The sequence below is a fragment of the Arthrobacter sp. OV608 genome (assembly GCA_900110595.1).
Classification (GTDB): Bacteria; Actinomycetota; Actinomycetes; order Actinomycetales; family Micrococcaceae; genus Arthrobacter.
Map to the genome: position 1 here is coordinate 115,344 of FOEZ01000007.1, position 56,384 is coordinate 171,727.

Sequence of the window (56,384 nt, forward strand, 5' to 3'; positions counted from 1 at the left end):
CCCCCGTTGCCGGATTCCGGCGGCGGGGGTCTTTTGCTTGTGCGGGAAGGTCAGGGGCTGTGCAGTTCCGCCATGACGTGCCGGTATCCGGTGCGGATCATCTCAGTGAGTACCTCGCGGTCCACGTCCTCGAGTCTGTTGATGTAGAGGCAGGCGGCCCCCGTCCTGTGCTTACCCAGAGCAGCCAGCAACCTGTCCGCGTCCGGTCCGTAGGTGAGGCCATACAGGGCCAGGTTTGCCTTCCGCGGTGAGAATCCGACGGCGGCCGAGTCCCCTTCCCGCCCGCTGCCATAGCGGTAGTGGTAGCTGCCAAAGCCCACAATGGTGGGTCCCCACATCATCGGCTCTTCCCCTGTGGCGCCACGCATGAGCTCGAGCAGTTCGAAGCCGTCTGTGCGCCGCCCCGGATGCTCCACCGATGCCAGGAACTGCTCAACAGGCACTGCGGTGGGCTGGGTTTTGTTCTCTGCCATGGAACGTAGTGTCGCAGACCCGCCTGGTGCCCGCCATGACCGGTGATAGCCTGCAGCGGTGACTTCACCATCCCCGCATTCGCGGTCCCTGCTCAGCCGTCCCTTCCATCAGGTCGACGTCTTCTCCCGCGAGCCGTACAGGGGCAACCCGCTGGCCGTCGTCCTCGACGCTGAAGGCATGGCGGCGGAACAGATGCAGCAGTTTGCCAATTGGACCAACCTGTCGGAGACAACATTCCTGCTGCCCCCGACCGACCCGCGCGCCGATTACCGGGTCCGGATCTTCACGGGCAGTGAGGAGTTCCCGTTTGCCGGGCACCCGACACTCGGCTCGGCACACACATGGCTGGAATCCGGGGGAGTGCCGAAGTCTGACGGGTTCGTGGTGCAGGAGTGCGCCGCTGGACTGATCAGGGTAAAGCACGACGCCGGGCGGCTGGCTTTCGCGGCACCGCCCGTGACCCGCTTCGGGCCGGTGAGTGCTTCTGTCCGCCTCCAGTTGGCGGACGGCCTCCGGCTGCCGGAATCCCGCATCGTTGACGCTTCATGGCTGGTCAACGGGCCTGAGTGGATCGGTGTCCTGCTGGAATCCGCGGAGCAGGTACTGGCCATCGAGCCCGACCTCGCTGCGATGGGCGGGCTGAAGGTGGGCGTGATCGGTCCCCATGCCCCAGGCGCAGGCGCTGACTTCGAGGTCCGCACTTTTATCCCCGGTGACGCCATGACCGAGGACCCGGTGACCGGAAGTTTCAATGCCGGAGCGGCACAATGGCTGATCGGCAGCAACCGGGCCCCTGCCGAATACGTGGCGGCGCAAGGTACGGTCCTGGGCCGCGCGGGGAGGATCCACGTCGCGGCCGAAGGCGATGACATCTGGGTGGGCGGGTATTCCACCACCTGCATCCGCGGCATGGTGCAGCTCTAAGGCGCCGGGAATACTCCGGCACCCTGCCCTGTTCTGAAGGTAGATGCAAATGCATGTATGATGAACGAACGAGCAACAGGAGAAAATGCCATGGAATCCCGCCGCATCACAGTCCTATCCGCCGGGCTTGGCGTACCGTCGTCGAGCCGCCTGCTCGCTGACCAGCTGGCAGCCTCCGTGGAGGGGCAACTCCGCGCGGCCGGCTACAACGTGGCCGTGGACATCGTCGAACTCCGCGACCTCGCAGTGGACATCGCCAACAACTTTGTGACCGGCTACGCGGCACCCCGCCTGGCAGAGGTCATTGCGGGAGTCGAGGCCTCGGACGGCATCATCGCCGTGACGCCGGTCTTCAGTGCTTCCTACAGCGGCCTGTTCAAGTCCTTCATCGATGTCCTCGACCCGAAATCGCTGGACGGCAAGGCAGTCCTGCTGGGCGCCACCGGCGGCACGGACCGCCACCAGATGGTGCTCGACTATGCCCTGCGGCCCCTGTTCAGCTACCTCCGCACCAGGATCGCCGCTACCGGTGTCTTCGCCGGCCCACAGGACTGGGGTACGTCCGACGACGGCGGTTCCAGCCTTGCCGATCGGATCGACCGCGCCGCCGGGGAGTTCATTCGACTGCTGGAAGGACCTCAGCCCGGCCGGAAGCCCGCACCGATGGAGTCCCTTCCTTTCGAGCAACTCCTGGCCGGAATCTCCGGAAACAACTGAGCTCCGCAGCCCGGTAGGGGCCCCATCGGGGCACGACGGCCCACATAGGAGGGCGGGGCAGGCCGCAGGCGTGCGGTCAACGGCAGTGCAATAGGGGATTCCACATGCCTCACATTGGGGGGAGCCCGGGGGTTGTTTTTGATGCCCCCCGCAACTGAGACTGAACGAACTGGGGATTGACTGTTGGATTCAACTCCGGGGAGCAAAGTTAATGGACTATCCTTTTTTTCAATCCGGCGAGCGTGGTCCCAGGAGTTCCTGGCCTTTTCTAAGGCGGGGAGTTTATCGCTCTGCTGATCACCGTCCGCGTAGGTCGCGGAATCTACGCCTCCATGCGATCCTGACTGCACTGCTTGTGGCGCTTGCCGCCCTAGTGGTGCCGGGGGTGGCTTCAGCGGCTGCTGGCGATGTCGGAAGCGAGGGTCCCTCGCACACGGGGACGGGGACGCCGACGGGTACCAAGCGGGCCACCAGTGCGCTGTGGTTCAACGACGGGTTCTGGTGGGGGAATCTGTGGGATACCGCCAGCCAGGATTTCCATATCTTCAAGTTCAACGCCGGCTCCTGGGTCAATACGGGTGTGGCGACGGAAACGCGCAATGACACCCACCATGATGTGCTGTGGGACGGGAACACGCTGTACGTGGCGAGCTACAAGTTCGTCAACGACGGCGTGGCGGCCCAGGCTGGCTTCCCGACCAAGATGCGGCGGTACAGCTATGACAAAGCTAATCAGAAGTACACGCTGCTGACGCAGAGCACTACCAATATCAACAACTCCAAAGTTGAAGTTCTCACCATCGACAAGGATTCGACCGGCCGGGTGTGGGCCTCGTGGCAGGAGAACAATCGCATTTGGCTAAACGCAACTGCGACGGATGGCAAGACTTGGGGGACGCCATTCCCGCATCCTGATGCGAAGTTGAGTACCGTCTCTATGGACGACACGTCAGCCGTGATCGCCTTCGGCGGGAAGATCGGTGTGATGTGGAGCCGGCAGATGGGAGATGCCACCGACGCCATGTATTGGAGCGTCCACGACGACACGGCACTATCCAACACTAACTGGAGCACTCCTCTGCCCGCCGTGTCCGGCACGCGCAGCAGTGATGATCATATGAACCTGAAGTGGCTGGACTCTTCGAGTGGCCGGGTTTTCGCGGCCATCAAGACGTCGAACACATCCGCAAACCTGCCGCTGATCCAGCTGTTGTCGCTGGATACCACGGCGGATACCACGACCGCGAAGTGGACGGTGAGCACAATCGCGACCGTGTCTGAATGCCCGAACCGCGTGATCGTCTTGATCGACGAGTTCGCCCAAAGAGTGCGTACCTTTGCTACCTATCCCAAGCCGAGCGGCACCACGAATGCCGGAGTCTGCACTAGTTCGGGAGGCGCGATCTACGAAAAATCCGCCCCGCTGAATAACATCAGCTCCATAACCACCGCTACGAAGATACCTCGTATCATGGATGCCGATCAGTACGTACACAACGTGACATCAACGAAGCAGAACCTGAACAATGCGACGAGCACAGCCAACAGCGGCCTGCTGGTGCTCGCCGATGCGAACGCCACCAGCAGGTACTGGCACTACTACGACGGCACGGGCGGTGGCGGCCCTGTTGGCACACCTGACACCACGCCTCCGACGGTGACTGCTACGACTCCGACTTCTGGTGCGACTAACGTAGCGGTGGGCACGAATGTGACGGCGACGTTGTCAGAAGCGGTGGACCCGTCCACAAACTGGCCGGCAAGCTTCACGTTGACCGGGCCAACGGCGGCGGTGCCGGCCGGTGTGACGTACAACAGTACGAGCAGGATTGCTACCTTGGATCCCGCTTCAGACCTGGCTGCCAATACGACGTATACGGCGAAGATCGGTGGGGTGAAGGACGTTGCCGGTAACGCGATGGCGGACAAGACGTGGACCTTCACCACGGCTCCTGCGACGACTCCGCCGCCAACCGGCACACCGCAGACCGTCACTGTAACGGCGTCCGAGGACACTTATGTGTCCAACGGTACGGGTTTGACGACGACGAACTTTGGCACGAGTGCCATCCTAGGTGTGGACAACAGCCCGGTGGAGGTCGCGTACTTGAAGTTCGACCTGTCGCCCTATGGGGGCAGGACGTTGCAGAGTGCGACGTTGAAGCTCAAGAGCGCCGGGAGCGGGTCGACGGGAATCCAGAAGGTCAAACTGGTCGCCAATGATGGATGGTCCGAGACCGCTATCACGTCCGAAACGAAAAGCGCTTATCCGTTGGGCGCTACCAGCATTGGCACGCTCGGCCCGACCGCTGTCAACACCCCCTACGAGGTGACGCTGGACCCCGCCGCCGTCCGCGGGGAGCTCGGCCAACCGCTATCGCTTGGTCTGGATTCCACCAGCAGCGACGGCCTGGACCTCAACTCCAGCGAGACCGCTAGTCCTCCGCAGCTGGTGCTCACCTTCCAGTAGATCAGGCGGGACGCGAAACTAAAGTGGCCGGGACTGGCATCCGCAAGGATGGAGTCCCGGCCACTTCCATGTTTACCGCCCCAGGCCAGCGGGCGACAGGCTCACTAAGCCAAGGGCCCGGCCCGCAAGACAGAGGCCCCGCCGCTATGCGCCACAGGCAATGCGAAGCCTGCCTCGCTCAGTCTTCCAGCAGCTCGATGAACTCCCGGGCCTGCTTCATGGAAATGTCTGAATGCCGGGTGAGGGCCGTGGCGGCGGCTTCGGTGTCCCCGCTGCGGGCCAGCGTGCGGATCCGGCCGTAGATTTCGTCGTTGAGCATGTTGCTGCTGACTTCCCGGGTCACGTCGCCTTTACTGGCGATGGCCCGGTAGCGGTAGGGGAAGCGCTCGGGCTCGTCGTCGTCATCTTCCGTAGTGGCCGGGGCTGCCTCAGGACTCCGGTAGGGCTGCGGGTGGGCTGCCAGCGCACCCACCGCGTCGCGGGACGCCCGCAGGCCCTCTCCCGTGGCCTCGTAGTACAGCTTGATCGCAGCCATCGCCTGCCCCTGGGCAATCAGGGCATAAAGCCTGCGGTGTTCCTCTTCCGAAAGCTTGGCGGCGGCGGTGCGCGCCAGTTCGGCGGGAGTGGGGGCAGGCCCGGACGGCACAGCACTGCGGGCAGCCTTCCGCCGGCCGAGGGCGCGGACGGCCAGTGTTCCGCCGGCAACCACTGCCAGGAGAATAAGGACCGGGGCCACAAGCGATTCCATGTCTAACGCCGTTCTATGTGCTTCCTGGCAGCAGCCAGGTCCGATGATGCCTGGGTGTTCTGGCTGGGCCTGGTGATCCGCTCGAGTTGGGCCCGGGCAGCAGTAGCAGCCTGGACTTGGGCAGCGTAGTGCTGAGCGGAGCGTTCTGCCAGGTCACGCTGGTATTTTTCGGCGTCCGATATTCCCGAGTCGCGCGGCCTCAGGGCCGTAATAAGGCCCCAGATGAGCGCCACCAGTACGATCGCAGGCAACAGGACCAGCAGTAGTTCGCCCATGCATAGAGCTTATGCCAGATCCGGGTTATCCACAGCAATATTCACCTCTGCGCATGAAGGGCGGGCGGGAGCCCGAAGCCGGCGTCCCGAATGGAATATGAGGGCTGCCACACAGCATCTGCTGGACCTTCAGGACTCGGTGCACCTCTCTCACAGGGGACCGCCGGACGACACGCGCTGTGGATTAAATTCCACAGAAGAAATATTTACTCCACACGCAGCTATGGACGTTTCCGCAGGTCAGAGCCGTCCGCCTGCCAAAACTTTTTTTGTTTCCACAGGTTTCCCCACAGGCTGTGCACAAGCTATGCCCGGTACTGCACAGGTTATCCACACCCCTTGGCGCATGCTGGCTTTGAGGCTGGACTCCTGGCGGCTAGCGTAGCGGGGTACCTGTTCTTCGGCCCCCAGGCGGCTTATGGGAGGGCCATCTGGTGCTGCTGGACAGAATCGCTGATCCGCCAGGAACAGTTTGTTGTGGAAAACCTGTGGATAGTGGGGATAACTCCTGCTGACAGTCACGCGAAGGCTGGCCGGGCAGAATTGTCAGAGCCAACGGGTAGACCTGGACAGGTGGCGGAGCGGGGCTTTTCCCCGCATCGCCTTAGCAGGATGGATCGTCACCGGGCACTCATGTTCGGCGGTGTACACAATGGAGGACGGCAGCTTTGTCTATAGCGCATCTGGACCCGGTCGAGGCCACCCGAGGATCGGACGCGAGCCGGAAACCTCCACAGGATATTCCCGCGGAGCAGTCTGTCCTCGGCGGCATGATGCTGTCCAAGGACGCCATCGCGGACGTCGTGGAGATCCTCCGCGGCCAAGACTTCTACCGCCCGGCACACGAAACCATCTACGAGGCCATCATCGACCTCTACGGCCGCGGTGAACCGGCGGACGCTGTCACCGTCTCCGATGAGCTCACCAAGCGTGCCGAGATCAACCGGATCGGCGGGCCCGCCTACCTCCATGAGCTGATCCAGACTGTTCCCACCGCAGCCAACGCCGGCTACTACGCCGAGATTGTGGCCGAGCGCGCCGTCCTGCGCCGGCTCGTCAATGCCGGTACCAAGATCGTCCAGCTGGGCTACGGCTCCGACGGCGAGGTGGAGGACCTGGTCAACCAGGCCCAGGCCGAGGTCTACGCCGTGGCCGAGCGCCGCACCGCCGAAGACTACGTGGTGCTCAAGGACGTGATGGAGTCCACCGTGGACGAGATCGAGGCGTCCGGCCACCGCGGTGAAGGCATGACAGGCGTGCCCACCGGCTTTTTTGAACTGGATGAGCTCACCCACGGGCTGCACCCCGGACAGATGATCGTTATCGCCGCCCGCCCTGCGGTCGGTAAGTCAACCTTCGCCCTGGACTTCGCCCGGTCCGCGGCTATCAAGAACAACCTGTCCACCGTGATGTTCTCGCTCGAAATGGGCCGAAACGAGATTGCCATGCGCCTGCTCTCCGCCGAGGCAACCATCGGCCTGCAGGACCTCCGCAAGGGAACTATCAAGGACGAGCAGTGGTCCAAGATCGCCACCACCATGGGCCGGATGAACGATGCGCCGCTGTTCATCGACGACAGCCCCAACATGTCACTGATGGAAATCCGGGCCAAGTGCCGCCGACTCAAGCAGCAGCACGATCTCAAGCTGGTGATCCTCGACTACCTGCAGTTGATGAGCTCCGGCAAGAAAGTGGAGTCGCGCCAGCAGGAAGTCTCCGAGTTCTCCCGTGCGCTGAAGCTGCTCGCCAAAGAGCTCCAGGTCCCCGTCATCGCGCTGTCCCAGCTGAACCGTGGGTCCGAGCAGCGCTCGGACAAGCGGCCCATGGTGTCGGACCTTCGTGAATCGGGCTCCATCGAGCAGGATGCCGACATGGTGATCCTGCTCCACCGCGAAGACGTCTACGACAAAGAATCACCGCGCGCCGGTGAAGCGGACATCCTGGTGGCCAAGCACCGTAACGGCCCCACCAAGGACATCGTGGTCGCGTTCCAGGGCCACTACTCCCGCTTTGCCAACATGGCGGCCGACGCCGGCGGCGGCGGCTTCTAAGCGTCAGCCCGGGTTGGCTCCTTGTCGCCTCAGCCCTGGGCCAGCAGATGGTTGGGCAGCCGGTTCCCCGGCGCCTGGCCCCGGATTTCCAGCAGCTCCCGTGCGTGCGCGTGGAGCCTCCTGTCCTCGTCGCTGACGGGCACCCAAGCCGGTACAGGCACCGAGTTGCCGTCGGCGTCGCGCGCCACCATCACGGTGAGGCAGTAGGTGGTGAGGTCCATCTCACCGCTCTTCGGGTCTCCGGAGCGGACGTGGACTGCGATGTGCATGCCCTTGGTTCCGGTGTACACCAGGCGGGCCTCAACCTCCACCACGTGGCCGATCAGGAGCGGACGGTAGAACCGGACGCCGCCGGAGAACACCGCCACGGTATCCATTCCGCAGTAGCGGGAGGCGCAGACGTATGCCGCCTCATCGATCCACTTCATCACGATGCCGCCGTGGACCTTGCCGCCCCAGTTCACGTCCGTGGGAGCGGCCATAAAACGCAGGGTGACCCGCTCTGCCGTTCCTGCATCCGTATATTCCTGCCGGTTCATGGCTTCCACGATCTGCTCGCGGATGTTGATCCGGGCCAGCGCATGGTCCCGCTGCTCGATCTCTTGCGCAGTGACGGGCTCGAACTGCTTGACCGGGATGGGTTTTCCATCCTCGCCCACAGCAACAAAGATCACCATGCACTGGCTGCGCATCGTGGCCGGGCCGCCCTTCGGATCCCCGGAGGACACCACGGTGCGGATATGCATGGAGGAGCGCCCGGTGTAAACAATGGTGGCTTCGACCTCCACCATGTCCCCGCTGTTCACCGGATCCGCGAAGTGGATATTTCCCACATAGGCCGTGACGCAGTAGGACTTGGCCCAGCCCACAGCCGCCGCGTAGGCAGCCTTGTCCACCCACTCCAGGACTGTTCCCGCATCCACCGAGCCACTGTGGCCCACGTCCATGGGGGCGGCCAGGAAGCGGAGGGTCACGGAGTTGGCAGTGCCGGCGTCAGTCATGGTGCGATCATACTGACGCTCCTGGTTACCTGCCGGTTGGGGCCTGTCGCCAGGTGCTGGCACGGCGCCAGAGCGGCAGCCGCAACAGCGTTTAAGCACAGCTGGCCCGTCCGCTGGAAGGCGGGCGGGCCAGCTGGTGGCGGGTAAGGCTAACCGGCGCGGGTGTAGACGATATCCGGCTGCGCGGGAAGCTCCATGTCCTTACCGATGAAGAAGCCGGGGTGCGGCGGCTGGTTGTAGGCGATGTTCTCGCGTGCAACCGAAAGCCGGTACGCCGGATCGTGCATCAGGGTCCGGAGCCGGACGTCAGTGGACGCGGTGGTGGTGTAGATCCGCAACTCTGTGCTGTCAGCCGATGGCCAGGCGAGTTCCTCACGCCAGTCACCCAGGAGATCGGCCTGGATGGCGGGATTGCCCTTGGTGCTGTTGTTGGACTTGGCACCGGCGGCCGTCAGCAGCCTGTCACTGGATTCGGTCTCCCAGTTCCACTTGGCGATGCTGGGCGTCCCCGTGCTGGTGGCAGCGTTCCAGTCATGATCCACGATCTCGCGGAGCAGGTCGCCGTCCCACCAGGCCATGAAGTTGGCTGCCGGGATCTTGTTGGCTATCAGCTCCCCCTTGGAGGACCGCAGTTCACCAACGGGCGAGTTCCAGGCCGCGTCGCCACCAATGGCCCAGCCTTCGGCACCCGCGTAGCGCGGATCGATGTCTCCGGCGGCCGCGCGGCCGGTGTCCTTGGTGGCGGGGATGCTCCAGAGCACCTCGCCGGTCCGTGAATCCCGGAACGTGGCGCCCCTGTTGCCGCTCGAGCCCATATCCTCGTGGGCGGCAAACGTCTCCAGTCCCGGCCGGGACGGGTCGAGGTCGCTGGTGTGGATGGCGTCGCCATGGCCCAGACCGGTGGTGTACAGGGGCTTGCCGTTGTCATCGATGGTCATGGAACCGAAGACAAACTCGTCCTTGCCATCAGCGTCCACATCCACCACGGACAGGTTGTGGTTGCCCTGGCTCCGGTACTGGGCGCCGCTGATATCCGAATCGAAGACCCAGCGCCTGGTGATCTTGCCGCCCACCAGGTCGTAGGTGGCCAGCACGGCGCGGGTATAGTAGCCGCGGCTGAACATCATGGACGGGTGTTCACCATCCAGGTAGGCCACAGCGCCGAGGAAGCGGTCCACGCGGTTTCCGTACGTGTCGCCCCAGGCCCCCACGTCGCCGCGCGGCGGATCGTAGGCAACGGTGTCCATCACAGTGCCGCTGGCCCCGTGGAACACGGTCAGGTACTCCGGCCCCGTGAGCACGTACCCGCTGCTGTTGCGGTAATCGGCGCCGGGGTTGCCGATCACGGTGCCCGCGGCGTCACGCGTGCCGTCCGCCGTCTTCATCGCAACTTCAGCCTTGCCGTCGCCGTCGAAGTCGTAGGCGAGCAACTGGGTGTAGTGGGCGCCGGCACGAATGTTCGGGCCCATGTTGATGCGCCAGAGCTTAGTGCCGTCCATCCTGTAGGCATCCACGTAGACAGTACCGGTGTAGCCTGCCTGCGAGTTGTCCTTGGAGTTGGACGGGGACCACATCTGGAGGACCTCGTACGTGCCGTCACCGTCCAGGTCTGCCACGCTCGAATCCCCGGCGGAGTAGCTGTACGGCTGGCCGTCCTTGGTGTAGTCGTCGGCAGGCTTGTCCAGCTTGATGGCAAGGTAGTCCCGGGCCAGCGGCGTGAACTCCACGGTGAGCTGGTCCCCGCCGTTGCCCACGGATTTGATGACGTACCTGGAGGACGCCGTTCCTGCCGGATCGAGGAAGGTGGTGCTGTTGCGGATCGGCTCATCAGTGAGCTGGACGCCGTCGCGGATCACATGGAAGCCGATCTGCTCAGGGTCGAGTCCGAGCATGCGCCAGCCCACCCGGACCCCTTCGCCGGTCAGCAACGCAACGGGGGCGCGGTCCAGCTTCTCCATCTGGCGGTTCACCACAGTGACCTTTTCAGTCCCCACCACCGGGGACGGCGCTGATTCGCCGCCCTTATTCACGGTGGTGACGCGGTAGTAGTACTTGATGGTGGTCAGCACGGTGTAGTCCGTGTAGTTGACCTCGCTGGCACGGCCCACGTACTCAAAAGGACCGTCGGGGGAGGTGGAGCGGTAGACCTGGTAGGCCGCAGCGCCGGAAACCTTCTGCCATTTGAGCGTGACACTGGTCTTCTCCACTGCTTTGACGTCCACCTTGGCAGTGGCTGCCGGGACGCGAGTGCCGGGGTCCACCAAGGCGGTTTCCACCGTATTGGAGGGCACCGATTCCAGCCCGGTGTTGTCCAGCGCGGTGACGAAGTACTTGTACTTCAGTCCGGCGAACGCCGTGGTGTCCTGGAGGGCCGCGCTGGTCACGTTCTCCGCAATCAGCCGGGGTTCGGCTTCGAACGAGGCCTGGCGGAACACCTTGTAGCTGGCGGCATCCGCCACAGCGTCCCAGGCAAGGTCAACGGTGGGTGGTTCTGCCGCGGCATTGACGGCAACCGTGTGCAGGTTGGTGGGGCCCACCAGCAGTGGGGTGACCTCCAGGCCGTTAAGCCGCTGCCCGGAGCCGCTGATAGTGAGGTTCAGCTGTCCGTCCGAGACCAGGACCTGGTTGATGATTTTTGTTGCTGATGACGCCCTGCTCGAGGACACCTGGCCGAAGGAGGTTCCTTCTGCAGCGACGTCGGTGCGGGTGGAGCCGATCCAGTCGCTGTGGTACGTCTTCAAGGCGTAGGTGCCGTTGGGGACGTCGAGCTGGAATTCGAAGCTGGAACCGCTGAGGACGAAGTCGCGCAGCAGGTTGCTGGTCACGGCGCCGCGGTCCCGGTCGCTGAGCACCGAGATGTCCTTGAAGCCGAAGCCGCGCTGGGCCGTGTAGCCCATGGTCCGGTTGACCTCGGTGTAGCCGGTTTCGACCGGCGCTCCCACAGGCCCGAAGTCGAACTTGTACTTGGCTTGTTTGGTGGTCACCATGTGCGGGTCGCTGGGCTCGGAGAGGCCTTTGCCGTTCATCGCGGCCACGCGGACGTTGTAGGCAGTCCCTTCGTTCAGTCCGGAAAGGTTGACCGTGGGTACGGTGGAGGTGGTGGTGAGCTTGTAGGCGCTGTCCGGCTCGGAGGCCAGCTTCCGGTACACCTTGTAGATGTCCGCACCGTCAACCGGCTGCCATTTCAACAATGCCCCGGCGTTCGAGACGCTGCCGGCTACCACGCCCTGCGGCTTGGCCGGAACGGACGACGGCGGTGCGATTTCCTTGACGCGCGCGGCCAGCGGAACGCTGAGCTGCTTCACTCCGCCTGCCACCAGCCGGGCGATCTGGATGGCGCCGTACTCCTGGAAGTGGGTGTTGTCCACCGTGCCGGTGGGCCGGTTCGGGTAGATGCCCGCATCGACGTGGAGGAAGACCGATTTGGTGTCCTCCGGGCCGATGGCGTCGTAATAGGCCCGGCTCGAGGCGGACAGGTCCACCAGGGCCACGTTTTCCTCGGCGGCGAGTTCCTGCATCTTGGCGACGTACTCGGGGAAGCTGACGTTGAACTTGCCGGTGGCTTCGTCATAGTCCCGGCGGCCCACGGGCGTGACCAGGACGGGTGTTGCGCCGCGCTGCCGCGCGCCGTTCACGTACGTGCGGAGGTATTCCTTGTAGTCGGCGGGGGAGGCATAACGGTCATCCACGCCGATAGTGGCATCATTGTGGCCGAACTGGACCATCAGGTAGTCGCCGGGGTTGATGACCCGCAGGATCTCGTCCAGCCGGCCCTGGCTGATGAAGTTTTTGGAGCTGCGGCCGCCGATGGCGTGGTTCTTAAAGGAGACCTTTTCATCGAAGTAGCGCTCGATCATCTGGCCCCATCCGGCCTGGGGAGCGAAACCGGGATCATAGGTCTGCACCGTTGAGTCGCCGGCGAGGTAGACGCCGGGATCCGTGGTGGCGGTGCGGGGAGCGCGGGCGGCGATGACCAGCGAATTGATCTTGGCCGCGGTGCCGCTGAAATCGAGGTTGAGCTGGCCGTCAACCAGCGAAATGGGGAATTCCATTTCCAGATACTGGCCGGCAGGCTTGTCCGTTGCCTGCACCTTCGCCATGGCTTCGGCGGTGATGGCGATGTTCGTGGCCTCCGTGGCGTCGCCGGCAATGAGTTTGACCGTGTAGTCGCCATTGGGCAGGTCCACCAGGAAAGTGCTGCCCTGTGCCTGCACGAAGTCGGAGCGCAGCGCATCCCCCGTGCCCCGGTCTGCGCCGGAGGTGACCGCGGTGTCAGTAAAGCCGAACTTTGTGGCCGCCGAGTACTGGGTGCCGGCGGCAACAGCGGTGTAGCCATCCGCTGTGGCACCGGGACCGAAATCGAACTTGAATCCGCTTCCCACCGGCGGCAGCGCGGTATCCGCCTGGACTGCGGGGAGGCCGGTGAAGGCGATGGCAGCTGAGGCCATGGCGGCTGTCACGGCTTTTGCGGCGGTTGGGATCCGGCGGTCCCGGGAGGGAGGTGGTTGCTGGGATTGTGGGGCTTCTTGCGGGGATTTGTTCAACGGACATCTCCTTCGATGAGCGGTGGCAAGCGGTACCCAGGAAGGTTGGAACGATTCAAAACAGTAACGCGCCGACGATGGCGCCTTACGGGTTTGAGGGTTTCGAGTGATGATTCGAACTAGCTGAGACCTGGGATAGTGATGCAACTCTCGCTGCAGCAGTTATTGGTCTATCAGCCGGCAAAGGACTCTGGCAAGCGTTTTCCCAACTTTCCGTGAGTTTTTCTGGGACTACTTGTTTGGAACTGTTCGCGCCTCCGCCAGAGTTCGTGTTAAATGCCGACGGCGGATGCGCACCCAAGTGCCCATCCGCCGTCGTGAGGTTTCCGGGCGCGTGGCCCCGGAGCCGGGAAAGGTTAGGCCAGGACGGCCAGCTTCGAGTTGCTGCGGCCAAAGAGCGCGCGGTCCACGGACAGGCGGCCAGCGCCGGTCAGAGCCAAGGCGAACGCGGCCGCCGCCAGGAGAAGGACCAGTTCGTAGCCGCCGTTGGCGGCGAAAACGCCGGCAGCAGCGTGCACCATAAACAGGGCTCCCAGCATGTCCAGGACCAGGAGTGCTGCCACCACGCGGGTGAGGATGCCGAGGATCAGGGCGATGCCGCCGGCGAGTTCGAGCACGGCAATGGCGGGCGCTACTGCTTCTGCTGCGGGAACACCCATCTTGGCGAAGGAGGCCTGCGTGCCGGCGATGGTCCACTCGTTGAACTTCTGCCAACCGTGCGCTGCGAAGAGGAAGCCCAGGATGATCCGAAGGGCAGTGATTGCGGTTGTGGTAAGTCGTGACTGGTTCATGGGTATTAACTCTCGCTGCTAATAGTTGAAGAGTCAACTATTAGCGTCATAATGTGGGCTTTGTCATGCCGGCGTGGATACAACCAGACCCCCGATTAGGCTGGCAAGGTGCCCCACTTACCTGCGCCGGCGCCGGCCGCCCCACCGAAAGGACATACCCGCGAGATCCTTCGGCTGGCGGTACCCGCCTTTGGCGCTCTCGTCGCTGAACCACTCTTCCTGCTCGCGGATTCGGCGATCGTTGGCCACCTCGGCGTAGCCCAGCTGGCCGGCGTCGGATTGGCAACGGCAGCGCTGCACACCGCCGTCGGCCTGATGGTCTTTTTGGCCTACTCCACCACCCCTGCGGTGGCCCGGGCCATGGGGGACGGGCAGCCCGGTAAGGCCCTGGCGGCCGGGCGCGACGGCGTCTGGCTGGCACTGCTGCTGGGTGTTGTCCTGGCCGTGGCCGGGTTCGTGGCAGCCGATCCGCTGATCGGCCTGCTGGGCGCGGAAGGCGAGGTGCGCTCCTTTGCCGTTGACTACCTCCGTTGGTCGATGCCGGGCCTGGTGGCAATGTTGCTCATCTTCGCGGGCACCGGGCTTCTCCGTGGCCTCCAGGACACCCGGACTCCCCTGGTGGTGGCCACGGCGGGTTTTGCGCTGAACATTGTCCTGAACCTGTGGCTGGTGTACGGGCTGGGCTGGTCCGTCGCGGGTTCCGCGGTGGGCACCAGCGTGGCCCAATGGGCCATGGCCGCGGTCTACCTGGTGATGGTGAAGCGCAATGCCGGGGCGCACGGCGTGAGCCTGCTGCCCAGCTGGAGCGGTATCCGGAGCATGACGCGTGTCGGATCGTGGCTGATGCTGCGCACGCTCAGCCTGCGCATTGCCATCCTGGCCACCGTCTTTGTGGGCACGGCGCAGGGAGCCGTGAACCTGGCGGCCCACCAGCTGGCCATGACCATCTTCTCTTTCCTGGCCTTCGCCCTGGACGCGCTCGCGATTGCGGCTCAGGCATTGATCGGCAAGGAGCTGGGCGCCTCCAATCCGCATAGGGCACGGTTGTTGACCGGGACCATGACCCGTTGGGGGCTTGGTTTCGGTGTGGTGACGGGCGCACTCCTGGCCGTTGCGGCGCCTTGGGCGGGCGCCCTCTTTACGTCCGACCCGCAGGTTCAGTCAGTCCTGGCCGTTGCCTTGTGGGTCCTCGCTGCCGGCCAGCCGATCGCGGGATACGTCTTTGTGCTTGACGGGGTGCTGATCGGCGCCGGTGACGCCAAGTACCTGGCGTTGGCCGGTGTGGTGAACCTGGCCGTATACGTGCCGCTGCTGATTGCGGTGGCACTCTCGCACGCTGCGGGCGCGCCTGGACTTGGCTGGCTGTGGGCCGCCTTCGCACTGGGTTACATGGCCGCCCGCGCCGTCACTCTTGGCGTCCGAGCGCGTTCCGACCGCTGGATGGTGCTGGGTTCGCCCTAGCGCGGACCGCCACTAAACTGGACCGGTGACCCAACCGAAAACCCCTGCAGACACTGCTCCCGGAACGGCTCCCAGGGCTGACCTGTGGAAGCCGGTCCTCCTCCGCTCCGCAGCTGCACTGGTGTTCGGCGCTGTCACCATCTTCTGGGCGGCCCCGTCCATAGAGGTTATGGGCTGGTCCGGCGGGCTCTACCTGCTGGCCACCGGCGTCCTGCTGGTCTGGGGTATCCGGGCGTCGGGGTTTCAGCGGGAGAGCGCCCCGGACAAACTGCTTTCCGCTGCCGGGTCCGTGCTTGCCGGCGCAGGCGTTGCGCTGCTTCTGCTGCACGGGGACCTGCTGTTTGGTGTCATCGCTGCCCTGGGGTTGGCTGTGGCAGGAGCGCTCGAGCTGTTCTGCGGCCTGAAATTCCGGGGCCGGCACGTGTTGGCCCGGGACTGGATTGCCTCGGGCATCATCGGCCTGGGCACCGCAGCCATCCTGCCCTTCTTCATCAGCCTGGGCGCCCATGCGCTGCTCGGCGTGGCCGGTGGCGGCGCCATCATCTCCGGCGTGCTGTGGGCGCTGGCAGGGCTGAGCATCCGGCACGATGCCCGCAGCACTGCAGGAACGCCGTAAACTAGGAAGTGTCCGGTTCTACTGCTCGTAGAAAATTGGTCCGGACGCACTACCGCACTAAGCAAAACCAGGCCGGCCGGCGTGCCGCCTGCAGGGAGGAATCACCGTGGCAGACCAGCAACCAGGACATCCGCGCAAGGTGCGGACCTCGGTGAAGGGCCCGCTGATGTTCTCCGCATTCTGGGCTGTCGTGGCCTTTTTGGCTGTGGTGATCTTCGCTTCCGGCGGCAGTGCACGCGCCCCCCGTTTCGACCTGGCCTTCACCGCTGCCGGTATCGCCTTCATCGTCACTCTGGTGATCGCGGCGATGCTTTCGATGAGCCACAAGGAGAACGCCGAACACCTGGGCAAGGGCTCGGGTGTAAACCTCAGTTCGGCCCCCAAGCCGTCCCACGGCTTCGGCGGTCCGGGCCCGCAGGACCCTGCCTCCTCTCCGGATGATCTGGAGAACCCCGGGGACCGCTGAGCGTCCCTGGCCAGGCATCATCCAGGGCGGGCGCCGTCCTTACACAAAGCGCCCCTTGGATAGAGCCGCCCCTTAAGCAGACGCCGCCTGACGTGCCCGGTAGGCGGCCACATGCGCCCGGTTGGCGCAGTTTCCTGTATCGCAGTAGCGCTTGGACCTGTTCCTGCTGAGGTCCAGCACGGCAGCATCGCAGTCCTCGGCCTCGCAGATGCGCATCCGGTCCATCTCTTTGCCGCGGATGACGTCCGCCAGCGCCATGGCGGCTTCCGTGCTCATCCTGTCCACCAGCGGGGCGTCGGGGGTGGTGGCGTGGAGGTGCCAGTCCCAGTCATCGTGTTTAACAAGCTGCGGCAGTGCGTTGGCGTCCCGCAGCAGCCGGTTGACTGTCTCGACGGCGGATCCTTCGTCCGCCGTCCACAGTTCCGCGAGCTGTTGGCGAAGCTGGCGCACGCTAACCAGCTCGTTGTGGTCCCGGGTACGGGATCCGGTGAACCCCTCAGCTGCCAGGAACCGGTCCAGGTCCGCAGTGGACTCCAGTCCCTCAGTTCCGTTGGCCGCCGAATTGATCAGATTAACCACCGTGCGCAGGGCCACCTCAGTGTCAGGGGCAAAAACCATCTTGACTCCTTACAGCGCTGTCCCGTACTGTCATGACCATCACCCTACTTTACTCCTGACAGGAGGCGACGATGCCTGCCGCACACAGCCGCACCCCGAAGCTTGGGGCGAAGGCCAGCAAGCGCAACTTCCTCGCCTCCGGCCTGGGCATTGCACTGTTCTCGTCCGCCGTCTTCGGCACATCCGGATCTTTTGCCAAGGCATTACTGGAAACTGGCTGGTCCCCGGGCGCGGCGGTCACCGCGCGGCTCACTGGCGCGGCCCTGATCCTCGCCGTGCCGGCGGTTGTCGCCCTCCGCGGCCGCTGGCACCAGCTCCGCACCAACTGGATAACCATCCTGCTCTTCGGGCTGATCGGCGTTGCCGCGTGCCAACTGTTCTACTTCAACGCCGTGGCAAGGCTCTCGGTGGGGGTTGCCTTGCTGCTGGAATACCTGGCGCCTGTCATTATCGTGCTCTGGCTCTGGGCGGCCAGCCGGAAGCGCCCCCGGATTCTGACGTTCGGGGGAACCCTGCTGTCGCTCGCCGGCCTGGTCCTGGTCCTTGATCTCACCGGTGCGGTCAAGATCGACATCGTGGGTGTTCTTTGGGGTGTTGCCGCCGCGGTTTGCCTCGCCATCTACTTCTTTATCACCGCCAAGGAGAATGACTCGCTTCCGCCCATCGTCCTGGCCTCCGGTGGGTTGATGGTGGGCGCAGCCGTGATGTGGCTCGCAGCCGCCACGGGTTTGTTGCCCATGGCCTTCAGTACTGCCGACACCACGCTGGGTCCTTGGGTGACGCCCTGGTGGGTATCGCTGACCGGGTTGATCATCCTGGCCACCGTGCTGGCATACGTTTCCGGGATTATGGCCGCGCGGGCGCTGGGCTCCAAAGTGGCGTCCTTCGTGTCGCTGACCGAAGTCCTTTTCGCCGTGATCTGGGCATGGCTGCTGCTGGGCGAACTTCCGGCCGCCATCCAGCTACTGGGCGGCGCGCTGATCGTGGGCGGCGTCATCCTGGTCCGGCTCGACGAACTGCGCGCTCCCGTTGCCGGGCCAACTGCTGGGGCCATGGCGGCACCCAAGGCCGCGTCGCCTCTGGAACACGCGAACGACGTCGAGCCCGTCCCTTAGTGGGGGCTGTCCGTTAAAGGCGGAAGGTCCGGACACCTTGCGGTGCCCGGACCTTCCGGACGCTTCCCAGGGAAGACGTCAGCCCTGCGAAGCCTGCGTCTGCTGTTCGGCGTTCTGCTTTGCCCGGTTGCCGGCTTCCCTAAGGGCTTCAGCAACCTGGTTCAGCTTCGAGGTGTGCTCGCCGCGCCACTGGTCCTTGAACTTGTCCGCGTCCGGTCCCCGCCAGTCGACCTGGTCCAGGAAGTTGGTGAGCTTATTGCGCTGCGATTCAATTTCGCTAGCACCGTGCTCAAGCTTGCCGCCGAGCTGGCGAAGCTGCTCAACGTCTGCACCCCAAATAGCCATGAGTTTCTCCTTGTAAATCGTGGATCCGAACCAGGTCGGCGTCCCCAGCGGCCCCCCGGCTTCTCCGGAAGATCCAATGCCTCAAACCTATCCCGGCCCCCAAAACAGTGTCGATGGGCACCCCTGCCCATGCCGTACTCCCCATGGAGGGGAGTTTCACCAATGTTTGTGGAGGGGTCGATCCTTGGCGATCCAGAGCCTAGCATGGCGGTATGTGCCGGAATATTCGAACCCTCCACAACTTCGAGCCCCATGCAACGTCTGAGGAAGTGCATGCCGCTGCGCTTCAGTACGTGCGGAAGGTCAGCGGCAGCACCAAGCCGTCCAAGGCCAACCAGGAGGCCTTCGAGGAGGCAGTCCACGAGATCGCCCACATCACCCAGCACCTCCTGGATTCCCTGGTCTCCCAGGCGCCGCCCAAGGACCGGGATGCAGAGGCTGCGAAGGCAAGGGCCCGCGCGGCCGTGCGCTACGGCGCTGCCTGAGCGCTAGGTTTCCTGCCAAAATTGCGCAGCCGCAGCGAGTTGGCAACCACCAGGACCGAACTGGCTGCCATCGCGGCGCCGGCGATCATGGGATTAAGCAGGCCCAGCGCGGCCACCGGGATGCCCACGGCGTTGTAGAAAAAGGCCCAAAACAGGTTGGTTTTGATGGTGGCCAGGGTCCTGCGGGACAGTTCGATGGCTTGGACCACCTGCGACAGGTCGTTGCCCATCACGGTCAGGTCCGCCGCCTCGATGGCAACGTCGGTGCCTGATCCCATGGCAATCCCGAGATCGGCCTGGGCCAACGCCGCAGCATCGTTGACGCCATCGCCGGCCATCGCCACCGTGGCGCCGCCCGCCTGAAGTGTCTTCACCACTTCCACCTTGCCCTCGGGCAGCACCCCTGCGTAGACGTCTGCGGGATCAATGCCGACGGCGGCTGCCACCTGCGCGGCGACGGCGGCGTTGTCGCCGGTCAGCAGGAGGGGCCGCAGGCCCAAGGCCTTCATGCGTTCCACCGCGGAGGCTGAGCCGGGCTTGATGGTGTCGCGAAGGCTGATGATCCCGGCAACTGAGCCGTCTACCCCCACCCAGATGGCCGTGGCGCCGGTAGCTTCCGCCGCTGCCAGGGCCTGTGCCTGGATCGAGGTGATGGCGATACCGTTCTGCCCAAGCCAGGCGGTGCGTCCGGCGGTGACCTGCCTGCCTCCAACGGTTCCCGTGACACCGCCGCCCGGCGCCGACCGGAAGTCCCGCACCGCCGGCAGGTGTCCGCCGTCGTACGTTTCCGGGTGATCTCCGCGCGTTTCCTGGGCAGCAGCGGCGGCAATGGCGCGGGCCACCGGATGCTCCGAGGCCGCCTCGACGGAGCCCGCCAGCAGCAGGACTTCACGCTCCGCAAACCCCTCGAAGGCGAGGGTGGAATCCACCGCCAGCGCGCCGTCGGTGACGGTGCCGGTCTTGTCCAGCAGGATGGTGTCCACCGTCCGCGTGTCTTCAAGCACCTGCGGACCCTTGATCAGGATGCCCAGCTGTGCGCCACGGCCCGTCCCGGTGAGGAGGCCAACGGGAGTGGCGAGCCCCAGGGCGCACGGGCACGCGATCACCAGGACGGCGACGGCGGCCGTAAAGGCCGAACGCAGCCCCCCGCCCGGGGCTCCCGGACCAGCAACGAGGAGCCAGAAGACAAAGGTGAGCGCGGCGATGGCCAGGACCACGGGAACAAACACTGCGCTGATGCGGTCCGCGAGGCGGGCGATGGGAGCTTTGCCCGTCTGGGCCTGGGACACCAGGCGCGCCATCTGCGCCAGGGTAGTTTCCGAACCCACGCGGGTGGCCCTGACCAGCAGGCGGCCGGAGGTGTTGATGGTGGCGCCGGTGACCTTGCTGTCCGGTCCCACTTCCACCGGCACTGACTCGCCGGTCACCAGTGACGCGTCCACCGCGGAGGACCCGTCGATAACAACGCCGTCCGTGGCAATTTTTTCGCCGGGACGGACCACCAGGACATCGCCTGCCTGGAGCTGTTCGGCCGGGATCCTCCGTTCCCGGCCGTCCTTGAGTATGGTGGCGTCCTTCGCGCCCAGGCTCAGGAGGGCGTGCAGGGCGTCGCCCGCCTTTTGCTTGGCGTTGGCTTCGAGATAGCGGCCCAGGAGCAGGAAAGTGGTGACAACGGCAGCCACCTCGAAATACAGGCCACCCTGCTCCATTCCCTCCATGCCGGGGTGCTGGGTCAGCAGGGGATCGGAGAACAGCTGCCAGGCTGAGAAAAGGTAGGCGGCCGCCACCCCGATCGACACCAGCGTGTCCATGGTTGACGCGAAGTGGCGGGCATTGATGGCGGCCGCACGGTGGAACGGCCAGGCAGCCCAGGTGACCACGGGCAGGGCCAGCGCGGCGGCCGCCCAGCCCCATTGGGGGAACTGGAAGGCGGGGACCATCGAGATCAAGAAGACCGGCACCGTAAAGAGGGCGGCCAGGACCAGACGTGGACGCAATTGGCCTGCAGCGCTGTGCACGTTATCCGCGGTGCCGCGGGACGCTTGCTCTGCATGCTCGCTCGTGCCTCGCTTAGACGCATGCTGCCGCAAGCCCCCCGTGTCACTGTTTCCAGATGGCCCTGCGGAGGTGCCATTTGCGACCGGCGCAACAGTGCCTGGGACCGCGCGGATTTTGGCCTTATATCCTGCTGCCTCGACCGTGGCTGTGAGCTGCTCGTCGGTGATGCCCTCGGGGACTGTTACATGAGCGGATTCGAGGGGGAGGTTGACCAGGGCCTGGACGCCTTCAAGTTTGCCGAGCTTTTTTTCCACGCGGTTAACGCAGGATGCGCAGGTCATGCCCTCGATGTCGAGCTCCACCACCCGGTTTCCTGGCTGGTGGAGGAGGTCCTGGTTGCTCATGTGTTCCCTGTTCCTTGCTGGTATCAGTGCCGGTGCTTAGGCCTCGTTGGCAACCACCAGGTAGCCCGCTTCCGCAACTGCTTCGCCGATTTCGGACGGCGACAGATCGTCGCTGGAGGTGATGGTGACGGTAGAGATACCGCCGGCGTTGAGTTCGATGTCCACTGCCTCTACGCCTGCAAGGGCCTCAAGTTCTTCGCTGACGGCGGAGACGCAGTGGCCGCAGGTCATTCCGGAAACGCTGACGGTGGTGGTGGTAGGGGAGGTGGTGCTCATGGCTGCTCCTTGTTGTTCGGCCGGCACAGTGGGCCGGTTCGTTCGCCGGCGTTCGCCGGATGGCTGGTGATGTGGAATTCGGGGTTACCGCAGGAGCCGGCCGATGGCGTCGGCGGCTTCCTTGACTTTGGCGTCGATCGCTTCTGCCCGCAGGCCCGGGTCCGGTTCGGCGGCGGCCCCCACGACGCAGTGGCCGATGTGCTCTTCCACGAGCCCCAGGCTGACGGCGTGCAGGGCTTTGGTGACGGCGGATACCTGGGTGAGGATGTCGATGCAGTACTTGTCCTCATCCACCATGCGGGCAATGCCGCGTACCTGGCCTTCTATGCGTTTGAGGCGCCGCAGATAGGCGTCCTTGTTCCCTGTGTAGCCGTGCTGGGCCCCTTCGTGGTCCGTGCCAGCTTCAACAGCTGCATCCGCCACTGCTTCTTCCGTTGCGCTCATGTTTTTAAGAGTAATACCCCCGAGGGGTATACTGCAAGTACCCCCTGGGGGTATTCAGTACATTCGGGGGCAACAAAAAAGCTCCGGAGTGCGTTATTGGGGGATACGCACTCCGGAGCAGCTCTTGGGCAAAACCGGCGTCCAAACTCCTTGGAGCCGGCCTGCTTGATTCAGCTTACTGGGTGGTAGTCACCTCCGCCAGCACATCGAATAACTACTTTCGCTTTACTTTCTACGCTCTTAATTCGGCTCGAACAGCATGCTGCCGAAGGGTCAAGTCCGGTCCTCATGGGCCGGCATCCGGTAGGGAACTACGAGTACCGGGCGGCTCTGGTGGTGCACCAGCCACGCCCCAACCGACCCATTGAGTGCTTCGGTAAGCCGGTGAGTGAACCCCCGCTCCGAGGTGCCCACCACAATCATCGGTGCATCACTCTCTGCTGCAAGCCTGGCCAGGGCGCGGGCAGGATCACCCGCAAGGGTGCGGAATGTCCACTCTGTGCGCCCGGCTTCGGCTGGCACGTCGGCCATCGCTGCTTCTATGGCACCCCGCAGCTCGGACGATACAGCCCTGATTTCGTCGTCGTCCGTGTCCGGGTGGAGGGAGAGCCGGTGGGCGGAGCGTGCAGGATCCCATTCCACCAGGTAGCTGGCCTCGTCAACGTAAGCGCAGAGCAACGGCCTTTTGAGGCGGGCGGCGAGGATCGCGGCGGTCTGCAGCACCTCAGGATGCTGCTTGGGCGCGATGCCTACCAGCAGGGGGGATGAACCGCTGAACCGATCTGATGTCATAGCTCATTCTCGGCCTCCCGGACAGCCTTTGAACAGGGCAATTAGTGTGGCCCGTCACGAAGCAGGTGAAGCCGTGACCACCACATTCTTGCCCCAGGGGTCCTCCGTGAAGCAGCTGATGAGGACCAGCCGGTTTGGCACGATGCTCCAGATGGGACTGTCCTTAAGGCTGGACTTCACGTAGGTGGTCACGTTGTCCACCGTGTAGGGGATGGTGCCGGTTGCGGTGTCCACCTCAAACCTGTCGCCCACAGCCGCCGCTGAGCTCAAGTGGTTGAACGGTGCGTCCGCACCTTCCCAGCTGTGTCCGATCACGTATGTGGTGTTTGTTGATCCCTGCCCCGGGCTCCCAAAGGGTGTCAGCCAGTAGCCGTCCTTGGTGGCCGGCGGCTCCACCGTTTGGCTGGCTTGGGCTGCAGCATCCACATCAAGCGGATGGACCGGAATGTCCAGCCCGGCGGAGGCATAGCGGATACGCAGTGGTTCAGCCGCTGCCGGTAGGGCCGGGGAAGGCGGCTGGAGAGGCAAGGGTGGCTGGAGGGCCGAATTGGCCAGGGCCTGCGCCTGCCCTTCAGCCGCCCCCGAGCCGTCTGCGACCGAGCCGTCTGCCCCGGTTCCGTCCGCCGCCTTGGTCCCCCCTGCTGCCGCCGTTTCCGTGGCCTTAGGGGCGGCGTCCCGGGAAACGATCCCGGCCGCCGGAGCTCCCAGCACTGCACTGTTTCCGCCGGCAGCCACCTGCATGTGGTGGAAAAGCGGTGCGCCGAAGGTCAGGGACAGAAAGGCCAGAACCCCGAACAGGAGGATGGCCAGGTCTCCCCGGTTCCAGCTCCGCCGCCTGCGCTCCTTCCGGACCACGTGCCGGCTGCGTTCCTTGAACATGCTGCTCCTCAACACTTGCAGGTAGAAAGGAAGGCGCCCCGCCGGGCACTGGCGGGACGCCTTCCTGTCAGGAAGCCGCGGTTTGCGGCGCAACCGGTGTCAGCCGGTTTGTTTCAATCGGCCAGGAGCTGCGTACGGCGGCTGCGGCGGAAAGCCACTGCCGCACCTGCTGCCAACAATGCGACCACGCCTGCCAGCCAGGACGGGCTGTTGGAGCCGCCCACCGCCGTCTGGGCGTTGTAGCCCTGGTTGGTCCCCAAGTTGGCCGTTGCTCCTGCGCCGGCAACTGCAGCGGCTTGCTGCCGGGGCTGGCTTACGGGCGGCTGGACAACCGCCGGGGTTTGAGGAACGACGACGGGCGCTGCTGCCGGCGGAACCACCGCGGCCTGCTGGACAGGGGTGACAGGAGTTTCCACGACGGGTGTGACCACTGCCGGAGGTTCGACGACGGGCGGTTCCACGACCGGCGGGTTCACCACGGGTAGGTTCACGACCGGGGGCTGCTCTGCAGGAGGCGTCACCACCGGATCGATCACCTCACCCGGGGGCAGCGCGGCCCCGCAATCGTTGACGTATTGGATCTTTCCTGCGTTGTTCCAGTTCAACCCACCGGGCAGCTTGGGCGTGGGAGGAATGATGTCTTCGGCGTGCTGTGCGTGTCCGCCTATGCCGTTGACGTTGAAGGACAGCGGTGTAAGCGTAGTTCCGTCCCGGTGGCAGACCACCACCTGGTCGGAGGCGGCCATGGCAGGTGCGGTGAGGCTGATCAGCCCCAGCCCCACAACCCCCAAAGTGGCAAAGGTACGTTTCATTGTTTTCTCCCCAGTGTGTAGTGAACGGACCATGATGAGGAGGAGTAGCGATTGCGCCGAATGCCCCAGCAGCACGGTCAGCTTGCTTGAGATTTCAGGCTAGGCGGGCGGCAGGAACCAGTCGCGAGTAGGCGGTACTCGTCTTTCCGGGACAGCGGAAGTGCCGGTTACTTGTGGGTACCCGAAAATTCCGCAGCCCTACTTGCCCGGGCTCCCAGTCCCTTGTAGCCCGCCGGACCCACGCCTAACGTTGAATTGGACGAAAGGGCGTGGATAGATGCAAATATTCATGTGGTGGCTGGACCTGGACCTCGCCAGCAAGGAGTGGCTGCGGGAGAACCTTCGTGCCGGGGAACTTCCGCTTCCGGTCCTGCAGGGGATCGCTGAGGCCGGTGGTCCCCATCCGGAGAACCCCGCCGCGGTGCTGACGGCGGCGGACTGGGACTTCATCGAGACGCAGTCGGAGTTCGTGGACTGACCCGCGCCCACGCCCCCTTTCAGGCTAAAAACGTTGCGGGCTGCCCGGGGCGGTGGTTGCATGGTGGGCATGGCAACCCAAGGAAGTTTTGTCTTAGCGGTCGGAACCAAAAAAGGCCTGTGGCTGGCCACCAGCCCGGACAGGCGCGAATGGTCTTTCACCGGCCCGCATTTTTTGATGAGTGAGATTCCCAGCATTGGGATCGACACCCGGGAAGGCCGCACCCGGATCATGGTGGGTGTCCGGAACGAGCATTGGGGGCCAACGGTGGCCCACTCGGACGATCTCGGCGCCACGTGGTCCGAGCCCGAACAGGGTGCCATCACGTTTCCCGAAGACACGGGCGCCGCACTGGAACGCATCTGGCAGATTTATCCGGACGCCGAGTCCCGCCCCGGAGTGGTCTGGGCAGGTGCGGAACCTATCTCCGTGTGGAAGTCCACGGACGGCGGCGAACACTTCGAGCTGAACCGGGGCCTCTGGGACCACCCGCACCGCAGCGATTGGGGCGCCGGCTACGGCGGCGCGGCCGCCCACTCGATCGTGGTGCATCCCCAAGGTGAAACAGTCCACGTTGCCATGAGCACCGGCGGTGTCTACCGCTCGCTCGACGGCGGCACCTCCTGGGAGGCGCGCAACAAGGGGATCTCGGCCTACTTCATGCCCGATCCCAACCCCGAGTTTGGACAATGCGTGCACAAGATCGCGGCGGATGCCGCCGTCGACGGCCGCCTTTATGCCCAGAACCACCACGGTGTGTACCGCACGGATGACAACGCGGAGAGCTGGACCTCCATTGCCGAGGGCCTGCCGGCAGACTTCGGCTTCGTGATGCTGACCCACCCGCGGCGGGAAGGAACGGCCTGGGTAGTGCCGCTGAAGGCAGACGGCGAGCGTATCCCGCCCAACGGAGAACTGGCGGTCCACCGCACAGATGACGCCGGGGGCAGCTGGAGGAGGCTGGACAACGGGCTTCCCCGTGGCGAGTACAACAGCGTCCTGCGCGACGCCGCGTCCGTGGATCCAGCGGAGCCGGCAGGCGTCTACTTCGGAACACGCGGGGGTACGGTCTACGCCAGTGCCGACGAAGGGGAGACGTTTACGGAAGTGGCGTCGCACTTGCCCGACGTCCTGTGCGTGCGGGCGGCAGTGGTGGCCGGTGCCTGACATTTCGGTGGTGCTGCCCAGCATCCTGCAGCCACTGGCCGGCGGGCAGTCGGTTCTGACTGCGCCCGCCGACGGGCCCGTGACCGTGGCAAAACTGCTGGATTCCATTACCGCCGACTTCGCCGTGCTGGCCAGGCGGCTCCGGGACGAGACGGGAGCCTTGCGGCGGTTCGTGAATGTCTACGTGGATGGCGACGAGGTGCGCCGGCTGCAGGGCCTGGACACTGAAGTGGCGCCGGGCCAGGAGGTACTGGTCATCCAGTCAGTGGCGGGCGGCTGACACCACGGCCGGGCGCTCAGGGTTCGCAGAGCTGCGGGCAGTCCTTACTGACTACACCCGCAGCTGGGGCCTGGCTTCTCCGGCCGTACGGGGAGTCCGGCTCAGGCGACCCGCCATACGCTGCATTCGTCCGTATTGATTGCTTTGCGCAGGCCGGTGATCCTGTCCTGGATCCACACCACACCGATTCCCGGCGCTGTTTCCTGGACCCTGCCCCGGCGGATCACTACGTCGTCGTAGGAAGGGCCAACCGAGAGGCGGGCTTCAATTTCATCGCCGCGGCGGAGCTGGTCCAATGTGCGGACCCGGGTTACATGGGCTGCTGCTTTCTTCAACATGGCGGGACCTCCTGGCTGGAGCTGGTGCCGGCTCTTGCCTGCATTACCAGTGTGGAGGGGCAATGTTGCGCCCTGGTTTCCTGATGGTTAGGCGCGGGTTAGTTCTTTGGGCCGGAGCTGTTTCGTGCCAACGGCGCTACGCCGCCTCGCGGTTCCGGTAGGCGGCGAGGAACGTTGAGATCCGGCGGACGGCTTCCTCGATGTCCAGGACGGACGGGAGGATCACAAACCGGAAGTGGTCCGGGGTGGGCCAGTTGAACGCCGAGCCGTGGGATACCAGGATCTTCTGGTCCCTCAACAGGTCCAGCACAAACTGCTCGTCGCTGGCGATTGGATAGAGCTCAGGGTCCAGCCGGGGAAACAGGTACATGGCCCCCTCTGCCGGGACGCAGGTGATGCCCGGGATGGCGGTCAGCAGCTTGTGCGCGAGGTCGCGCTGTTCCCGGAGCCGGCCGCCGGGGCGCACCAGCGCCTCGATGCTCTGGTAGCCGCCCAGGCAGGTCTGGATGGCATGCTGGGCAGGAACGTTGGGGCACAATCTCAGGGATGCCAGCAGTTCCAGGCCCTCGCGGTACGCGGCGGTGGCGGCCAGGGGCCCGGTGACGGCGACCCAGCCGGCGCGGTAGCCGGGCATCCGGTAGGCCTTGGACAGGCCGCTGAAGGTCAGGCAGCAAATGTCCTCGGCAACGGCCGCCGTGTGGATGTGCACGGCATCCCCGTAGAGCACCTTCTCGTAGATTTCGTCGGAGAAGAGGACCAGGTTGTGCTTCCGGGCCAGGGCGGCGAACTGTTCCAGGATGTGGCGGGGGTAGACGGCCCCGGTGGGGTTGTTCGGGTTGATGATCACGATGCCCTTGGTCCGGCTGGTGATCTTTGCCTCGACATCGGCCATGTCCGGCCACCAGTTCTCTGCCTCGTCACAGAGGTAATGGACAGGCGTTCCGCCGGTCAGGGTCACCGCTGCCGTCCACAGCGGGTAATCGGGTGCCGGGACGAGGATTTCGTCGCCGTTTTCCATAAAGGCCTGCAGGCACATGGAAATCAACTCGCTGACCCCATTGCCGATGAAGACGTCCTCCACGCCGATCTGCATCAGGCCGCGGGTCTGGTAGTACTGCGAGATGGCCGTCCGTGCGGAGAAGATCCCCTTGGAGTCGCTGTAGCCCTGTGCGCCCCGCAGGTGGTGGATCATGTCCACCACCACCGATTCCGGCGTCTCCAGGCCGAACGGCGCAGTATCGCCCAGGTTCATCTTCAGGATCCGGTGGCCCTCCGCCTCCATGTTCTTGGCTGCCTGCAGGATCGGCCCGCGAAGTTCGTACCGGACGTTCTGGAGTTTGCTGGAATGTTGCATGGCGCGCATGGTTGATCTTTTCACAAACGCCGGCCTCCGGTGGCTCCGGTTACGGTGCCAGCCGGTCCCCTTTCCGGTGCACCCGGAGCCAGCGGAAACCGTAACGGCCCAGCTCCACCGTGAAGCCGCCGTCGGGCTCCAACGGCACGCTGCCGCCGTCGAACACGTCCAGCAGGGACGCATCCCTGAAAGCACCCGCCGGTCCATCCGGGGCACCCGCCGAGACACTGACCTTCACCGGGTCCGCCCCCAGGTTGTGCAGGAGCACCAGCAGACCACCATCCGAGCTGCAGGTGTGGGCGAAAACCGCCGGTTCGGGCTGATCGATGAGGGCGAAGCCGCCCCACCCCAGCTCGGCGTTCTCCCGGTACCGCAGGATCAGCGTGGCCATGAAGTTGAACAGCGAATCCGGGTCCCGCCTGGCGGCTGCCGCGTTGACGTGTTCCGGGCCGTACTCTCCCCGTGCCAGGGGAACGGCCAGGTCCGCCGCCTTGGCCGTGGAAAAGCCCCCGTTTTTCCCGTCACTCCACTGCATGGGGGTGCGAACGGCGGCCCTGCTTTTGAGCCGGAGGTCCTCACCCATGCCGATCTCTTCCCCGTAGAACAGCACCGGGGTTCCGGGCAGGGAGAACATCAGGGAGTACACCATCCGCAGGCGTTCCTGGTCGCCGTCCAGCATCGGTGGAAGCCGGCGGCGCAGGCCGCGCCCGTAGATCTGCATGTTCTTCGCGGGCCCGAAGGCGGCAAAAACCTCCCCGCGCTCGGCGTCCGTGAGCTTGTCCAGGGTGAGTTCGTCATGGTTGCGCACAAACATGGCCCACTGGTTGTCCGGGTGCAGCTGTGGACGGCTCTTGAGGGTCTCGGCCAGGGGCCGCGCATCCTGCCGGGCGAGCGAGAGGTAGAGGTGCTGCATGGACAGGAAGTCGAACTGCATGTTCAGTTCATTGCCCTCGGGGCCGCCGAAGTACTCCAGCTGTTCCTTATACGGCAGGTTCACCTCGCCGAGCAGCACGGCGCTGCCGTTGCGGCGGTTAAGGAAGCTGCGCAATGCCGTGAGGTAGTCGTGCGGATCCCTGTTGGCGGCCTCGTCCTTGGGCTGGCCGCGGGTTTCGAGGAAGAAGGGCACGGCGTCCAGCCGGAAACCGTCCAGTCCCAGTTCCAGCCACAGGCCCATGGCTTTGGCAATCTCGTTGCGTACGGCGGGGTTGGTGACGTTCAGGTCCGGCTGGTGCTTGGCGAACATGTGCAGGTACCACTCGCCGGTGGCGTCATCCTTGTTCCACAGGGAGGTCTCCTCGCCGGGGAACACCACCTCAGCGGAGGTGTCCGGGGGTGTGTCGCTGCGCCACACGTAGTAGTCCCGGTACTTGTTGTCCTTGGACTTCCGGGCTTCGACGAACCAGGGGTGCTGGTCCGAGGTGTGGTTCACCACGAAGTCGGCGATGACCCGCATGCCCCGGTCCCGGGCGGCGCGGATGAACTCCACCAGGTCGCCCATGGTGCCCAGCCGGGGGTCAACGGTGAAGAAATCGGTGACGTCGTAGCCGTCGTCCCGGTCCGGCGACGGGTAGAAGGGCATCAGCCAGATGCAGGTCACGCCGAGGGCTGCCAGGTAGTCCACGCGCTGGGTGAGGCCGGCGAAGTCGCCGCAGCCATCGCCGTCGTCGTCAAAGAATGTCTCCACGTCCAGGCAGTAGATCACCGCGTTCTTCCACCAGAGGTCCGATGTTTCGGCGAGCCTCATGCTGTTACGTCCGACGCCGGTTCGGCACCGGCCGCCGCGAACTGCGGGACCGCCGGGGTGCTGCTGCCAGGCGCGCGCAGCTGCGGCAGCACCTCCGCGGCAAACGTGTCGATAAACGGTGCCTGCTCCTGGCCCACGAAGTGCAGGTAGAGCTCGTCGAAGCCCAGGTCGGCATAGCCGCCGAGCCACTCCACGTGCCGGTCCAGGCTTGCCGAGACGTTTACCGTTGTGCGGACCTGCTCCGCTGTCACGTGTTCGCCCACCGCGTCGAAATGCCCGGCTGTGGGCAGGTCCCAGGGTATGGGCGGAGGGTAGGTGTTGGTGCGCCACTGGTCCAGGGCAACTGCCACCGCCTCGTCCTCGCTCCCGGCCCAGGACAAATGGACCTGCAGGAATGCTTTGCCCGTCCCGCCGTTGTCCCGGTAGGCGGCGAGCATCTCCTTGAGGGTGGCGGCTGGCTGGTTCACGGTGACCAGGCCGTCCGCCCAGGCGGCGGCCCTGCGGGCCGTGTCCACGCTGACGGCCGGCGCGATCAGGGGCGGCGGGGTTTCCGGGACGTCCCAGATCCGCGCCTCTTCCACTGTGACCAAGCCGCGGTGGGTGACTTCGCCGCCACGGTGCAGGCGCCGGATCACGTCCACGCACTCCTCGAGGCGGCGCTGGCGGACGTCCTTGGCCGGCCAGCCGTCACCGGTGATGTGCTCGTTCATGTTCTCGCCGCTTCCGGGGGCGAACCAGAACCTGCCGGGGAACATGGAAGCCAGCGTGGCGGAGGCCTGGGCGATGATGGCCGGGTGGTACCGCTGGCCGGGCGCGGTGACCACGCCGAACCGAAGGTTGGTGGTGGCCAATGCGGCACCCAGCCAGGACCAGGCGAAGCCGGAGTGTCCCTGCCGGGCCGACCACGGCTCGAAGTGGTCCGAGCACATGGCGGCGTCAAAGCCCGCCCGCTCCGCGTGCTGGACGTCCTGAAGGAGCTGGCCGGGGCTGATCTGTTCGTGGGAAGCGTGGAAGCCGACAGTAACCATCGTTAACCTCTACCCGTCCGGCGCGTGCTCTGTCGAGGGTTTTCCGCCGGTGAAGTGCTCATACGCGGCAGCGTGCAGCCGGCCTGCCACTTGTCAGATAAGTTTGTAACTTGTAACACTGCGCTCGCTGTCATCCTGCGCAGGCGGACGCGGAAGGAAGTACCTCTTGTGGGCGGTGTGCTGATCGGGTTGGCGGTGATCGGCGTCGTCATTGCGGTGGGCTACCTTGCCGCGCGGTGCGGCCTGGGCGGGGAACCAACCGTTTCGGCGCTGACGCGGACTGCCTTCTTCATTACCAACCCGGTGCTGCTTTTTACGGTGGTGCTCGAATCCGATATCTCGGTGGTGTTCTCCGCCTACGTGCCGCTGGCCCTGCTGACGGCCGCCGTCACCGCACTGCTGTACGTCACCGCGAGCCGCCTCTGGTTCCGCCGCCCCCTGGCCGAAACAGCCGTTGGCGCCATGGCCAGTTCCTACGTCAACGCCAACAACATCGGCATCCCCATCACGCTTTACGCGCTGGGCGACGCCACCCCGGTGGCGCCCGTCCTGCTGGTCCAGCTGCTCCTGTTCGCCCCGCTGGTCCTCACCCTGCTGGACCTTTCCGAGGCCGGCCGGTTCTCACCGCGGCTGATGCTGACCCAGCCCTTCCGGAACCCGATGATCATCGCCAGCCTGCTGGGCGTGGTCCTGGCGGCGTTCCACGTCAGGCTTCCCGATCCCGTGATGGCCCCGCTGGAACTTCTGGGCGGGGCAGCCGTCCCGGTGGTGCTGCTGGCCTTCGGCATGTCCCTGCACGGGACGCGGATGCTGCAAAGCGGCGGCCACCGGGCGGAGATCCTTACTGCCACCGTGCTGAAGTCCGCGGTGATGCCTGCGGTGGCGTTCGTCGTCGGGCGCTTCCTGTTCAACCTGGAGCACCACATGCTGCTCGGCGTGGTGCTGATGGCGGCGCTGCCGTCCGCGCAGAATGTGTTCCTGTTTGCCAGCAAATACGGCCGTGGAGTCGCGGTGGCGCGGGAAACCATCCTGATGTCGACGGCGGCCGCCGCCCCGGTCCTGGTCCTGATCGTCTGGCTGCTGGCCGGCTGAGCGGTGGCTTTCTACCGGCGGCGGGCTTCCGCCGGGGGCGGTGGCCGGGCAAGAATGGGCAGCATGGAACTTCCCGTGCTGCCGCCCGTCCCGCCCATGCTCGCCAAGGCCGTCAGCGGCATCCCGGAAGGGGACCTCAGCTATGAGCCCAAGTGGGACGGTTTCCGGTCCATCATTTTCCGCGACGGCGACGAGTTGGAGATCGGCAGCCGCAACGAAAAGCCCATGACCCGCTACTTCCCCGAGCTCGTAGCGGCGTTGAAGGAAAACCTGCCGCCGCGCTGCGTGGTGGACGGTGAGATCATCCTCATCGGTTCGTCCGGCGACCGGCTGGACTTCGACGCCCTCCAGCAGCGCATCCATCCCGCGGCCAGCCGGGTGAAGCTGCTGGCCGCCCAGACGCCCGCCTCATTCGTGGCGTTTGACCTGCTGGCCCTGGGCGAGGACGACTACACGGGCCGGCCCTTCACGGACCGGCGGGCGGCACTCGAGAAGGCGCTCGCGGCCAGCAAGGCTCCCGTCCACCTCACTGCGGCCACCACTGACAAGGACACCGCCACCCAATGGTTCGAGCAGTTTGAGGGCGCCGGACTGGATGGGGTGGTGGCCAAACGCCTGGACGGACGGTACGAGCCGGACAAACGGGTGATGTTCAAAACCAAGCACGAGCGCACCGCCGACTGCGTGGTGGCCGGCTACCGCCTGCACAAGAGCGGGCCGGATGCCATCGGCTCGCTGCTGCTCGGCTTGTACAAGGACGACGGCGGCCTGGCCAGCGTGGGCGTGATCGGCGCCTTCCCCATGAAGCGCCGCCAGGAACTGTTCGAACAGCTTCAGCCGCTGGTCACCGACTTTGACAACCACCCGTGGGCCTGGGCAAAGCAGGAGGAGGGCGAACGGACACCGCGCAACGCCGAAGGCAGCCGCTGGAGCGCCGGCAAGGACCTCTCCTTTGTGCCGCTGCGCCCGGAGCTGGTGGTGGAGGTCCGGTACGACCACATGGAAGGCGACAGGTTCCGGCACACCGCCCAGTTCAACCGCTGGCGGCCGGACCGGGAGCCGGAATCGTGCACCTATGGGCAGCTGGAGGAACCGGTCAGCTTTGACCTTGCCTCGGTGCTGGAGACCGGACGGCCGTAGCGTCCAGGACACTCCACAGCCCGTCCGCACGGCAGGGGATCGAGGCTTCCACCAGCGCCTGGCTGTGCGGGTGCCGCGGCGCCGCGAAGAAGTCTTTCGTTTCAGCCACTTCCACCACCTCGCCCTCAAGCAGGACAGCCACCCGGTCACACATGTACCGCACCACGTCCATGTCGTGCGAGATGACGATCAGGGAGAGGTTGTGTTCGCGCTGCAGCCGCAGGAGCAGGTTCAGGATGGTGCGCTGGGTCAACGCATCCAGGGCTGAGGTGGCCTCGTCGCAGATGAGGACCTGGGGTTCCAGCAGCAGGGCGCGGGCAATGGTGGCCCGCTGCAGCTGCCCGCCGGAGCACTGGCCCGGCCGCTTGTCCAGCATGGCCGCATCCAGCTCCACCTCGGCCATTGCGGCGGCGATCCGTTCATCGCGCTGCTCCGGTGTGAGGTCGTGCCCTTTGCGCAGGGGCGCCTGCAGGCTGGTGCGCAGCGTCATCCGCGGATCGAAGGCGCCGTGCGGTTCCTGGAATACCAGCTGCACCGCGGTGGCCTGCCGCGCGCCGGTTGCGTCCAACTGCCGGGTGATGGAGCCCGTGCTGGCAGTTTCCAGGCCGACAATGGCCTTGGCCAGGGTGCTTTTGCCCGAGCCCGACTGGCCCAGCACGCCCAGGATCTCGCCGCGCCGCAGGGTCAGCGAGACGTCCTGCAGTGCCGCGTTCCCCGCTTTCCGCCGGGGCCCGAAATGCTTGCCCACGCTGTCCAGCACCAGGACGTCCCGTTCCGTCGAGGGCGGACGGCGGCGGGACTCGGGCGCCAGCCGTGCGGCGGCCAGCAGCTCACGGGTGTAGGAGGTTTGGGGCCGCGTGAGCAGGTCCCGGGCAGGACCGGTCTCCACGATGCTGCCGGCGTTCATCACCAGCACCCGGTCCGCGTATGCGGCCACGGACGCGATGTTGTGCGTGATGTACAGGATGCCCAGGCCGCGTTCCCGGCGTTCCCTGTCCAGCAGCTGCAGGATCTGACGTTCGAGCATCTTGTCCAGGGCCGACGTCGGCTCATCCGCCAGCAGCATGCCAGGCTGGCCTGCCAGCGCCAGGGCCGTCATGGCGCGCTGCGCCATGCCTCCGGAGAGCTGGTGCGGGTAGGCCCGGGCGCCCTTGGCCGGATCTGCGAAGCCCACTTCGTCGAGCAGTTCGACGGCCTTGCTCCGTGCCTTGGCGCCCCGCAGGCCGGCATGCAGGCGGAGGGGTTCCTTGAGGTGCTGCCCGATGGTCTGGTTCGGGTTGAACATCCTTTTGGGCTGCTGGAACAGCATCCCCAGCCTGCCGCCGCGCACGGAGTTGAGTTCCTGTTCTGACGCGCGGGTCAGGTCGAGGCCGCCGAGCCGGATGGAACCGCCGGTGATTTCCAGGCCCGCCGGCAGAAGCCGCAGGCAGGACATCGCCGTCAGTGTCTTGCCGGAACCGGAACTGCCTACCAGCGCAACGAACTCGCCGGGCTGCACGGACAGGGAGACATCGGAGAGCAGGGGCTTGCGGGAAGTCCCGCCGTCGGGCCCTTGATGGCCCACCTCCAGCCCCTCCAGCACCAGCCCCGGGTTTAGAGGGCTCATTTTTCCGCCGCCAGGGGCAGCAGCAAAGGTGCCTCGGCCATGTGCGCCGCCCGCTGGCCGATCAGGGTGACACAGAGCGCCACAACGAAAATCACCAGGCCCGGCGCGAGGATCCCCATCGGTGCCCGGTCCGCGAAGGGTTGCGCGGCCGCGAGCATGGAACCCCAGTCCGACTGCGGCGGCTGGACGCCCAGGCCAAGGTAGGAGAGCGCACCCACACTGATGAGCAGGTGACCGAAGCGCAGGGTGGCCTGGCCCAGGATGGGCGCAGCGAGATGGGGCAGTACGTGCCGGAAGATGATGAACGACGGCGGGCAGCCCACCACGCGGGCGGCCTCCACAAAGCCTCGGGCTGAGACGTCGTACGCGAGGGTCCGGGCCAGGCGGGCGAAGGGCGTCCAGCCCGTCACTGTCAGGGCGAGCAGCAGCGGCCCGAAGCCCGTGCCCAGCGCCGCCACGATGAACAGGGCTACCACCATTTCCGGCAGGGCCAGCAGGACATCGTTGGTGCGGGTCAGGAATTCATCCACCCAGCCCCTCCGGCGCGCGCTCAGGATGCCGATGGCCACGCCGAGCAGGCACGTCAGCACCGTAGCCAGGGCGGCCACAGACATGGAGAACTGACCGCCTTCGAGGGTCCGGCTGAGGGTGTCCCGGCCCAGGTTGTCCGTTCCCAGCCAGTGCCTTGCCGATGGCCCGGCCAGGCGCTCGGCCAGGTTCTGTTCGGCTGGGGGATAGGGCGAGATCCATGGCGCCAGCAGCACAGCCAGCACAATAATGGCCAGGACGGCGGCGGCCACCGTGGAGACGGTAAACCGGCTACGCAAGGGTTCCTCCCACCGTGCGGCTGAGGAAACGGTGGACGAAGTCCGCCAGAGTGGTCACCCCGACGGCGAGGGCCACCACAACCACTACGCCGCCCTGGGCCAGCGGGATATCGCTGTTCACCACGGCGTCGAAGAGCAGCCTGCCCATGCCCGGTACGGCAAAAATAACCTCCACAATGACCGAACCGCCCAAGAGGCCGGCGAACCACACCGCGAACAGGGTGGATAACGGCACCAGGCCGTTCGGCACCACGTGGCGGAGGATCGCCTGGCCGTGGCTCAGGCCCCGGGCCCGGGCCGCCGGCACGTGCTCTGCCGCTGCTGCATCGACGATCCCGGCGCGGACCGCCGAGGTGAAGAAGCTGATGGGCCGCAGCGCAAGGGTCAGGGCCGGCAGCACCGCGGAGGAGAGGTCGTTCCAGCCGGCTGTGGGCAGGACTGACAGTTTTAGGGCGAAGACCAGGACCAGCACGGGAGCCACCCAGTATTCCGGCATGGCGATCAGGGCCTGGGTCACCGCTGTGATGGCCTTGTCCGCGCCGCTCCCGGGACGCAATCCGGAAATGATTCCCAGCGGGAGTGACACGGCGGCGGCCAGGACCAGTGCCATGGCCACCAGGCTGAATGTGACGGACAGCGCCGGCAGCACCTGCTCCACCACTGGTGTGCGGCTGACGAAGGACAGGCCCATGTCGCCGCTGAAGAAATCCCCGAGCCACCGGAGGTACTGGACGGCCAGGGGATCGTTCAGGCCGAGGCTCTCGCTGAGGCGTTGAACGGAAGCGTCATCGATGGCATCACCGGCCACGCGTGAGCGGATGATCTTGCGCACCGGATCCCCGGGCGTGAAGTAGGGGATCAGGAAGACCGCAAAGGAGGACACCACAACAGCGGCCACCAGGGTGGCCGTCCGTTTGGTGATGAACTGCAGCATTCGCGGCGGGCTTCGGGAACTAGGACGCGGCCTTGGCGGTCTTCGCCGTCAAGACATAGCGGGACAGCGGGTCCTGGACGTAGCCCAGCACGTTGGTGCGGATCGCGTCCGTGGCCTGCTCGTTCACCAGCCAGGCGTTGACGGCCTTGTCCTGCAGGATCTGGCCGGCCTTGGCGTACAGCTTGTAGCGCTCGGTGGTGTCCACGGTCTTGGCGGCGTCAGCGATGATCCGGTCGTACTCCGGGTCGCAGAAGTGGCTCAGGTTGTAGGTGCCTTTACAGGTGTAGTCAGCGGTGAGGAAGCCGATGGGGTCGGCGATGTCGATCAGCCGGTTCCGCTGGCTGAGCAGCATGTCGTAGTTACCAGCCAGGACATCCGGCTCCGCCGAGGCGTATTCCTTGGAGGTGATGGTCACCGGGATGCCGATGTTCTTCAGGTTCTCCTGCACCACGGCGGCGACGTCCGCAAATTCGGCGCGCTCCACGATGGCAATGATCTCGAGGGGCCGGTCCGCCGTGTAGCCGGCACCGGCGAGCAGCTTGCGGGCTTCCTCGATGTCCTGTTGCTGCTTGTCCTGCTTCCCGCCGGCCCAGGGCTCGGACGGCGCGAACGGTCCGGTGGCAGGCAGGGCCGCGCCCTCGTACACGCTCGCGGCCAGGGCGTCGAGGTCCAGCGCTTCCCGGACCGCCTTGCGGACCTCCACGTTGTCCAGCGGGGCGCGGCCGTTGTTCATGTACATGGTGGCGGTGCGGGGGGAATCGGCTCCCAGGACGGTGACGCCGTCGTCCGCTTTCAGCCCCGCGAGGCTTGCGACGGGGATGGACAGCGAGATGTCCGACTCGCCCGTCTGCACCTGGGCGGCGCGCGTGGGGCCGTTGGTGATGAACCGGACTTCGGCGCCGGCAAGCTGCACATCGCCGCCCCAGTAGTTTTCGTTGCGGTCCAGGGTGAGGGACTGCTTTGCCTTCTCCGAGACGGGGGTGAAGGGCCCGGTGCAGTGCCCGAACGGGTCCAGGCCTTCGGGTTTGTAGGCGGCCGGTGCCATGATGCCGGTGTTGACGCTGGCCAGCCGGTAGGGCACCAGCGGGTTCTCGGCGGGAGTGCTGACCCGGACGGTCTGGCCGTCCACTGCGGTGACACTGCTGATCATGGTGCGGTTGAAGGCGCGCGCCGGAACCTTCGCGTCGAGGACGTGGTTGAGCGCCGACACCACGGACTCGGCGGTGACGTCGGTGCCGTCCTGGAACCTGACGCCCTGGCGGATACTGAAGTCCCAGTCCAGGGGTGAGGTCTGCTTCCACTCGGTGGCCAGGGACGGCAGGACCTTGCCCTCGGCCTGGTTGAAGGTGGTGAGCGTTTCCAGGCACCCGGAGAGGGACAGGATGTACGCGGCGTCGGACTCAATCGCCCAGTTCGCCACCGGTGCGCGGAAATTGTCCACCACGATCCGCTGGCTGGTGTCCGCCGCAGCGCTGGGCTGGGTGGCCTGGGTTCCGCTGAAACCGCAACCGGTCAGGGTCAGGGCGGCCGCCGCGGCCACGAGGACGAGGGGACGGAAGGAGGAGCGCACAGGAAACCGCCTAGCAGGGCTGCCGCGGGGAGGGCAGGAATAAAAAGGGGACGGACTTAGGGTAGCCTTCCCTTCCGCGAAAGCGTGAATTGGTGACTCTGCTGTTCAGCTGGAGGGGCGTTGGCGCCGGAACAGCCCGGTTTATGAAAAGGAAAGCCCGCCATTTGGGGGAATGGCGGGCTTTCCGGTCTAAAAACCGGGCTGGAATGTCGTCCGGTCGAGCAGAAAGGCTACTTCAGGCCGAGTTGCTTGGTGGGGATCTTGAAGGATTCCTTGGCAGTCAGTGCGGAGACGGCGGCCACCACGCAGATGACGGCGGTGAAGATGCTGATCTGGACCCAGCCGCCGGGCTTGATGCCGCCCATGGCTGCCACGATGGCGGGTGCGAACCCTGCCATCAGGAAGCCCAGCTGGGTGCCGATGGCCAGGCCGGAGAAGCGGACCTTGGTGCTGAACATCTCGGCATAGAAGGACGGCCAGACGGCGTTGGAGGCGGCGTAACCGCAGGAGAAGAAGCCAATGGCGGCCAGGAACATCAGCGGCACGCTGCCGGATTCCAGGCTAAGCAGGAACACTGGCGTCAGGGCTGCGCTGGCCAGGGCGCCGTAGATGTAGACGGGCTTGCGGCCGATCTTGTCCGCGAGCATGCCGAACAGGGGCTGGGTTCCCAGGGCCACCACGTTGGCGGCCACCACAAGCCAGAGGGTGGTGGTGCCGTCCACGCCGGCAACGGTCTTGGCGTAGCTGATGGCGAGGGTGCCGAACACTGTGGAGACTGCGGCGATGAAGGCGCAGCAGATCACACGGAGGACATCGCGCCAGTGGCCCTTGAGCAGATCGGCGACCGGGAGCTTGGAGATCTGGGCGGTCTTCTGGGCTTCCTCGAACGCCGGCGGCTCATGCAGTGTGCGGCGGATAAAGAACGCGACGATCACCACAACGGCGCTCAACCAGAAGGGGATGCGCCAGCCGATGCCGTACTTGATCTCGTCCGGGAGGGCCAGGACGGGGATGAAGACGAGGGCGGCGAGGATCTGGCCGCCCTGGGTGCCGGTGAGGGTCCAGGACGTAAAGAAGGAGCGGCGGTTGTCCGGGGCGTGTTCCAGTGTCATGGAGGAGGCTCCGGCCTGCTCGCCGGCTGCGGACAGGCCCTGGCAGAGCCGGGCGAGGACCAGCAGGGCCGGAGCCCACCAGCCGACGGTGTTGAAGTCCGGCAGGCAGCCGATCACGAAGGTGGAAGCGCCCATCAGGAGGAGGGTGAACATCAGGACCTTCCGCCGGCCCACCCTGTCGCCGAAGTGGCCCAGGATGACGGCGCCCACCGGGCGTGCCACGTAGGCGAAGCCGAAGGTGGCGAAGGACATGATGGCCGCATTCGCGTCAGCATTCGGGAAGAAGACCGTGGGAAAGATCAGGGCGGCTGCGGAACCGAAGATGAAGAAGTCGTAGTATTCGACGGCGCTGCCCAGGAAGCTTGCGAGGGCTGCCTTCTTCGGCGTCCCGGCCGGGGCAACAATGCCTGGCTCAGCGGACGGAAGTATCTGGCTCATGGAGTTCCTTTTGATGTGACGACTTTGTCGCGGATGGATCGGGGGCTTCAGCCGGCGAGGCCTGGGTCAAGGCGTGGCCGGTACGGCTGCAGTGGCGGGAGAACCCGGACAGTAGCCACATGGTGGGAGCTACTTGTGCGATACAGCAATGATGGCTGTGAGGGCAGTCACTTGTCAACAAAATAATCATCTTGTAGCAATAGCTCTCACAATGTGGCAACATCGAGGTATGAGTGTGAACCAAACCACAGCGCCCGATGATGTTGCCGCTGACGAAAGCCCGGCCAAAGCGGGCCGATCAGCCGACCGCACGGACATGGTGGGCAAGGCCCTCGGCCTGCTGGTCCTCCTGGGCGATGAACCCCGCGGCGCGAGTGCTGCGGAGATCTCCCGCCGGGCCCAGCTGCCTTTCAGCACCACGTACCGTCTCCTCGGCTCCCTGACGCGGGACGGCTTTGTGGACTACGAGCCGGATGGCCGCCGCTACCACCTGGGCCTGCGGATCTTCCAGTTGGGTCAGCGCGTTTCCAACCATCACGGCTTCGCCGGAACCGCCCTGCCTGTCCTGCGGCGGGTGACCGAGCAGACGGGGGAGGCCACCATCCTCAGCGTCCGGGACGGCCATCACCACCTCACCGTGAACAAGGTGGACGGCCCGCAGATGTTCCGGGTGACCAGCGATCCTGGCCATCTGGGCTCGCTCTCCACCACCGCCGTCGGCAAGGCGCTGGTGGCGTTTGCGGAGGACGCCGAGCGGGAAAAGCTGCTGGCAGAGCTTCCGCTGGAGCCCCTCACGGAAAAGTCCATCACGGACCGGGATGCCTTCCGTGCCGAAATTGAGCTGGTCCGCCGCCGCGGATTTGCCGTGATGGACGAGGAGAACGAGGCGGGCATGCGGGCCGTCGCCGTTCCGCTGCTCAACAGCCAGGGGCACGCGTTCGCTTCCCTGGCCACTGCAGTCCCGGTCTTCCGCCTCAGCCTGGAAGGGCTGGAGGCGCACGTCCCGCTGCTACAGGAAGCGGCGGCCGAGCTTGCTGCGCGCCTGCCCCAGCGCTAGCCGCAACTCTGATTTGTTCGTATCGAGAACAACAGTGCGGAAAGTGAACAAATGATGTACCGTAATTTCCATCACCCCGGCAGCGCACCCTCCGCAAGGAAGCTGCCCGGTGCCGTATCAAAGGAGCTGCACGGATGAGCAATCGAACTGAGTCCTACCTGGTGGGACTGGTCGGCGATGGCGTGATGCCATCACTCACCCCGCACATGCACGAACGCGAAGGGGACGTGCAGGGCCTGCGCTACCTGTACCGGCCCATCGACCTGCTGGAGCTTGGCCTTCCCGGCGAATCCGTGGGCCAGCTGCTCCAGAGCGCCCGCAGCCTTGGCTTCAACGGCCTGAACATCACCCACCCCTGCAAGCAGCTGGTCCTGCAGCACCTGGATGAGGTGTCCCCGGACGCCCTGCGGCTGGGTGCGGTCAACACCGTGGTGATCGAGGACGGCCGGTTCATCGGCCACAACACCGACTTCTCCGGCTTCGCCGGAGCCCTCGCCGCCGGACTTCCGGGCGCGAACCTGGACCACGTAGTCCAGCTGGGTGCCGGCGGTGCCGGCTCGGCTGTCGCCTACGCCCTGCTCACCGCCGGGGTCCGCCACCTGGACCTGGTGGACATGGACGCCGCCCGCGGCGCCACCCGCGCCGCCGAGCTGGCCGGGTTCTTCCCGGACAGCACCGTGACGGCACGCACGACGACGGAGCTGCCGCAGCTGATGCCCCTGGCCGACGGACTGGTGCACTGCACCCCCGTGGGCATGGCCGCCCATCCCGGGCTCCCGCTGGACCTGGACCTGCTTGAGTCCCGCCACTGGGTGGCGGACATCGTCTACCGCCCCATCGATACCGAGCTGGTCCGGGGCGCCCGGGCCAAGGGCTGCGAGGTTCTTGACGGCGGCCGGATGGCAGTGGGCCAGGCCGCGGACGCCTTCCGCATCTTCACGGGCCTGGAAGCGGACCCGGACCGGATGCGCAGCCACTTCCTGGAGCTTGTGGCGGCCGAAGAGGTGGCCGCCTGATGCGCACCGGAATCGCCACAGTCTGCCTGTCCGGCACGCTCAAGGAAAAGATGCAGGCCTGCGCCATCGCCGGGTTCGACGGCATCGAGATCTTCGAGCAGGACCTGGTCACCTCGCCGCTGAACCCCGAAGACGTGCGCACCATGGCCGCCGACCTCGGCCTGGGCCTGGACCTTTACCAGCCCTTCCGGGATTTCGACGGCGTCACGCCGGACCTGCTGAAGGCCAACCTCCGCCGCGCCGAGGCGAAGTTCAAGCTGATGTCCCGGCTGGGTATGGACACCATCCTGGTCTGCTCAAACGTTGCCACCGCCACCATAAATGACGACGGCCTCCGCGCCGAACAGCTCTCCGAACTCGCGGAGCTGGCCGGGGACCACGGCGTCAAGGTTGCGTACGAGGCCCTCGCCTGGGGCAAATACGTCAACGACTACGAGCACGCCTACCGCCTGGTGGAGATGGTCGACCACCCCAACTTCGGTACCTGCCTGGACTCCTTCCACATCCTGTCCCGCGACTGGGACACTGCGCCGATCGAGAAGATCAACGCGGACAAGATCTTCTTCGTCCAGGTGGCGGATGCCCCGAAGCTCTCCATGGACGTCCTGTCCTGGAGCCGCCACTACCGCGTGTTCCCGGGCGAGGGCCAGTTCGAGCTCGCCAAGTTCATGGGCCACGTGGTCCGCGCCGGCTACACCGGCCCGGTGTCCCTGGAAGTCTTCAACGATGTCTTCCGCCAGTCCGACGTCGAACGCACCGCCGTGGACGCCATGCGCTCGCTGATCTGGCTGGAGGAGCAGAGCGCCAAATGGCTGGCCGGAAATGCGTCGGAAGGCGACGCGGCGGCGTCCCGCCGTCGTTATCCCATGGAACTGGCCACGCTGCCCAAGGTGAGCGAACCGGCCGGCTTCAACTTCGCCGAGGTCAAGGCGGATGACACCGCGCAGCTGGAGAAGCTCCTGGGCCAGCTCGGCTTCGCCTTCGAAGGCCGGCACCGCACCAAGGACGTCCAGCTGTGGACCATGGGGCAGGCGCGGGTGATCATCAACGAGCAGGCCGCACAGCACGCCGAGCCGGCCATCGCAGCCTTGGGGTTCGACGTCGATTCGCCCGTTATTGCCTCTGCCCGGGCCCAGCAGCTCAAGGCCCCGGTGGTGGCCCGCAAGGTCCAGGCCGACGAGGAAGTGTTCCAGGGCATCTCCGCCCCGGACTCCACCGAGATCTTCCTGTGCCAAGGCAGCCCCGACGGCACCGCCGCATGGACGCACGAGTTCGGGGAAGGGCCGGAACACCCGGCCGCCGGAGCCAGCGCGGTGATCGACCACGTAAACCTGGCCCAGCCGTGGCAGCACTTCGACGAGGCCGTCCTCTTCTACACCAGCGCCCTGGCCCTGGAACCGCAGCCGTTCGCCGAAGTTCCGAGCCCCAGCGGCCTGGTGCGCTCGCAGGTCATGCAGACGTCCGACGGCGCCGTGCGGCTGGTCCTGAACCTCGCCCCTGTGCAGCAAGCACCAGTCCAGCAGTCGCCGGCCCGGCAGGCGCGCAAGACCTACCAGGAACACATCGCCTTCGCCGTGGACGACCTTGTTTCCACTGCCCGGTCCGCCCGGGACCGCGGCCTTGAGTTCCTGCAGATTCCGGCGAACTACTACGAGGACCTGGACGCCCGCTTCGACCTCGAACCGGGATTCCTGGCCACCCTCCAGGAGCTGAACCTCCTGTACGACCGGGACGCCACCGGGGAATTCCTCCATTTCTACACCGCCACCGTTGGCAGTGTGTTCTTCGAAATGGTGGAACGCCGCGGCAACTATGACGGCTACGGAGCGCCCAACGCTCCGGTCCGCCACGCCGTCCAGTACGACCTCGCCCGCCCCTGACACCACACCCAACCCGCCCTACGAAAGGAGCCAGCCGTGCCGGAAGACATCAACGCCGAGCTGGAATCGGAAGAGCTTGTGCCGCCCGCCGAGCCGAAAGCAGCGCACCTTCCCCTGGACCGCGCCATCGAAACCCAGGCCGACCTCAGTGACGAGATCAACGCGATCGGCGACGCCTACGCCAGGGCCCTCAAGGACGGTGCCGAGCCTGAGACCCAGCCGCGGCTGGACTACCCGCCGTACCGCAGCAGCATCCTGCGCCACCCCACCAAGAGCCTGCACCACGCGGACCCGGAAACCATCGAGCTGTACTCCCCGGCGTTCGGGCACCAGGACGTGCACGCCCTGGAATCGGACCTGACCATCCAGCACAACGGTGAGCCCCAGGGCGAGCGGATCATCGTGGCCGGCAAGGTCCTGGACGGCAACGGCCGCCCGGTGGCCGGGCAGCTCGTGGAGATCTGGCAGGCCAACGCCTCCGGCCGCTACATCCACAAACGCGACCAGCACCCGGCCCCGATCGACCCCAACTTCACGGGCATCGGCCGCTGCATCACCGGCCCGGACGGCTCGTACCGGTTCACCACCATCAAGCCCGGCGCCTACCCGTGGAAGAACCACCTGAACGCGTGGCGCCCGGCGCACATCCACTTCTCGCTGTTCGGCACCGAGTTCACCCAGCGCATCATCACCCAGATGTACTTCCCCGGCGACCAGCTCTTCCCGCTGGACCCCATCTACCAGACCATCGTGGACCAGGACGCCCGAGACCGGCTCGTGGCCAACTACGACCACAGCCTCACCGAACCCGAATGGGCGCTGGGCTACAACTGGGACATCGTCCTGACCGGTCCGAAGCGGACCTGGACGGAAAACGAGGCGTTCGGTACAGCTGGAGACAGTAGTGAAGAGGCAGGAGAGTAAGCAGATGAGCACCAAACTGGTACCCACCCCCGGCCAGACCGTGGGCCCGTTCTACGGCTACGCCCTGCCGTACGAAAAGGACAACGAACTCCTCGCGCCCGGCTCGCCCGGCTCCATCCGCCTGCAGGGCACCGTGTACGACGGATCCGGCCAGGCCATCCCGGACGCCATCCTGGAAATCTGGCAGCCCGACTCCGAGGGCAGGATCGTCCAGAAGACGGGTTCCCTGGTCCGCGACGGGTACACCTTCACCGGCTGGGGCCGCGGCGCCGTGGGCAACTCCGGCGTGTACACCTTTACCACCGTGAATCCGGGTCCCACCAAGCCCGGGGCAGCGGCGTTCATCTCCGTGGCCATCTTTGCCCGCGGCCTGACCAACCGCCTGTTTACCCGGATCTACCTGCCGGAGGACACCGAGGCGCTGGCCAATGATCCCCTGCTCACCTCGCTGGAGCCCGAGCGCCGCACAACGCTCATCGCCCGGCGCGATCCCGACGGCGGCCTGACCTTTGACATCCGCCTTCAGGGTGAGGGCGAGACAGTCTTCCTGGACTTCCAGTGACTGACGCGGCCAGTTCAGCAGGCGGGGCCTACTCGGCCCGCGGTGTGGGGTCCGACGGCGACGTTGGCCTGCTCAGCCCTGTCTCGGCGTCGCCGCTTGTCGGCGCGCTGACGGGGGACCGCGCGGTACTGGCGGCGATCCTCGCCGTCGAGTCCGGCTGGGCTGCCGTGCTGGAAAAGGCGGGCCTGGCACCTGGCGGTGCGGCCGCCGTCGTCGCCTCCGCCGCTGAAGCGGGCCGCTACGATGCTGCGGACATCGCCCGCCGTGCACAGGGCGGCGGCAACCCCGTCATCCCGCTGCTGGCCGACCTCCGCGAGCAGGTGGCAGCGCTCGACACCGGCAATTCCGGAGCCGGAAAAGCGGTGCACACCTCGCTGACCAGCCAGGACGTCCTGGACACCGCACTCATGCTGCTCGCCCGCAACACCGTTGAGGCGCTGCTGGCCGACGTGAAAGGCACCACCGCGGCGCTCGCCGCCTTGGCGGAGCAGCATGCGGACACATTGTGCGTGGGACGGAGCCTGACCCAGCATTCGCTGCCGTTCACGTTCGGCCTGCGCGCCGCCCAGTGGTTCCACGGCGTCGGGGCTGCGGGCCGGCAACTTGAAACGCTGCAGTTCCCGGTCCAGTTCGGCGGTGCGGCCGGAACGCTGGCCGCCGGCACTGTCCTGACGTCCGGCTCGTCCGCCACGCCGTTCAGCCTGGCCGATGCCCTGGCGTCCCAGCTGGGGCTCGCCCCTGCGCCGGCGCCGTGGCACACCAACCGGCTGACCATCACGTCACTGGGCCATGCCTTGGCTTCGGTGCTGGATGCCTGCGGCAAGATCGCGGCCGATGTCCTGTTCCTGAGCCGGCCCGAGGTGGGCGAACTGGCCGAGCCGCGGGCCGCGGGCAGGGGCGTTTCCTCGGCGATGCCGCAGAAGCAGAACCCGGTGCTGTCCGTGCTGGTCCGCAGCGCCGCGCTCCAGGCTCCGGCCCTGGCAGCCCAGCTGCACCTGGCGGCCGCGAACTTCAACGACGAACGGCCGGACGGAGCCTGGCACGCAGAGTGGCCTGCGCTCCGGCAGGTCTTGGCACTGGCACTCGGCGCTGCCGGCCACGTCCGGGAGCTTGCCGAGGGGCTGCAGGTTTTCCCGGACGGCATGCGCCGCAACCTGGACCTGGCCGGCCCGCTGCTGCTGGCCGAGGGCGTCGGGGCTGCGGTGGCGCCTCTGCTTGAGGACAAGGACGGGCTCAACGGCAAGCAGCAGCTCCAGGGCGTGGTGGATCAGACCCTCCAAGCGCAGCCGGCGGAGCAGGCTGCCACCTACCGCAAGCTGCTCCGTGAGGCCGTTCCGGCGTCGGTCCTGCCGGACGTCCGGCTGGAGGAACTCCTCAACCCGGCCAGCTACCTCGGCGAGGCCGCGGAGATCTCCCGGCGGATCCTTGCCGCGTACCCGGACTTTGCCAATTCACCTGCCGATACCGATGCGAACGGAGCTTCCCGTGGCTAAACCAGTCCTGAAGGCAGCGCTGCTGTCACCCCAGCGGCCCCTGGGCGACCACCCCCTGCTGGTGGTGGGCCCGTCCCTGGGCACCTCCTCGATCCTGTGGAACAGGGCGGCCTCGCTGTTGGGTACCGACTACGACGTGGTGGCCTGGGACCTGCCGGGCCACGGTGTCTCGCCCGCGGCGACGGAAACGTTTGACGTGGCAGCGCTGGCGGACGCGGTGGTGGACCTCATGGATTCCATCGCCCCCGGCGAGGCCTTCCACTACGCGGGGGTCTCCCTGGGCGGCGCCACCGGCCTGCAGCTCGGGATCAAGCACGGGCAGCGGCTCAAGAGCCTCTCCGTCCAGAACAGCGGAGCCAAGATCGGCACGCCGGAAGGCTGGCTGGAACGGGCAGAAATGGTCCGCAACCAGGGCACGCCCGTGATGATCCAGGGTTCGGCCGAGCGCTGGTTCGCTCCCGGGTTTATGGACCGCGAGCCTGAGCTGAGCAGCAGGCTCCTGCATGCCCTGCGCGACGCCGACCGCTTCAGCTACGCCTTCTGCTGCGAGGCCCTGGCATCTTTTGACGTCCGCAACGAACTCGGCAGCATCCGCGTTCCCACGCAGGTCATTGCGGGGGCGCTGGACGGCGTGGCCACGCCCGCGATGGCCGAGGAAGTCGCCACGGGGATCACCGCGGGCGGCGGAACCGCCACCGCCGTCACGCTCGAGGGAGTGGCTCATCTCGCCCCCGCCGAGGCGCCCGCCCACCTTGCGGAGCTGATGCGCGGGCTCCTGGCCTGGGCTGAATCGCGGGAGGCGGCCAAGTGAGCGGGACGAAGCGGCACGGCGTGGTCCAGCCCGGCGCCAGCAGCCAGGAAATTTACGACGGCGGCATGGTGGTCCGCCGCGAAGTCCTGGGCGACGCGCACGTGGACCGGGCCAACGCCAACAAGGATGAGTTCACCGAGGACTTCCAGGACATGATCACCCGGATCGCCTGGGGTGGCATCTGGACCCGGCCGGGCCTGACCCGGCAGATGCGGTCCGCCGTCACCATCACAGCGATGGTGGCGCACGGGCACTGGGAAGAGCTGGCCATGCACATCCGCGCCGCCCTCACGAACGGCCTGAGCAAGGACGAGATCAAGGAAATCCTGCTCCAGACGGCCATCTACTGCGGCGTCCCCTCCGCCAACACCGCTTTCAAAACTGCCCAGCAGGTCTTCCATGACATGGACAGTACTGACCTGGACAGCACCCGTACCGACGAACCCCAGCCCAACTAGGTAGCGCGAAGTGTCGTTTTGAACCCCCAAAACGGCACTTAGCGCTACTTAGTTGGGTGGCCACAGACAGAATTAAGAGGAGCATCATGAATCAGGCTTTTGTGTACGATGCCGTGCGCACCCCGTTCGGCAAGTTCGGTTCCGGCCTTGCCGCCGTGCGCCCGGACGACCTTGCCGCGCACGTGATCAGGGAGTCCGTGAAGCGCGCCCCCGGGCTGGATCCGGAGCGGATTGATGAGGTGGTGTTCGGCAACGCCAACGGCGCCGGCGAGGAAAACCGCAACATCGCCCGGATGGGCACCCTGCTGGCCGGGCTGCCGGTGTCCATTCCGGGGACCACGGTGAACCGGCTGTGCGGGTCCTCTTTGGATGCTGCGATCATTGCCTCGCGCCAGATCAACGCCGGGGACGCGGACGTGGTGCTTGTAGGCGGGGCGGAGTCGATGTCCCGGGCGCCGTGGGTGCTGCCCAAGACGGAGAAGCCGTACCCGGCCGGGGACATGACCCTGGCCTCCACCACTCTGGGCTGGCGCCTGGTGAACAAGGCGATGCCCAAGGAGTGGACCATCTCCCTGGGCGAGGCCACCGAGCGGCTCCGCGAGAAGTACGGGGTGACCCGGCAGGCGCAGGATGAGTTCGCCGCAAACTCGCACAACCTGTCCGCCGCGGCATGGGACGAGGGCTTCTACGACAACCTCGTCGCCCCCGTGCCGGGCACTGACCTGGTCCGGGACGAGGGCATCCGCCCCGGCTCCACCGCGGAGAAGCTCGCGGCACTGAAGACGGTGTTCCGTTCAGAGCCTGAGGGCGCGGAGGTGGGCGGCACGGTCACCGCCGGCAACGCGTCGCCGCTGTCCGACGGCGCCTCTGCGGCCTGGGTGGGGTCCGAGGCTGCCGCCGGGCTGCTCGGGCTCGAGCCCTTGGCCCGTATTGCCGGGCGCGGCGCGCACGGCAATGATCCGCAGTACTTCGGCTACGCCCCGGTTGAGGCGGCGAACAAGGCGCTGGCGAAGGCGGGGATCGGCTGGGACCAGGTGGGCGCTGTCGAACTTAACGAAGCGTTCGCCGCGCAGTCGCTGGCCTGCATCAATGCCTGGGACATCGATGCCTCGATTGTGAATCGGCACGGCGGGGCGATCGCGATGGGCCACCCGCTGGGTGCATCGGGCACCCGGATCCTGGGCACCCTGGCCCGGTCCCTGCAGGCCTCCGGGGAGCGCTGGGGCGTCGCCGCGATCTGCATCGGCGTGGGCCAGGGCCTGGCCGTGGTGCTCGAAAACGTAACTGCTGGTGTGAAGGGCTGAGAGAGATGCTGAATTTTGTAGACACCGTGGCCGATGCCGTGGCCGGCATCAAGGACGGTTCCACGGTGATGATCGGCGGGTTCGGCAACGCCGGCCAGCCGTTCGAACTGATCGACGCCCTGCTCGAATGCGGAGCCAGGGACCTGACCGTGGTGAACAACAATGCCGGGCAGGGCGACCAGGGCCTTGCCCTGCTGATCAAGGAAGGCCGGGTGAAGAAGATGATCTGCTCCTTCCCGCGGCAGTCCGATTCCTGGCACTTCGATGCCAAGTACAAGGCCGGCGAGATTGAACTCGAACTGGTGCCGCAGGGCAACCTCGCTGAGCGCATCCGCGCCGCCGGAGCAGGCATCGGCGGGTTCTTCACCCCCACTGGGTACGGCACCATGCTCGCCGAGGGCAAGGAAACCCGCATCATCGACGGCCGCGGCCAGGTCTTCGAAACACCCATCCACGCCGACGTCGCCCTGATCAAGGCATTGAAGGCCGACGGGAAGGGCAACCTGGTCTACCGCAAGACCGCCCGGAACTTCGGCCCCATCATGGCCGCAGCCGCGAAGCGGACCATCGTCCAGGTCTCCGAGGTCGTCCCCACCGGGTCGCTGGACCCGGAGAACGTCGTCACGCCTGGCATCTACGTCAATACGGTGGTCCGCGTGGCGGCCTCAGAGAGCCGCACCGCCGGCACGAACGAGAAGGTGGCCTGAAATGAGCATCCAGTCCAACGAAACATCCATCCAGACCTCCGCCACGCCACTGGGCCGGGATGACCTCGCCCGCCTCGTGGCCAGGGACATCGCCCCCGGTTCGTTCGTGAACCTGGGCATCGGCCAGCCCACCCTGGTCTCCAACTACCTCACCGACGACCAGGACATCACCCTCCACACGGAGAACGGCATGCTCGGCATGGGACCCGCCGCCGACGGCGACCAGATCGACGGGGACCTCATCAACGCCGGCAAAATCCCGGTCACCGAACTGCCCGGGGCGTCCTACTTCCACCACGCCGACTCGTTTGCGATCATGCGCGGCGGGCACCTGGACATCTGCGTCCTGGGCGCCTTCCAGGTCTCTGCCACCGGTGACCTGGCGAACTGGCACACCGGGGCACCCGGGGCGATTCCCGCCGTCGGCGGTGCCATGGACCTCGCCACCGGCGCGAAGGACGTGTTCGTCATGATGACCCTGCTGACCCGCGAAGGCGCGTCCAAGATCGTGGACACCTGCACCTACCCGCTCACCGGCGTCGGCTGCGTCACCCGCGTCTACACCGACAAAGCAGTCTTCCTCACCGGCCCCGAAGGCGTCACCGTCCGCGAAACCTTCGGCTGCACCCTCGAGGAACTCCAGGAACTGGTGCCGGTCCCGCTCACGGCCGCCAGAGCTGCCTGAGTCCACCCTAGGATTGGTAACCATGACCAACGCCGTCCGCACAGACACCCCGGCTGCACCGCAGGCCAGCGACCAGTACGTCCAGTCGCTGGCCCGCGGGCTGGCCGTGATCCGCGCGTTTGATACGGACCACCCGGTCATGACCCTCACCGAAGTGGCAGCCCGGACGGACCTGACCCGGGCAACGGCCCGGCGGTTCCTGCACACCCTGGTGGAGCTGGGCTACGTGCGGACTGACGGCAAAACCTTCGCCCTCACCGCCAAGGTGCTCCAGCTCGGGTATGCGTACCTGTCCGGGTTGTCGCTGCCGCAGCTGGCGCAGCCGCACTTGGAGGAGCTGTCCCTGAAGCTTGGTGAATCAACGTCCGCGGCGGTGCTGGACGGGACGGACATCGCCTATATCGCCCGCGTAACCACGCGGCGGATCATGAACGTGGGCATCACCGTGGGCACCCGCTTCCCGGCCTATGCCACGTCCATGGGCAGGGTGCTCCTGGCCGGCCTGCCGCCCGCGGACCTGAAGGCATACCTGGCGGCCGCGGAGATCAAACCGCTCACACCGCGGGCCATCGGCACTGCCAAAGAGCTGCTCGCAGTGCTGGACACGGTCCGCGCCCAGGGCTGGTGCCTGCTGGACCAGGAACTGGAACTGGGCCTCATGTCCGTGGCGGCGCCCGTGTATGACGGCCCAAAGGTAGTGGCCGCCGTCAACGTCTCCCTGCAGGCGCAGACGGTGGCGGCCCAGCCGGACCCCGACGCCTACCTGGCATCAGTGGCCCGGGAAATCGTGGCGACGGCGAAACTTGTCTCCGCGGACCTGACTGCCCGGGGGTAACAGGGGCTTAGCCCGCGGGAGGGTGCACCCAGCGAACCTTTCGGTGCGCACGGACTGCCCCTGCGCACCGAACCCGGCCTCATTGCGCAGGCCGGTACACAGAGCGCAGACTGTGGCCCATGGCTACCGAAGCTGATGTCAGAAAAGCTGCCCTGGCACTGCCCGGTGTCTCAGAGCGGCCCAGCTGGGGCCAGGCGGCGTGGTTCGCCAAAACCCTGATGGCCAGGATCTGGGAACCGGGAGTCCTCACGGTCAAGACAGAAGAGCGTGAAGCCCTGGCCGGCACCGAGCCGGAGATTTTCTTCTGGACGCCCCATCATGAGCGCTCACCCCAGTTGGTGCTGGTCCGGCTCGAGCGGATCGACGGGAAGCTGCTCAAGGAACTGCTGGAGGACTCGTACCGCCTGGCGGGAGGGAAAGCGGGAGGGAAGCCGGGCAGCCACTAGGTAACTCTTTGCCACCCAAGCCGGCCGCACCACTCCCGCCACAGGGGTACGGGCCATAGACTCTAGCCAACTACGTGCAGCAGCGCCGCTCCGCGAAGCCCCCTGGTCCACCAGGGAAAACAGGGGCGGCGGCGAAGCACTCGTGCAGCGATGGGAGTCGGCGGGTGAAACTGGGCATACCGCGGGAACGCCGGGAGGGTGAACGGCGGGTGGCCGCCACACCCGAGTCGGTCAAGCAGTTGGTGGCGCTGGGCGTGGACGTGCTGGTCGAGGCGGGCGCGGGTGACGCCGCCGGCCACGCGGACACGGCGTACAACCAGGCCGGAGCGCAGGTGGTCCCGGAGCTGGACCTGGCGCAGCTGGATGTCCTGGCCCATGTCCGCCCCCTTGACCCGAACACCGTGAGGTCCCTGAAAAGGGGAGCGGTCACGGCGGGGCTCGGGTCGCCGTCGTCCGAACTCCCGACGGTGGAGGCCCTCACGGACGCCGGCGTCACAGCCTTTGCCCTCGAACTGGTGCCCCGCATATCCCGCGCCCAGTCCATGGATGCCCTCAGTTCCCAGGCGCTCGTCGCCGGGTACCGCTGCGTGCTGGAAGCCGCCATCCGGCTGCCCCGGTTCTTTCCGCTGTATATGACGGCAGCCGGGACCGTGCCGCCGGCCCGGGTCCTGGTCCTGGGCGCCGGAGTGGCCGGCCTGCAGGCCATCGGTACGGCAAAACGGCTCGGCGCCCGCGTCTTCGCCAACGACATCCGCCCCGCTTCCGCAGATGAAGTGGCCTCGATGGGCGGCACTTTCATCCGGCTGGACCTCGAAACCGCGGAGGCTGCCGGCGGCTATGCACGCCAGCTCAGCTCAGACGCCGGCACGCGGCAGCGGCAGCTGCTCGCCCCCCATGTGGCGCAGGCAGACGTGCTCATTACGACGGCGGCCGTCCCCGGCAGGCGCGCACCGCTCCTGGTCACCACCGAGATGGTGCAGGGCATGCGCCCCGGCTCGGTTGTTGTTGACCTCGCCGCCGAGTCCGGCGGCAACGTGGAGGGTGTTGTCCCCGGCCAGGACATTCCGGTCCCCACCGCGGACGGCTCCGGCCATGTCACCCTGGTGGGCCTGAAGGACGCACCGTCGGCGATGGCCTCCGACGCCTCCCGTCTTTATGCCAAAAACGTGGCCAACCTGCTGGCCCTGATGATCAAGGACGGCGCTTTGGCATTGGACTTCGACGACGAAGTGCTCGCCGGAGCCTGCCTGGCACACGACGGCGCGGTACGGCACCAGCCCACCGCCGAACTGCTCGCGGCCAGAGCCGGCAGCCGGCGGGAAGGGGTGCTCTGATGGACGGGATCAGCCTGCTGACCATCACTGTCCTGGCGGTATTTGTTGGCTTCGAAGTGGTCTCCAAGGTGTCCAGCACCCTGCACACGCCGCTGATGTCCGGCGCAAACGCCATCCACGGGATCATCCTGGTGGGGGCCATCATCGTGGCCGGCCAGGCAGCGGACCCGTGGGTGCTCGCTGTGGCCCTGCTCGCCGTCGTCCTGGCCACTGCCAACCTGGTGGGCGGCTTTGTGGTGACCGACCGGATGCTGCATATGTTCCACGCCCGAAAGGAAGTGGGCACAAAAGCCGCCGCGGGGAAGGTTGGCGGCAAGTGACCATCCTCGATCCCGTCTGGTCCTCGCTGCTCTACCTGGCCGCGGCCGTCTGCTTCATCCTGGCCCTGCGCGGCCTCAGCTCCCCGCGCACCGCCCGCCGCGGCAACCTGATCGGGGCGCTGGGAGCCCTGATCGCCGTCGTCGCTGTTTTCCTGTCCTCCCGGCTGGAGAACATCCCCTGGATCCTTGCCGCCATAGCTGTGGGTGCGGCAGTGGCGGCGCCGGTGGCGCGGCGCGTGAAAATGACGCAGATGCCGCAGCTGGTCGCGCTGTTCAACGGGGTGGGCGGCGGCGCCGCCGCACTCGTGGCACTCCTGGAGCTGAGCCACGCGGACGATCCCTGGGTGCGCCTGGCCATCGTCTTCACCCTCCTCGTCGGTGCCGTTTCCTTCGCCGGCTCCGGCGTCACCTTTGCCAAGCTGCAGGAGCTGATGACCACCCGTCCGGTGGTGTTCCCGGGCCTGCCGGCAGTCATGACGGCGGTGCTCATCGCGGCGGTGGCGGCCGGCGTCGCTGTCATCCTCACGGGTTCATCCGCGCTCGCAGTGCTGCTGCTGGTACTGGGACTCGCCGCCGGGGTTCTTCTCGTGCTTCCCGTGGGCGGAGCCGACGTCCCGATCGTTATCTCGCTACTGAACGCCTTCACCGGCCTGGCCGTCGCGGCCTCGGGGCTGGTCCTTGGGAACGTGCTGCTGGTGGTGGCGGGCACCCTGGTGGGCGCCTCCGGTACCATCCTCACCCGCGCCATGGCGGCCGCCATGGGCCGCAGCGTGGCGGGCATCCTGTTCGGCGCCTTCAGGGGAGGTTCGACGGCGGGATCCACCGCCGTGAGCGAGCGTCCCGTGAGGTCCTCCAGCGCCGAGGACGTGGCCGTGTTGCTTGGTTACGCGCAGCGGGTGATTATCGTTCCCGGGTACGGCCTGGCCGTCGCGCAGGGCCAGCACACCGCGGCCGAACTGGCCCTGGCGCTGGAGGCTCGCGGCATTGAGGTCGACTTCGCCATCCACCCGGTGGCCGGCCGGATGCCCGGGCACATGAACGTGCTCCTGGCCGAGGCAAATGTGCCCTATGAATCGCTTAAGGAGATGGGCGAGATTAATCCGGAGTTCAAAACGGCGGACGTGGCGCTGGTGGTGGGTGCCAATGACGTTGTGAACCCCGCGGCGAAGACGTCCTCCGGGTCGCCCATCTACGGCATGCCCATCCTGGAGGTGGCGGATGCCCGTCAGGTGGTGTTCCTGAAGCGGTCCATGCGGCCCGGTTTCGCCGGGATCGAGAACGATCTGCTCTACCAGCCACAGACGTCCCTGCTTTTCGGCGACGCCAAGGACTCCCTGGCTCAGGTCCTTGGAGCGGTGAAAACGCTGTAGCCTGCCGTGCTGCACCGCACCTCCCGCCCGGCGGGTTACTCTTCTTTGAGAAGTAGCCTTTCCATCCGCCACCAGAGGACGCCATGACTGCCAATTCCACTGCCCCCAGCCGCGCAGCCATCATCATCAATCCTGCCAAGCCGGTGGACATCGACGTGCGCGGCCTGGTGGCCAAGCACTGCGTGGAGAATGGCTGGGGCGAAACCCTCTGGTTCGAAACCACCAAGGAGGATCCCGGCGTCGGGCAGGCCAAGGAAGCGCTCGCCCAGGGCGCGGACATCGTGATTGCCGCGGGCGGCGACGGGACGGTCCGGTGCGTGGCGGAGGTCCTGTCCGGCGGAGACACCCCGATGGGCCTGCTTCCCCTCGGCACGGGAAACCTCCTGGCCCGCAACCTTGGCATGGATGTCACGGACTACGACGGCGCCATGGCCGGTGCACTGATCGGCACCGAGCGGAAGATCGACGTCGTCCGGGCCCGCCGGAGCGATCCGGACAAGGAGCAGCTCTTCCTGGTGATGGCCGGGGTGGGGTACGACGCCACCATCATGGCCGACACCAACGAGGACCTCAAGGACAAGGTGGGGTGGCTGGCCTACGTGGATGCGGGCATCCGGAACCTGCCCGGCAAGCCGGTCAAAGCGACCATTGTGATTGACGGCCAAACCGTGGTGCACCGCGGCGTCCGCAGCGTGATGGTGGGCAACTGCGGCAAGGTGCAGGGCGGGCTGGAAATCTTTCCGGACGCCAAAGTGGATGACGGGCTGCTGGACGTTGCCGTCCTGGCGCCCCACCACGGAAAGCTGGGCTGGCTCTCAGTGCTCGCGGGGATGATCGGCAAGGGCCGCGGAAAGGACACCGCGGTGGAGTATTTCCAGGGCAAAACCGTGGAAGTTACCCTGGAACACAACGACGACTACCAGCTCGACGGCGACCACGAGGGCAAGGGCAAACACGTCCTGATGACCATGGAGCCGTCCGCCCTGACCCTGCGGATGTAACGCTGCGGCTCTAACCCTTCGGCGGTAGCTGGGCCAGCAGTTTCCCCCACCGCGGGTCCAGCAGCGGTGCCCCGGAAAGCTTGAGGGCATGCCATAGCGTCACGGCCACCGAATCCAGCACGGGCACCCCGGTGCTTTCCTCGATGCCGGCGGCGATGTTGGCGCCGTAGAGGTTGGTGCACAGATACACCAGGGCATCCGGCGCAGCGGCCGCCAGCTCCCGCGAGCCCGGGAGCATCTCGTCGTCGGTCACGCGCGCGAAGGATTCGTTGTCGCTCAAGCCCAGGGCACGGTGGTCCACGGTTTTGATCCCTTCCTGCTCGTAGGCGGCGATGACCCGGTGGTTGACGTCCTCCGTGTACGGCGT

General features: G+C 66.1%; 54 protein-coding genes and 2 pseudogenes (1 of these 56 only partly in view). 31 read left to right on the forward strand and 25 right to left on the reverse strand.

What is annotated here, in order from left to right; genetic code table 11:
• Positions 1 to 50: 50 nt before the first annotated feature.
• On the reverse strand, positions 51 to 473 hold the full coding sequence (locus tag BMX78_RS11270; protein ID WP_091419444.1) for a DUF1801 domain-containing protein: 423 nt from the start codon (positions 471 to 473) through the stop codon (positions 51 to 53).
• An 88-nt stretch (positions 474 to 561) separates the two neighbouring features.
• Here BMX78_RS11270 and BMX78_RS11275 point away from each other — a divergent pair, with 88 nt between their 5' ends.
• The 3 genes from BMX78_RS11275 (at position 562) to BMX78_RS11285 (ending at position 4,585) form a co-directional block, all read left to right on the forward strand.
• Positions 562 to 1,398, forward strand: coding sequence for a PhzF family phenazine biosynthesis protein (locus tag BMX78_RS11275; RefSeq protein WP_091419645.1), 837 nt, complete (start codon positions 562 to 564; stop codon positions 1,396 to 1,398).
• 90 nt (positions 1,399 to 1,488) lie between these two features.
• Positions 1,489 to 2,115 (forward strand): FMN reductase, encoded by a 627-nt coding sequence (locus BMX78_RS11280; RefSeq protein ID WP_091419445.1) that lies wholly within the window; start codon positions 1,489 to 1,491, stop codon positions 2,113 to 2,115.
• Positions 2,116 to 2,470: 355 nt separating this feature from the next.
• Positions 2,471 to 4,585, forward strand: a complete 2,115-nt coding sequence (locus tag BMX78_RS11285; RefSeq protein ID WP_286138916.1) for an Ig-like domain-containing protein — start codon at positions 2,471 to 2,473, stop codon at positions 4,583 to 4,585.
• 178 nt (positions 4,586 to 4,763) lie between these two features.
• Here the strand turns inward: BMX78_RS11285 and BMX78_RS11290 are convergent, their stop codons facing one another.
• Positions 4,764 to 5,333, reverse strand: a complete 570-nt coding sequence (locus BMX78_RS11290; RefSeq protein WP_091419449.1) for a hypothetical protein — start codon at positions 5,331 to 5,333, stop codon at positions 4,764 to 4,766.
• Between the two features lie 2 nt (positions 5,334 to 5,335).
• Positions 5,336 to 5,608, reverse strand: a complete 273-nt coding sequence (locus tag BMX78_RS11295) for a hypothetical protein (protein ID WP_091419450.1) — start codon at positions 5,606 to 5,608, stop codon at positions 5,336 to 5,338.
• Positions 5,609 to 6,276: 668 nt separating this feature from the next.
• Between BMX78_RS11295 and dnaB the strand changes: the two genes are divergently transcribed.
• A complete protein-coding gene (gene dnaB, locus BMX78_RS11300) occupies positions 6,277 to 7,659 on the forward strand; it encodes a replicative DNA helicase (protein ID WP_091419452.1) in 1,383 nt (460 codons plus the stop codon).
• A 29-nt stretch (positions 7,660 to 7,688) separates the two neighbouring features.
• Here dnaB and BMX78_RS11305 read toward each other — a convergent pair whose 3' ends face one another.
• The 4 genes and pseudogenes from BMX78_RS11305 to BMX78_RS11315 form a co-directional block, all read right to left on the reverse strand.
• Positions 7,689 to 8,660 (reverse strand): acyl-CoA thioesterase, encoded by a 972-nt coding sequence (locus BMX78_RS11305; protein WP_091419454.1) that lies wholly within the window; start codon positions 8,658 to 8,660, stop codon positions 7,689 to 7,691.
• 149 nt (positions 8,661 to 8,809) lie between these two features.
• A pseudogene (locus BMX78_RS23860) lies at positions 8,810 to 10,624 on the reverse strand (rhamnogalacturonan lyase); the annotation flags it as partial.
• Positions 10,625 to 11,254: 630 nt separating this feature from the next.
• A pseudogene (locus BMX78_RS23865) lies at positions 11,255 to 13,108 on the reverse strand (SGNH/GDSL hydrolase family protein); the annotation flags it as partial.
• Between the two features lie 452 nt (positions 13,109 to 13,560).
• Entirely contained in the window at positions 13,561 to 13,995 is a 435-nt protein-coding gene (locus tag BMX78_RS11315) for a DoxX family protein (RefSeq protein WP_091419457.1), read from the reverse strand.
• Between the two features lie 108 nt (positions 13,996 to 14,103).
• Between BMX78_RS11315 and BMX78_RS11320 the strand changes: the two genes are divergently transcribed.
• The 3 genes from BMX78_RS11320 to BMX78_RS11330 all read left to right on the forward strand — a co-directional run bounded on the left by BMX78_RS11320 (position 14,104) and on the right by BMX78_RS11330 (position 16,538).
• Complete coding sequence (locus tag BMX78_RS11320) at positions 14,104 to 15,456, forward strand: MATE family efflux transporter (RefSeq protein ID WP_091419458.1); 1,353 nt, start codon at positions 14,104 to 14,106, stop codon at positions 15,454 to 15,456.
• A gap of 25 nt (positions 15,457 to 15,481) precedes the next feature.
• Positions 15,482 to 16,072 carry a hypothetical protein gene (locus tag BMX78_RS11325; RefSeq protein WP_170850786.1) on the forward strand — a complete coding sequence of 197 codons (591 nt, stop codon included), beginning with the start codon at positions 15,482 to 15,484 and terminating at the stop codon, positions 16,070 to 16,072.
• A 106-nt stretch (positions 16,073 to 16,178) separates the two neighbouring features.
• The gene (locus BMX78_RS11330; RefSeq protein ID WP_091419460.1) at positions 16,179 to 16,538 is read left to right on the forward strand and encodes a hypothetical protein; all 360 of its coding nucleotides are present in this window, start codon (positions 16,179 to 16,181) and stop codon (positions 16,536 to 16,538) included.
• Between the two features lie 72 nt (positions 16,539 to 16,610).
• On the opposite strand, the gene BMX78_RS11335 is transcribed toward BMX78_RS11330, so the two are convergent.
• Positions 16,611 to 17,156, reverse strand: a complete 546-nt coding sequence (locus tag BMX78_RS11335) for a CGNR zinc finger domain-containing protein (RefSeq protein WP_091419462.1) — start codon at positions 17,154 to 17,156, stop codon at positions 16,611 to 16,613.
• 71 nt (positions 17,157 to 17,227) lie between these two features.
• Between BMX78_RS11335 and BMX78_RS11340 the strand changes: the two genes are divergently transcribed.
• Positions 17,228 to 18,271, forward strand: coding sequence for an EamA family transporter (locus BMX78_RS11340; protein WP_091419463.1), 1,044 nt, complete (start codon positions 17,228 to 17,230; stop codon positions 18,269 to 18,271).
• A 78-nt stretch (positions 18,272 to 18,349) separates the two neighbouring features.
• Here the strand turns inward: BMX78_RS11340 and BMX78_RS11345 are convergent, their stop codons facing one another.
• Positions 18,350 to 18,616, reverse strand: coding sequence for a WXG100 family type VII secretion target (locus BMX78_RS11345; protein ID WP_091419465.1), 267 nt, complete (start codon positions 18,614 to 18,616; stop codon positions 18,350 to 18,352).
• A gap of 212 nt (positions 18,617 to 18,828) precedes the next feature.
• Here BMX78_RS11345 and BMX78_RS11350 point away from each other — a divergent pair, with 212 nt between their 5' ends.
• Positions 18,829 to 19,101, forward strand: coding sequence for a DUF2277 domain-containing protein (locus BMX78_RS11350; protein WP_091419467.1), 273 nt, complete (start codon positions 18,829 to 18,831; stop codon positions 19,099 to 19,101).
• Here BMX78_RS11350 and BMX78_RS11355 read toward each other — a convergent pair.
• The 6 genes from BMX78_RS11355 to BMX78_RS11380 form a co-directional block, all read right to left on the reverse strand.
• On the reverse strand, positions 19,086 to 21,503 hold the full coding sequence (locus tag BMX78_RS11355) for a heavy metal translocating P-type ATPase (protein WP_091419468.1): 2,418 nt from the start codon (positions 21,501 to 21,503) through the stop codon (positions 19,086 to 19,088). The two genes, BMX78_RS11350 and BMX78_RS11355, sit on opposite strands and share 16 nt — an antisense overlap.
• Before the next feature lie 36 nt (positions 21,504 to 21,539).
• Positions 21,540 to 21,779: a heavy-metal-associated domain-containing protein gene (locus tag BMX78_RS11360; RefSeq protein WP_091419470.1), complete on the reverse strand. Its 240-nt coding sequence runs from the start codon at positions 21,777 to 21,779 to the stop codon at positions 21,540 to 21,542.
• An 84-nt stretch (positions 21,780 to 21,863) separates the two neighbouring features.
• Positions 21,864 to 22,223 (reverse strand): metal-sensitive transcriptional regulator, encoded by a 360-nt coding sequence (locus BMX78_RS11365; protein WP_091419471.1) that lies wholly within the window; start codon positions 22,221 to 22,223, stop codon positions 21,864 to 21,866.
• Positions 22,224 to 22,496: 273 nt separating this feature from the next.
• Positions 22,497 to 23,015: a universal stress protein gene (locus BMX78_RS11370; RefSeq protein ID WP_091419473.1), complete on the reverse strand. Its 519-nt coding sequence runs from the start codon at positions 23,013 to 23,015 to the stop codon at positions 22,497 to 22,499.
• A gap of 54 nt (positions 23,016 to 23,069) precedes the next feature.
• A complete protein-coding gene (locus BMX78_RS11375) occupies positions 23,070 to 23,894 on the reverse strand; it encodes a class F sortase (protein ID WP_091419474.1) in 825 nt (274 codons plus the stop codon).
• A 113-nt stretch (positions 23,895 to 24,007) separates the two neighbouring features.
• Positions 24,008 to 24,706, reverse strand: coding sequence for a hypothetical protein (locus BMX78_RS11380; protein WP_286138918.1), 699 nt, complete (start codon positions 24,704 to 24,706; stop codon positions 24,008 to 24,010).
• A 277-nt stretch (positions 24,707 to 24,983) separates the two neighbouring features.
• On the opposite strand from BMX78_RS11380, the gene BMX78_RS11385 reads away from it, so the two are divergent.
• From BMX78_RS11385 to BMX78_RS11395, 3 genes are read left to right on the forward strand one after another with little or no spacing between them, the layout of a single operon-like run.
• Positions 24,984 to 25,184 carry a hypothetical protein gene (locus BMX78_RS11385; protein WP_091419476.1) on the forward strand — a complete coding sequence of 67 codons (201 nt, stop codon included), beginning with the start codon at positions 24,984 to 24,986 and terminating at the stop codon, positions 25,182 to 25,184.
• A 60-nt stretch (positions 25,185 to 25,244) separates the two neighbouring features.
• The gene (locus tag BMX78_RS11390; RefSeq protein WP_091419477.1) at positions 25,245 to 26,351 is read left to right on the forward strand and encodes a WD40/YVTN/BNR-like repeat-containing protein; all 1,107 of its coding nucleotides are present in this window, start codon (positions 25,245 to 25,247) and stop codon (positions 26,349 to 26,351) included.
• Positions 26,344 to 26,631: a MoaD/ThiS family protein gene (locus BMX78_RS11395; protein ID WP_091419479.1), complete on the forward strand. Its 288-nt coding sequence runs from the start codon at positions 26,344 to 26,346 to the stop codon at positions 26,629 to 26,631. The genes BMX78_RS11390 and BMX78_RS11395 overlap by 8 nt, the downstream gene beginning before the upstream one ends.
• Positions 26,632 to 26,732: 101 nt before the next feature.
• On the opposite strand, the gene BMX78_RS11400 is transcribed toward BMX78_RS11395, so the two are convergent.
• From BMX78_RS11400 to BMX78_RS11415, 4 genes are all read right to left on the reverse strand, one after another.
• Positions 26,733 to 26,969 (reverse strand): hypothetical protein, encoded by a 237-nt coding sequence (locus BMX78_RS11400; RefSeq protein WP_091419481.1) that lies wholly within the window; start codon positions 26,967 to 26,969, stop codon positions 26,733 to 26,735.
• A gap of 136 nt (positions 26,970 to 27,105) precedes the next feature.
• Positions 27,106 to 28,332: a pyridoxal phosphate-dependent aminotransferase gene (locus tag BMX78_RS11405; protein ID WP_091419482.1), complete on the reverse strand. Its 1,227-nt coding sequence runs from the start codon at positions 28,330 to 28,332 to the stop codon at positions 27,106 to 27,108.
• A gap of 40 nt (positions 28,333 to 28,372) precedes the next feature.
• Positions 28,373 to 30,067 (reverse strand): alpha-amylase family protein, encoded by a 1,695-nt coding sequence (locus BMX78_RS11410; protein WP_091419484.1) that lies wholly within the window; start codon positions 30,065 to 30,067, stop codon positions 28,373 to 28,375.
• A complete protein-coding gene (locus BMX78_RS11415) occupies positions 30,064 to 31,095 on the reverse strand; it encodes a TIGR03885 family FMN-dependent LLM class oxidoreductase (protein WP_091419485.1) in 1,032 nt (343 codons plus the stop codon). Before BMX78_RS11415 ends, BMX78_RS11410 begins: the two co-directional genes overlap by 4 nt.
• Positions 31,096 to 31,263: 168 nt before the next feature.
• On the opposite strand from BMX78_RS11415, the gene BMX78_RS11420 reads away from it, so the two are divergent.
• Positions 31,264 to 32,187, forward strand: coding sequence for an AEC family transporter (locus BMX78_RS11420; RefSeq protein WP_091419487.1), 924 nt, complete (start codon positions 31,264 to 31,266; stop codon positions 32,185 to 32,187).
• Between the two features lie 63 nt (positions 32,188 to 32,250).
• The gene (locus BMX78_RS11425) at positions 32,251 to 33,327 is read left to right on the forward strand and encodes an ATP-dependent DNA ligase (protein WP_091419488.1); all 1,077 of its coding nucleotides are present in this window, start codon (positions 32,251 to 32,253) and stop codon (positions 33,325 to 33,327) included.
• Here the strand turns inward: BMX78_RS11425 and nikE are convergent.
• The 5 genes from nikE to BMX78_RS11450 all read right to left on the reverse strand — a co-directional run bounded on the left by nikE (position 33,284) and on the right by BMX78_RS11450 (position 39,814).
• On the reverse strand, positions 33,284 to 34,933 hold the full coding sequence (gene nikE, locus BMX78_RS11430; RefSeq protein WP_091419489.1) for a nickel ABC transporter ATP-binding protein NikE: 1,650 nt from the start codon (positions 34,931 to 34,933) through the stop codon (positions 33,284 to 33,286). The genes BMX78_RS11425 and nikE overlap by 44 nt on opposite strands.
• Entirely contained in the window at positions 34,930 to 35,760 is an 831-nt protein-coding gene (locus tag BMX78_RS11435; RefSeq protein ID WP_091419490.1) for an ABC transporter permease, read from the reverse strand. Before BMX78_RS11435 ends, nikE begins: the two co-directional genes overlap by 4 nt.
• Positions 35,753 to 36,694, reverse strand: a complete 942-nt coding sequence (locus tag BMX78_RS11440) for an ABC transporter permease (protein ID WP_091419491.1) — start codon at positions 36,692 to 36,694, stop codon at positions 35,753 to 35,755. Before BMX78_RS11440 ends, BMX78_RS11435 begins: the two co-directional genes overlap by 8 nt.
• 19 nt (positions 36,695 to 36,713) lie before the next feature.
• Entirely contained in the window at positions 36,714 to 38,264 is a 1,551-nt protein-coding gene (locus BMX78_RS11445) for an ABC transporter substrate-binding protein (RefSeq protein ID WP_091419492.1), read from the reverse strand.
• Between the two features lie 230 nt (positions 38,265 to 38,494).
• Positions 38,495 to 39,814: an MFS transporter gene (locus BMX78_RS11450; RefSeq protein WP_091419493.1), complete on the reverse strand. Its 1,320-nt coding sequence runs from the start codon at positions 39,812 to 39,814 to the stop codon at positions 38,495 to 38,497.
• A gap of 229 nt (positions 39,815 to 40,043) precedes the next feature.
• Between BMX78_RS11450 and BMX78_RS11455 the strand changes: the two genes are divergently transcribed.
• The 17 genes from BMX78_RS11455 (at position 40,044) to BMX78_RS11535 (ending at position 56,017) form a co-directional block, all read left to right on the forward strand.
• Positions 40,044 to 40,871, forward strand: a complete 828-nt coding sequence (locus BMX78_RS11455; protein WP_170850787.1) for an IclR family transcriptional regulator — start codon at positions 40,044 to 40,046, stop codon at positions 40,869 to 40,871.
• A gap of 134 nt (positions 40,872 to 41,005) precedes the next feature.
• A complete protein-coding gene (locus tag BMX78_RS11460; protein WP_091419494.1) occupies positions 41,006 to 41,887 on the forward strand; it encodes a shikimate dehydrogenase in 882 nt (293 codons plus the stop codon).
• Positions 41,887 to 43,767 (forward strand): bifunctional sugar phosphate isomerase/epimerase/4-hydroxyphenylpyruvate dioxygenase family protein, encoded by a 1,881-nt coding sequence (locus BMX78_RS11465; protein ID WP_091419495.1) that lies wholly within the window; start codon positions 41,887 to 41,889, stop codon positions 43,765 to 43,767. The genes BMX78_RS11460 and BMX78_RS11465 overlap by 1 nt, the downstream gene beginning before the upstream one ends.
• Before the next feature lie 36 nt (positions 43,768 to 43,803).
• Complete coding sequence (gene pcaH / locus BMX78_RS11470) at positions 43,804 to 44,691, forward strand: protocatechuate 3,4-dioxygenase subunit beta (RefSeq protein WP_091419496.1); 888 nt, start codon at positions 43,804 to 43,806, stop codon at positions 44,689 to 44,691.
• A gap of 4 nt (positions 44,692 to 44,695) precedes the next feature.
• Positions 44,696 to 45,253 (forward strand): protocatechuate 3,4-dioxygenase subunit alpha, encoded by a 558-nt coding sequence (pcaG, locus tag BMX78_RS11475; RefSeq protein ID WP_091419497.1) that lies wholly within the window; start codon positions 44,696 to 44,698, stop codon positions 45,251 to 45,253.
• A gap of 44 nt (positions 45,254 to 45,297) precedes the next feature.
• Positions 45,298 to 46,746, forward strand: coding sequence for a lyase family protein (locus tag BMX78_RS11480; RefSeq protein WP_091419652.1), 1,449 nt, complete (start codon positions 45,298 to 45,300; stop codon positions 46,744 to 46,746).
• The gene (locus tag BMX78_RS11485) at positions 46,739 to 47,557 is read left to right on the forward strand and encodes an alpha/beta fold hydrolase (protein ID WP_091419498.1); all 819 of its coding nucleotides are present in this window, start codon (positions 46,739 to 46,741) and stop codon (positions 47,555 to 47,557) included. Before BMX78_RS11480 ends, BMX78_RS11485 begins: the two co-directional genes overlap by 8 nt.
• A complete protein-coding gene (gene pcaC, locus BMX78_RS11490) occupies positions 47,554 to 48,015 on the forward strand; it encodes a 4-carboxymuconolactone decarboxylase (protein ID WP_091419499.1) in 462 nt (153 codons plus the stop codon). Before BMX78_RS11485 ends, pcaC begins: the two co-directional genes overlap by 4 nt.
• Positions 48,016 to 48,101: 86 nt before the next feature.
• Positions 48,102 to 49,319 carry a thiolase family protein gene (locus BMX78_RS11495; RefSeq protein ID WP_091419500.1) on the forward strand — a complete coding sequence of 406 codons (1,218 nt, stop codon included), beginning with the start codon at positions 48,102 to 48,104 and terminating at the stop codon, positions 49,317 to 49,319.
• A gap of 5 nt (positions 49,320 to 49,324) precedes the next feature.
• Positions 49,325 to 50,026: a 3-oxoacid CoA-transferase subunit A gene (locus BMX78_RS11500; protein ID WP_091419501.1), complete on the forward strand. Its 702-nt coding sequence runs from the start codon at positions 49,325 to 49,327 to the stop codon at positions 50,024 to 50,026.
• A 1-nt stretch (position 50,027) separates the two neighbouring features.
• The gene (locus BMX78_RS11505; RefSeq protein WP_091419502.1) at positions 50,028 to 50,711 is read left to right on the forward strand and encodes a 3-oxoacid CoA-transferase subunit B; all 684 of its coding nucleotides are present in this window, start codon (positions 50,028 to 50,030) and stop codon (positions 50,709 to 50,711) included.
• A gap of 22 nt (positions 50,712 to 50,733) precedes the next feature.
• On the forward strand, positions 50,734 to 51,546 hold the full coding sequence (locus BMX78_RS11510; RefSeq protein ID WP_091419503.1) for an IclR family transcriptional regulator domain-containing protein: 813 nt from the start codon (positions 50,734 to 50,736) through the stop codon (positions 51,544 to 51,546).
• A gap of 119 nt (positions 51,547 to 51,665) precedes the next feature.
• The gene (locus BMX78_RS11515; RefSeq protein ID WP_091419504.1) at positions 51,666 to 51,992 is read left to right on the forward strand and encodes an MmcQ/YjbR family DNA-binding protein; all 327 of its coding nucleotides are present in this window, start codon (positions 51,666 to 51,668) and stop codon (positions 51,990 to 51,992) included.
• A 164-nt stretch (positions 51,993 to 52,156) separates the two neighbouring features.
• Complete coding sequence (locus BMX78_RS11520) at positions 52,157 to 53,326, forward strand: Re/Si-specific NAD(P)(+) transhydrogenase subunit alpha (RefSeq protein ID WP_091419505.1); 1,170 nt, start codon at positions 52,157 to 52,159, stop codon at positions 53,324 to 53,326.
• Positions 53,326 to 53,646 carry an NAD(P) transhydrogenase subunit alpha part 2 gene (locus BMX78_RS11525; protein WP_091419506.1) on the forward strand — a complete coding sequence of 107 codons (321 nt, stop codon included), beginning with the start codon at positions 53,326 to 53,328 and terminating at the stop codon, positions 53,644 to 53,646. Before BMX78_RS11520 ends, BMX78_RS11525 begins: the two co-directional genes overlap by 1 nt.
• Positions 53,643 to 55,016, forward strand: a complete 1,374-nt coding sequence (locus BMX78_RS11530; RefSeq protein WP_091419507.1) for an NAD(P)(+) transhydrogenase (Re/Si-specific) subunit beta — start codon at positions 53,643 to 53,645, stop codon at positions 55,014 to 55,016. Before BMX78_RS11525 ends, BMX78_RS11530 begins: the two co-directional genes overlap by 4 nt.
• A gap of 83 nt (positions 55,017 to 55,099) precedes the next feature.
• On the forward strand, positions 55,100 to 56,017 hold the full coding sequence (locus BMX78_RS11535) for a diacylglycerol/lipid kinase family protein (RefSeq protein ID WP_091419508.1): 918 nt from the start codon (positions 55,100 to 55,102) through the stop codon (positions 56,015 to 56,017).
• A 10-nt stretch (positions 56,018 to 56,027) separates the two neighbouring features.
• Here the strand turns inward: BMX78_RS11535 and BMX78_RS11540 are convergent, their stop codons facing one another.
• A protein-coding gene (locus BMX78_RS11540; protein ID WP_091419509.1) for a maleate cis-trans isomerase family protein crosses the window boundary here: on the reverse strand, positions 56,028 to 56,384 show its end. Its footprint extends 387 nt past the window's final position; the window shows 357 of its 744 coding nt (coding positions 388-744); the start codon falls outside the window, past its right edge — the gene reads right to left on this strand; its stop codon occupies positions 56,028 to 56,030.

Coding starts and splice junctions, on each gene's coding strand:
- pcaG (WP_091419497.1), top strand. CDS start 44,696: ATGAGCACCAAACTGGTACCCACCCCCGGCCAGACCGTGGGCCCGTTC.
- BMX78_RS11385 (WP_091419476.1), top strand. CDS start 24,984: ATGCAAATATTCATGTGGTGGCTGGACCTGGACCTCGCCAGCAAGGAG.
- BMX78_RS11410 (WP_091419484.1), bottom strand. CDS start 30,067: ATGAGGCTCGCCGAAACATCGGACCTCTGGTGGAAGAACGCGGTGATC.
- BMX78_RS11465 (WP_091419495.1), top strand. CDS start 41,887: ATGCGCACCGGAATCGCCACAGTCTGCCTGTCCGGCACGCTCAAGGAA.
- BMX78_RS11495 (WP_091419500.1), top strand. CDS start 48,102: ATGAATCAGGCTTTTGTGTACGATGCCGTGCGCACCCCGTTCGGCAAG.
- BMX78_RS11440 (WP_091419491.1), bottom strand. CDS start 36,694: ATGCTGCAGTTCATCACCAAACGGACGGCCACCCTGGTGGCCGCTGTT.
- BMX78_RS11450 (WP_091419493.1), bottom strand. CDS start 39,814: ATGAGCCAGATACTTCCGTCCGCTGAGCCAGGCATTGTTGCCCCGGCC.
- BMX78_RS11390 (WP_091419477.1), top strand. CDS start 25,245: ATGGTGGGCATGGCAACCCAAGGAAGTTTTGTCTTAGCGGTCGGAACC.
- BMX78_RS11315 (WP_091419457.1), bottom strand. CDS start 13,995: ATGAACCAGTCACGACTTACCACAACCGCAATCACTGCCCTTCGGATC.
- BMX78_RS11290 (WP_091419449.1), bottom strand. CDS start 5,333: ATGGAATCGCTTGTGGCCCCGGTCCTTATTCTCCTGGCAGTGGTTGCC.
- BMX78_RS11405 (WP_091419482.1), bottom strand. CDS start 28,332: ATGCGCGCCATGCAACATTCCAGCAAACTCCAGAACGTCCGGTACGAA.
- BMX78_RS11515 (WP_091419504.1), top strand. CDS start 51,666: ATGGCTACCGAAGCTGATGTCAGAAAAGCTGCCCTGGCACTGCCCGGT.
- BMX78_RS11280 (WP_091419445.1), top strand. CDS start 1,489: ATGGAATCCCGCCGCATCACAGTCCTATCCGCCGGGCTTGGCGTACCG.
- BMX78_RS11425 (WP_091419488.1), top strand. CDS start 32,251: ATGGAACTTCCCGTGCTGCCGCCCGTCCCGCCCATGCTCGCCAAGGCC.
- nikE (WP_091419489.1), bottom strand. CDS start 34,933: ATGAGCCCTCTAAACCCGGGGCTGGTGCTGGAGGGGCTGGAGGTGGGC.
- BMX78_RS11415 (WP_091419485.1), bottom strand. CDS start 31,095: ATGGTTACTGTCGGCTTCCACGCTTCCCACGAACAGATCAGCCCCGGC.
- BMX78_RS11380 (WP_286138918.1), bottom strand. CDS start 24,706: ATGAAACGTACCTTTGCCACTTTGGGGGTTGTGGGGCTGGGGCTGATC.
- BMX78_RS11500 (WP_091419501.1), top strand. CDS start 49,325: ATGCTGAATTTTGTAGACACCGTGGCCGATGCCGTGGCCGGCATCAAG.
- BMX78_RS11525 (WP_091419506.1), top strand. CDS start 53,326: ATGGACGGGATCAGCCTGCTGACCATCACTGTCCTGGCGGTATTTGTT.
- BMX78_RS11305 (WP_091419454.1), bottom strand. CDS start 8,660: ATGACTGACGCCGGCACTGCCAACTCCGTGACCCTCCGCTTCCTGGCC.
- BMX78_RS11340 (WP_091419463.1), top strand. CDS start 17,228: ATGCCTGCCGCACACAGCCGCACCCCGAAGCTTGGGGCGAAGGCCAGC.
- BMX78_RS11270 (WP_091419444.1), bottom strand. CDS start 473: ATGGCAGAGAACAAAACCCAGCCCACCGCAGTGCCTGTTGAGCAGTTC.
- BMX78_RS11505 (WP_091419502.1), top strand. CDS start 50,028: ATGAGCATCCAGTCCAACGAAACATCCATCCAGACCTCCGCCACGCCA.
- BMX78_RS11460 (WP_091419494.1), top strand. CDS start 41,006: ATGAGCAATCGAACTGAGTCCTACCTGGTGGGACTGGTCGGCGATGGC.
- BMX78_RS11375 (WP_091419474.1), bottom strand. CDS start 23,894: ATGTTCAAGGAACGCAGCCGGCACGTGGTCCGGAAGGAGCGCAGGCGG.
- BMX78_RS11335 (WP_091419462.1), bottom strand. CDS start 17,156: ATGGTTTTTGCCCCTGACACTGAGGTGGCCCTGCGCACGGTGGTTAAT.
- BMX78_RS11360 (WP_091419470.1), bottom strand. CDS start 21,779: ATGAGCACCACCTCCCCTACCACCACCACCGTCAGCGTTTCCGGAATG.
- BMX78_RS11455 (WP_170850787.1), top strand. CDS start 40,044: ATGAGTGTGAACCAAACCACAGCGCCCGATGATGTTGCCGCTGACGAA.
- BMX78_RS11535 (WP_091419508.1), top strand. CDS start 55,100: ATGACTGCCAATTCCACTGCCCCCAGCCGCGCAGCCATCATCATCAAT.
- BMX78_RS11365 (WP_091419471.1), bottom strand. CDS start 22,223: ATGAGCGCAACGGAAGAAGCAGTGGCGGATGCAGCTGTTGAAGCTGGC.
- BMX78_RS11295 (WP_091419450.1), bottom strand. CDS start 5,608: ATGGGCGAACTACTGCTGGTCCTGTTGCCTGCGATCGTACTGGTGGCG.
- BMX78_RS11355 (WP_091419468.1), bottom strand. CDS start 21,503: ATGAGCAACCAGGACCTCCTCCACCAGCCAGGAAACCGGGTGGTGGAG.
- BMX78_RS11350 (WP_091419467.1), top strand. CDS start 18,829: ATGTGCCGGAATATTCGAACCCTCCACAACTTCGAGCCCCATGCAACG.
- BMX78_RS11370 (WP_091419473.1), bottom strand. CDS start 23,015: ATGACATCAGATCGGTTCAGCGGTTCATCCCCCCTGCTGGTAGGCATC.
- BMX78_RS11400 (WP_091419481.1), bottom strand. CDS start 26,969: ATGTTGAAGAAAGCAGCAGCCCATGTAACCCGGGTCCGCACATTGGAC.
- BMX78_RS11510 (WP_091419503.1), top strand. CDS start 50,734: ATGACCAACGCCGTCCGCACAGACACCCCGGCTGCACCGCAGGCCAGC.
- BMX78_RS11345 (WP_091419465.1), bottom strand. CDS start 18,616: ATGGCTATTTGGGGTGCAGACGTTGAGCAGCTTCGCCAGCTCGGCGGC.